The following is a 55,798-nucleotide window of genomic DNA, read 5'->3' as shown; positions in this document are numbered from 1 at the left end:
GCGCCATCGCTCGCGCGGCATTCGACGCCGGGACATTGTGGGATGACACGCCGGACATGCCGCAGCTCTACGACGATTACGAAGAGATTGACGGGCAGGTCCTCAACTTTGATGCCACGCCAGTCGCAGCATGGCCGACCGCCGATGTCTCGGTACGCGCAGTCAAACTCCATGTCGCTGCGCATCGGCTGCTCGCGTTCGTACGGCTTGCCGACAGACGGTTGCCGCTCGCAGCAGCAATCGAAGCGTGGCATCCCGATGCCCTGGTGCCGATGACGGTCACCGCCCGGCAGGCGCGTGATCTTCGCGCGCTGCTCGGCACGCTGGATGGCTGTTGACTGGCGAGTTCATTGCCGGACATCCTTTTGCGCCCCTCGAATGGGGCGCTTTCCCGGATCGTCGCATACGGCGTTCGGGGAAAGCGTAGTTCGCAGCCCTCATTTCCGCTGATCTGCCGGCCGCAGATTCGTTGTCGTCCGTCACGCGGCACCTTTGCACCACCCGCAGCTTTCTTCCGGCGCCTTCGTCTGCGCAGCTGCAGCTTCGTTCGCGAAGCTTCGGAATTGTCCCCAACCCGCCCGGGCACCCACCCGGTGGGTGCGCCGGACATTCACACTGGAGCACCCACATGCTGTATCCCATCAAAGAATTGCAGGACATCTTCGTCGACGCCTGCGTACGTGCACCCGATGGCGAGCTCGTCTTCATCTCCGTCTTCGGACGGGATGGCGCCGTTCAGCAGCTGTATGCCTCGCTACACCTGGGCATTCAGGAAGGCGGCATCCGGCAGCTCACGCTGCTCGATCCCGATGACAACCAGCCGGTTGCGGCCGTTCCCGTCGGTGACCCTCGGCGGCTGGACAAGTACAGCGGTCGCCTGCCGAAAGACAACCTGTTCGGCAACCTCGTCCATACGTGGATTTACGACGAGTCGCTCCTTACCCCATCTAAAGCCGCCGGGTCGGCATGGCTATTGGTCGATCGCGAAACGCAGGTGCACGATGACGAGTCCCTGCAGGCCCGCGTCTGGTCACTCATCGAACAGCTCAGTCCAATACCGCTGCTACCGCATTGGCGTACACCGGTGCTCGATGCACTTGGCAGTCAGCTCGTCGCCCATCTCGGCGATGCGCCTTATGCGCCTGTCGGACGCATCCATGCTTCGCGAGTCACGCTCCCCGACGCATTCGCAAAGGCGATCTCGGAATTCGTCAGCAGCGGCACGCTCTCGCTCGACTGAAGCGCACTAGCGCATCCTGGCAGCACTCGCCGCATCCGCGGTCCTCGACTCTTACCCCAACCTGCGGGACTCATACGTCCTGCCAGGGGAACGTGTGACCCGCGTCTTATGGAGACGCATCATGGAAGATCTGCAATCCGCTGTCGTCGATAGCAGCACCACCGACGACGATCTGGTAAGCGGCGATCAAGCTCGTAACGTAATTTCCCTACCGGACTTCATTGCCAACTTCGGTGCCGGACTGCTGGAGGCTGTCCGCCAGCAGAATCCGTCGATCTATGACGGCCAGCGTCCACAACGCTGGGACGCGCTACTGGGTGCACTTTCGCGCCAGCCGTTTCCGGCGCAACGCGAGGTCATCCACGCGATCACGACGCTGCTCACGCAGCACGCGCCAGGCGGTGTCATCAATGCAGAAATGGGCACCGGAAAAACGCTGATGGGTATTGGCGTCGCGGTCCTGCTGCATCACACCGGTTATCCACGCACGCTCGTCATCGCCCCACCGCATCTCGTCTACAAATGGCGACGCGAAATCAAAACGACGGTCCCGGGTGCACGCGTCTGGATTCTCAACGGCCCGGATACGTTGCGCAAGCTGCTTCAGCTACGAGTCATGCATTCGAAGCCAGCGGTGCCGGAATTTTTCATTCTCGGTCGCGTGCGTATGCGTATGGGCTTCGACTGGAAGCCCGCGTTCGCGCGCCGCGTCGCTACGCTCGACATGGAGACCGACGCAGTCACACGCGTCTTTGCCTGTTGCCCCTCGTGCGGCGAGTTCGTCTGCGATGAAGACGGCAATCCACTGACGCCCACCCTGGCGCGGTCCGCACTCAACGAAAAGCGTCGGGCGTGCAGTTGTGGTGAGCGGCTGTGGACCCTTGCGCCCAAAGGCCAGGGCACACGAACGATGCGCGAACTGGTGAAGGGCGCGCTGCTACAGATGCCGACCGTTGGCGAGAAGACCGCCGAGCGGCTGCTCTCCCGCTTTGGCGAATCGATGCTCGCCGACATGCTGCAGGATAATCTGTATGAGTTCATCAATCTGATGGATGACACCGGCGAGCTTGTATTCTCGGACCGGCAGGCCAAGCGCATGGAGCGTGCGCTCGCCCACACCGAAATCTCGTTCGGACAGGGTGGCTATCAGGCCTCGGAGTTCATCAAGCGATACCTTCCTCAAGGCTACTTCGGTTTGCTGATTGCCGACGAAGGCCACGAATACAAGAACGAAAATTCAGCCCAGGGACAGGCCATGGGCGTACTGGCCCGCAAGGCCTCGAAAACGCTGCTGCTCACCGGCACGCTGATGGGCGGCTACGCCGACGATTTGTATCACCTGCTCTATCGCCTGAATCCGTCCATGCTGATCGAAGACGGGTTCAACTACAACAACAACGGCTCGATGGCGGCCGCAACGATGGCGTTCATGCGCGAGCATGGCGTGCTCATCGATATTCACAAGCAGGTCGATGAAGGTTCACACCGCACCGCGAAGGGCGATCGCAAGAGCGTCTCGACGGTGAAGGGCCCGGGCTTCGGCCCCAAGGGCATCATGCGGTACGTCGTGCCGTACACGGCCTTTCTGAAGCTCTCGCAGCTCGGCCAGAATGTCTTGCCGCCCTACGACGAATCGTTGCTCCCGGTCGCAATGACCGACGACATGGCGGCCGCCTATCGTGCGCTCGAGTCGACGCTGACATCGGAACTGCGCGCCGCATTACGCTGCGGCGACAAGAGCCTGCTAGGTGTGGTGCTCAATGCATTACTTGCATGGCCGGAATGCTGTTTTAGGCCCGAGCTCGTACGTCATCCGCGTACCAAGCGCATCCTCGCCAGCGTGCCTGCATTGCTGCGCGACGACCAGCCGGGTCCCAAGGAGGAAGCGTTGCTGCGACTCGTGCGCGGCGAACTGCTGAATCGCCGGCGCACGCTGGTCTACACGACCTATACCGGTACGCGCGATACGTCGGTGCGGCTGAAGAACCTCTTCGATGCAGTAGGCGTCAGGGCATCCGTGCTCCGTGCGAGTGTCCCTGCTGAAAAGCGCGAGGACTGGGTCGCGGACCAGCTCGAACGCGGCGCCGAGGTCATCATCACAAACCCGGAACTGGTCAAGACCGGGCTCGATCTGCTCGAATTCCCGACGATTGCTTTTCTTCAGTCGGGCTACAACGTCTATACGTTGCAACAGGCCGCACGCCGCAGCTGGCGTATTGGTCAGACGCTCGACGTCACAGTGCGTTTTCTCGGGTACGAGGGGACCGCGCAGATGCGGTGTCTGAAGCTGATGGGACAGAAGATCGCCGTCTCGCAGTCCACCTCCGGCGACATGCCCGATTCCGGTCTCGACATCCTCAATCAGGGCGGAGAGAGCATCGAAGTTGCGCTCGCGCGGCAACTGTTGAGTCAGGAATAACCGGGAACCTCATCTCCCACCCCATCCCTCATGGAGGAATTCATCATGATCCACTTCCTGACCGCTGATCTGCGTCCCGTCATCTCCGAAGCCCGCACACAGCAATGTCGAATCGTGTTGGTCAAGGATCACGGCGTCTACATGCTCTCGGAGAAAGGCGAAATAGAAAACGGCCGTCGCAGGATCATCGCGTGGGCTGTCGAATGCAATCCCGATACGGTGCCATTCGCCGACTGGTGGGAACGCGCCCAGGCGGAATTCGCCGGCGATGATTTCGTCGAGTATCTCGATCGCAGCGATGCGGTCTTCGACCGCGTGATCGCCGAAGGCTTCGATCTCCAAATCGAAGCCGACGCCGGTTACCTCTACATCAACGCTGTCGCCCCGCGCTCCTGAAGGTCTCCTTCCCTTTTCGCTCCCATTCAAAGCGATGCGCCTGATCCCTTCCGGGACCGGGCGCTTTTTTTGTCGGTGACTTTTCTCTCGACGCTATTCTTCAACGTAGCGCGAACGCAAAACCTGTCCTATGCTCGACAATGCAGCGCGCGCATCACTGGGGAAAGCCCGGCACGGCATCGACCGTGCCGCTGACTTCTGCCTCCCTGTGGACCCATGTTTTCGCTGCCTCCACTTCTTCCGTCGACACGGGCAACTTTCCAGTCTCTCCCACGCAGCCTTGCATGTGCGACGTTCATCTCCACCGGCGCACTCGTGGCGTTGTCCGCATGGTACCCAGGGCACTGGCAGGTGCTCCTGCTGCTCCTGCCAGCCATATGGTCCCGCGTGCGGGAACGTACCTCGGCACTCGCAATCTGGATGGGCTATTACCTCGCTGGCGCACGGGATATTCCCGTCGTCAGCATGCGCTTCTTTTCCGGCTATGGGGAGCTGACGCGACCGGAGGGGCTCGTACTCGGCTTCCTGTTTTGGATCGCGCAGGCGTGCGTGCTGGCGACACCGTGGGCCGTGCTCAAGCCGGGGCCGAACGCGGGCGCCGCACGCTACGCCTTGTGCGCCGCTGTCGCGACCGTGCTCGTGACCGTACCACCACTCGGCATCATCGGCTGGCTATCGCCGGCATACGTCGCCAGCACCCTGTTTCCTGGCTGGAAGGCGCCGGGCCTGATGCTCGGTGTGACCGCCATCGCGTGCGCGGCCTCCGTCTCACACGGACCTCCCGTCCGACATGCCGCGACGCTGCTCCTGATACTGTCCGCCGTCGCGCGCAGTGTGGCGAGCGCGCCGGAAGTATCGTCCAGTTGGGTCGCACTCGACACACGCTTGAGCCGGTTCGATCAGTCCAGCTACGCGTTGCTCTACGCCCGAACGCAACAGGTCCAGGCCATCACACAACACGCGTTCACCGCGGGCGCCACCGTCGTCGTCATGCCAGAGGAAATCGTGGGGCTGTGGCGCCCGGCGATGGACTACTGGTGGCGTGACGACATCCAGGCATTGGTCTCAGCGAAGCGAACACTGATCATCGGCATGGACCTGACCGTGTCCGGCACGCCGTTCCGATACACCGACAGTGCGATCATCGTTGGCGCCAGCCGCGGGCGCATCGACAGTCGCCAGCCGGTGCCCGTGGCGCTATGGCGTCCCGGTGCGGCCGTCAGTGCGATCCGTGGCGGCATGATGCAGTCAAACGTCATCGTCGCCGGCAAACGCGTGGCCTTCTCGATCTGCTATGAGGACCTGTTGTGGTGGCCGCACTGGCGCGTGTTGCTGCAATCGCCCGACGTGCTCATCAGCCTGGCGAACAGCTGGTTCGATTCCGACCTCGCGCTCGTACACATCCAGCGCCAGGGTATCGCCGCCATCGCCCGCCTGTCCGGTACGCCATTGCTGCGTGCGGTGAACCGGTAGCTGCTGTTACCGCGGACAGGCGTGGGATAATCGTCTGTCGTTCCGCCCCCCGCCTTCCTGATGCCGAAAGCCGACCCAAGACGAAACCGCCCCAGGTGCCCGCCAATCGGCGCGCTGATGCGCTACCGGGACTGGATGGTACGCGTGGTGGCCGAGGCAAGCGGCCAGCGCGCCGTCATCGAGTCCATCCTCGAAGACGGCCGCCCGTTAAGGAGTGTCGTGAAGTGATCGAACCTCGCAAATCCTGGCGACCAGCTTTTCTGAGCCCAACCCATGCAACTCGATATTTTTGACGACAGCCGTGATGTGATGCTGCGCAACGATGTCCTGTCAGCATTGCAGCACCACGATGCCGCAGTCGCCCGCGACGCGCTGCAGATCCTCACGCACGAATACCCGGACGATGCGGCACGCATGGCAGTCGACACGCTCGTGACTGCCCTCGAAGGACGTTGCAGCAGCCCCTTCGAAAGTCACGACGCTGCACTTGGCTCACGGGAGACGATATTGACCCGCGTCCACCCCTCGGCGAGCGACCTGATGGGCGAGCGCGGCGCCATCGCATGGCTGGCGCCCTTCTGGAACGAACTCGCGCAACGCGCCGCGGGTCTTCTGTTCCGTGCGGGTCAGCCCGATGCACATGCCGCCTCGCTCTACCTGCAAGCGGGTAACTGGAAAGCCACGGAATCCACGGTCATGCGCATCGAATCGTGGCGTCGCATTCCTGCGCCGCTGATGTGGATGGCCGAATGCCGGTACCGGATCGATGGTCTCGAAGCCGCCTGGCCGCTTCTGGCCGAACTCGCATGGCTTGCGCCCACGCGTTTCGATACCCTGTTCTCGCGTCTCAAAGACAGTTCGCTGGATACCCTGCGCAGGGCATTCGATGCGTCCTTTGACGGAAGCGGCGATGTCGTCGACCTGGCGTGGTTTCCGGCCTGGGCACTGATCCAGAAAACCGGACTGGCACCACTGCTAAAGCAGGCGCAACCCGGTCGTAACACCGAGCCCGAGCGTGCGGCAAGACGGGTGCTTCGGCTGCTCGCGCTCGAGCGCGAAGGCCGCCATCACGAGTTGATGGATCGCCGCCGCGATCTGCGTGATCTCCATGATCCGCTCTACCGGCTCTACATGAAAAACCGTTGAATGTTGAAAGCCCGCGATGTCACATAAGAACCCACATCGATGGACCTTCCCTGCCCGTTTCCGGCGTAACGCCTTCGGCTGGAAATCTGCGTTGCCGATCCAGCGCTTAAAGGAAGCCGTCGCCGAGATCCGGCAGGCGGCGCGCGCTGATGCCATCCTTGCTGCCGAAGGCGCGGTGCTGCTGCTGGAGAGAGTGTCTCCGGCACTGGAACAGGTCGACAGTTCGTCCGGAGCGATGGGCACCGCAGTCAACCGGGCCATCGATGCACTGGCTCCCCTGATTGCCGCCGCAAAAGTGGATTCCCCAATCAGACAGGCTTGGCTGGAACGTCTCTTCGAAGCACTGCAGGAAGACCAGATACCGTATATCGAGCACCTCGCCGATGCATGGGGCGAACTTTGTGCGACACCAGATATGGCCTCCGCATGGGCGAACAGGCTACTGCCAATCACGGCGCGTGTGATCGGCCCCGACGGCCAAGGTGGATATTTTGTCGGGACAACCGCGTGCATGAGTGCGCTTTACGTCGCGCAGCGGTTCGACGAACTTCTTGCGCTGGTCGACTCCGCACGCATGACATGGTGGGGGTACCGGCAATGGGGCGTAAAGGCGCTGGTAGCGCTCGGCCGGCCCGCAGACGCGCTGCGTTACGCCGAGCAGTCGCGTAATGCCCATACGCCAGAAAGTGGCATCGCCCTCACCTGCGAGACAATCCTGCTCGCCAGCGGCATGGCGGACGAAGCCTACCAGCGGTATGCGATCGCTGCTAACCGCGCGGGGACGTACCTCGCGACCTTCCGTGCGATCGTGAAGAAATATCCCGGACTGTCGCAGACTACAATCCTGCAGGACCTCATCGAAAGCGAGCCGGGTTCGGAAGGCAAATGGTTTGCTGCGGCGAAGGACGCGGGACTCTTCGATCTCGCGATGTCGCTCATCCAGACCAGCCCGACCGATCCACGCACCCTGATTCGGGCCGCACGTGAGTTCGCGCAGCGGCAACCGGTGTTCGCGATGAGCTGCGGCCTGGCTGCGCTGCGCTGGATCGACGCCGGCGCCGGGTATGAGATCACGGCGGCCGATGTGCTCGATGCTCATGCCGCGCTCACCGACGCGGCCTATGCGAACGGCACGTCCAGCGATGCGCTCAACGCCCGACTTAAGGAACAATTCGGACAGTACGCCGCTTCCTCATTTGTCAGCAAGGTGCTCGCGCCGTATATCCGGTAGCAACGCGCGGCGGAGCAACCGCCGCCTGTCAGGTAACCCCTTATGGGACCGCGCGCCTACCGCTGGCCGCCGTTGACCGCGTCCTTGAACGCCTTGCCTGCCGTGAACTTTACGGTCTTCGCCGCGGCGATGCTGATCTCCTCACCCGTCGCCGGATTGCGGCCGGTGCGCGCGGCACGCTTGCCCTGAGTGAAGGAGCCAAAGCCAACCAGTTGCACCGTGTCGCCTTTGACCACCGCGTTCGTGATCGCGCCGATCACGGCATCAATCGCCTCGCCGGTGATGGATTTGCTCGAACCGGTAGCCGACGCTACCGCATCAATCAGTTCCTGTTTATTCATTACCTCTTCCTCTTTCAGTAATCAAGACTGGCCGACAGCTTCCCCGTCGGGTACGTGGACGGCAGCCGTCGAAAGCCAGCCCAGCTACCGTATCGCGAAGGCGGTACGCGCGCAAGCCTTTCCGCAACAGCCTTTCCGCGCACCGCGCGACACAGATACGGTCAGGAGATGCGGGTTGCCACCGACAAGCCTTCGCGTAGTCCGCGTCATTGAAGCGACAAACGAGAAACATGCGAGACCGGCAATACGCAATCCCCTCGCAGCCTCGGCTCGGTCCGCGTCCCTGCATCACTCAGGCTGAGTGGCTCCGAGAGGATCGCTCGATATTGAAAATCAGCAAACGACCGCCATATTGGATGTCCCATCCGCTCCCGCCTATCAGACGGCACGTCACATGGATTACCGAGTTAGCTACGAGCACAGCCTGCAAAGCGATCCCGACCGACTCATTGTCCAGGTCCCGTCGCAACTTGTAGAAGGGATTCCGCCGAACATACCGCGTGCGCTGCTGCCCGAATACATCACGGATCTCATACTACAGCGCTCACCGGGAATCGGACGCATTCGCAATCTCCGGGTTCTGTGAAACAAGACACATCCGTATCCGGCGCGTATGCGGCAAGAGAAACCTTACATGAGCACCTGCTGACTCAGACGTTCGGAAGCAAACTGATGCGCCATAGCAGGCCACCATGGCGGCAACAAATTTCAGCGGTAACTCGCATTGCGCAACCGGCTTCGGAGGAATTCTCACGCGAAACTCGAACGAGCCACCCACGAAAGCATGCAACGTAGGGGCCGCAGTGTGCGAGCGCAGCGCCTTCAAACACGAGGGCCCGTAACATGCGCTCTTCTTCGGCGTCAGGCGTGGTCGGACAGGCGCCGTCACGCATTGACGACTCGTCCATCGGCACGCGAGTTCCGCTGCGAGTCATTGGCCTTGCGCCCGCGCCGCCCGGCGCGAACGCCGGCTCGCGGCTTGCCCCGGGGATGCCGTGTCACCCTCTGGATCCTCAGCAGGCGACTCCCCTTCCGAGGTCGACTCAGACGGATTCGATACGTCATTGGCCGAACCCTCCTGCTCGCCCCCGCCCTCGCTCTGTGATGAGCCGCCGGAAACTTCGCCTTCGCGCGGCTGGCGCGGCCGATAAACCACCTGTTCGATGCGCACGAGGTTCAGCGAGATGGACTCCGCGTCGATATGCGCGCCAGCGTCCGCCTCGTTGTCGCGATTGATCCAGGGGCTGACGTAGAAGTCGCCGCGGACGACGACACTCGCCCCGGTCCTGATATGCTGAAGCACGCGCTCGGTGAGGAGTTCGTTCCAGATAGTCACGTCGACTGGGAACGTCCGTCCGTCGCGCTGCTCCAGCGTGCCGTCCTCGAGCCGTCGGTAACTGGCGGACATCACGCGCAGTTCGACAATGCGGCGCGTGCCGCTGGCGGTGTTGACCTGTTTCATCGTCGGCGATGCCAGCACGTTACCGACGAGTTCTGCATAGATTCCCATTCCCGACTCCGTTCATCAAGGATTGCCCCTGTCTATCGCACGCGCTGTCCACTCCTGCTTCTTTTATTCGGGTGCCCTGCGTCAGCTCGGTGTCCGCCAATCAGACGCGGACGAAACTCCGCACCGGTCTTACGTCTCATCGCTGCGCCGAATTTTCACCGTGCCGTGCTCCAGGTACATCGCGAGCTGACTCGCCGCATACCGGAATACCGACTCGAGTGCATTGAGCTCCTTGGCACGAATCTGGCACTGCTGCAGATACGTCCGTAGCGGCGCGGGAATGCGATTGAAACAGCCCTTAACGTACGGCCAGGCAACCGCATGTGGCTCACCGCGGATGAACCAGTCGAGACGATGGCGTGTCGCGCCGCTCGCCAGTGCGATCCGTACGCAGCGCAGCGACACGTCGAGCCCGGTGGTCGCGCTCTCCAGCGCCAGCGTCTGCATTTCGGTCATAGTCTCCTCGAGCCAGTGCTCGTACGAACGCAGTAGCACGCGTATCCCGGCATCGCCCGCGATCCGTGATACAGGTAGCGCCATTGCTGGCGCAAGGCTGCCGGCTCCCTTACCCTTAAAGGCCTTTGAACGTCGATCCAGATCCGAAGGTCGGTCAGTCATTGCCGCAGTCCTCGCATCATTGCACTAACGCGCCTGATGCAGCTTTCGCGACCGCATCGTCCCCGGACAGCGGCACACTGTCGAGCAGCCGCAGTTCCGCCTCTGACAGGCGGCTCGCGCGCCGCCGGCTGTGACGTGGCTCACGCCCGCCGGCAAAGACGTCCCTGGGCAAGACACCGAGCAGCGAGCGCGCCGCTTCAACGCGTTCGCGTGCGGCAGCATCCGCATTCGGCAGGAAGTCGACGCGCGAAAGCGGCAGCAGTTCGGCGCGCGTGAGCACGCGCTGGCAGTGCACCGCGAAATGGAACACGGACAGGCACCGGTGCTTGGCCGAGCCGATGCGCCGGAAGCCCTCGGTCGACGACATCAGGTCGCGCAACACCGACGAACGCACGAGGCGCACCAGATAATCGAGCTCGACGAGCAGCATTACGATCATGTAACCGTATGGCGAGCCAAATTCGAGCGAGACGTGTGCAGGTTCGCGCGATTGCAGCACTGAATACTCGAGGCCTTTTTTGTGCGCGGCGTCTAGCAACTGGCGGGCATGTTGCTGCTCGAGTTCGTTCGCGCGCCGAATACCGCCGATGCGATCCGCGATCTCGATGAGCTTCCAGTCCGCGTACGGATTGTCGTTGCCCGACAGCGCCCATAGCGCGCGCAGGGACGCGGCCACTCGGCGGCCGCCTGCCATTGGATGGCCCTGCTCGCCTGGCGCGATCGATCGACCAAGAAAGAGCCGCATCGCATCCCGAGTATGCAACCGCATGCGGTCCACGCCCTGGCTGCCGAGCTGGCCGATTCGGCTGATGGCCTGCGCCTCATGCGGGCGTACTAGCGGATCGCTGCCCTGTCGCAACGCGTGCGCCTCGCGCATGTGATTCAGCGCTTCCTCGCGTTCGAGAAGCAACTGATAACGCCCGAACAGCGGATCAGCAGGATCAGGATCGCCCTCGGCAATGACGCGCCCTAGAATCACACGCTCTGCTTCAACGTCGTAGCCATCGGGAAACGGCGACGACGCAGAGCATGCAAAGGCGTCAACAGATGGGTCGATAGCGCTGGGCGATGGCTCCATGTCAGGCTCCTCAAAGATAGACTTTCAGTGACAACTAACGGCGTGCTCGTCGTGTTACCTTGGGTAACACGCGCGTAATTGGCGGGCGACAGGCCGGGTTGCCGTTACCCCGGGTAACAGCGGCGCGCAATGGCAATCACGAGCTGACGTGGGGCGCGCCCAGCGGGCGTGACGGATTCGGTCACGCATGGGTGGCTGCCTGACTGGCCAACTCGCTCGACGATCGACGAGTCGGCCGATGCGCCGTCCGTGTGCGAAGTGCGTCGCGGATCGCCGCAAGATGCTTGCAGGCGGTCTCGCGCGTTGACGCCGGCAAGTCGCTGGCTTCGTGGGAGCTTGGCGAAGCCGCGTTTGCGCCCTCGCGCTGCGTTGCCCGCTCCCGCGCCGCGCGTTCGAGATGCGCCCTGGTGGCGATAAAGTCTCCCGCGAGATAGCGGCGCACAAGACCTGCGATGTACGCGACGGGCAGCTGCACCGGCTGGTGCCGGTGACCTGCCGCCATTTCGTCCAGCAGCGTCTGCCGATCCGCAGCAGGAATCCGTGCGAGGTGGGAGGCGATCAGTGCGCGGTCATTCTCGGCCACCATCGCTGGCCAGACGAGGGCACCGATGTCATCTGTGGCGCACAGTTGCGAGAACGGACAATCGATCCCCACTACAACCGGATTCGGCCGCTCGCCTGGCGAGATCGCTGGGCCGCCAGTCGTTGTAGTCCAGTATGTAATCCTTCCGTATACGCGCGCGTCTGCAACGCACGTTTCCCGCCATCGGTAATGGATCAAACCCGCCGACCGCGGGGGCACCACAGGCACGTTGACATTCAGTCGGACACTTCTGGTTGGCGACTTTGGGTGTTCCATCGTCCGCGCATATAGCTGCGGCGCATGAACTGCAATGCCGCCCGGACAGCTGTTACCCGGGGTAACAGCCGGCGGTATCGCTGCGGCACGCTCGCCTCCTTCGCGCAGACTCTGCGCGAGCATGCGCTTGCGCGTCGCGAGCCGCTCGCACATCTCACCGCGCGACACAAGGCGTTCAAGCTGGCGCTTCAGTTCGCCCGCATTGAGCTGGGTGAACACACGCCGGCCGGTGCACTGGCGCGTGAGCTCGCGAATCAGCCCTTGGCGCACGAGCCGCGCTCTCGCGTTCTCGAGCTGGCGCCGGTTCAGGCCGAGCGTGCGCTGCCATTCTCCGGCCGTGAGCGTGAACCAAGTACATTGCCGATCGGCCTCGCGGCGCTGCAGCTGCACCATGCGTGAGAGCAGCAATGCCGCGTTCACGTTACCGACCAGGTCAACAAAAATGCGCCGGTACGCGACAGTCGGCCCAAGCAAGGCGTCGCCCGCGAACTGATCCGCCCGCATCGCTTCGATCGACGATGGAAGCTGCGCGACCATTGGGCAAGTGAAATGAACTGCATTCGAGATTGCTTCCACCTCCAGCCGGTAGTGCATACGCGCGGGTTGGCCACCGCGCCATTCTGTCAGCAGTTTCATGCTCCGCAGGCGTCGCCGCGCATTTTCCTGCTCCTCACGCGACAGTCCCGTCTCCAGCAGCCAGTGTTCGCGCGTCTTGTGGACCCATCCGCCGTTTGCGTCCACATCACGTCCGCGGCGTGTCCAGTACACGAGTTGCGAGAGCAGGAGCGCCTGCTTGGGATGTCCGGTGATGCGGGCAAGCCGTGTTCCAAAAGCAATGGGGCGGTGCGGTCTCAGCATTGCCCACATCGCTTCGAACTCAGTGATATAGGGATGGCATCCGGGCATCATGATTCAAGCTCCTTCAGCTGTTCGAGGTGGTCCGGATAGCTCGGATGTACGGGCGGCCAGACGATATGGGCCGTTCGCTCCTCCGCCTTGCGCTGGAGTAGCGCGACGACGGCCGGCCATAGGACGCGGAACTCGTCCGCCTCGCGCGTCTTTTGCCGCCTATGCGCAATCAGCCCTTTCGACCGGAGTAGCCGCCGCGCGGCGCGCTGCTGCGGCTCGGTGAGCGCAAGTCTTCGTTCGAAGTCTTCGGGCGCGACCCGAAGCCAGGCATGTTGGCATCCTGTCTCGCTTTCAAGCGTCGACAGTTCGGTGAGCATTGCGGCCGCAGCGAGGTCGCCGCAGATCTCGACGAAACAGCGGTCGATCGTGATCGGAACATCGAGCATTGAGAGAACCATTTCGGCCTCAGCAGGCGGCAATCCAGGCGAATCGTCCCAGGTCTTGCCGGGTAGCAGATTGCCTTCCGGATCAAGTCGCATGTCGTACATACTGAAGCTCCTGCTGGGAAGAAGATGGGCGGCACGCGCCCGTATCCGCGTTCAGTGCCGCGAAAAGCGTGGCGAGCGACCATTGACCATCACATCGCTCATGCAGCGCCAGGTACCGCTCGCGCAAATCGACGATGTCGTTGAGTGCGCACCACGCATCAAACAGTGTGTCCAATTCGGACGGCGAGAGTGCACGCGGTTTCGTCGGAGCCGCGACATTCAGTTCCAACCTCAAGTGCGTGATTGTTGCGCGCGTGGCCGTGCGGAAGAACGCGCGGATCATCGGGATGCTCGCTTGCCTTTCGACAAACGCGCGCAACAGATCCTGATCGCGCCACTGCCGCTCGATCAGTTCACAGCGACGCTGCAACGCGCCGGCATCCACGAAGATGCGTAATGCACCGGCACCCAGTAGATCGCGCGTAAGCGCTGACGACCTGGCATCACCGAGCACTCGCCGGATTGCATCTGGTAATCGGTCTATCCGTCGGGTATCGATCGTGCCTGTTTCACATGAAACTTGCCGATTCCCAATGCCTATGACAGCTGGCCGCTTTGTCATGCAAGCGAAGGCAATCAATTCGAGCAGCACGAAACGTTCGAGCGCCTCACTCTCGAGACGCAGAAAGGCTGTTTCCATTACGGCCCCCCTCGCTGAAGCCGCTCATCTGCACTGGGTTCCGGCCAGCATTCCGGCACAAACCGTTCAGGATGGGCCGCGCGGAACGCGCGCGCGGCGAGAACGACCTCGGTCCACCACTGACCGATCGGATGATCCGGATTGAGCATGACGTCGAACATCACGTCCATGCGATCAGCGAGTAACGGCTCGCCAACGCTCGCGTCACACGTGCGGTTCCACGTCTCGTCATCGCGAGCCATCTGCGCAAATAGACTATCGGTGGGCACGCGCGTGAGGCCCGTTGCGGTGTTCTGCCGCGCTAGGCAGACCAGCCACCACCAGCCGAGATAGCGGGTTAGTGCAGTTTCATCACCCTGCGCATCAGCGTCGGGTGAAAAGCGCAGTCCGCCCGGTGGCGGCGGCTCGATCATGAAGCCATACGGCAGTCCGGGTGCATCACGTACGCACCCGTTGAGACCACAGCGCCGCGCGAATGCGAGCACTGTCTCCCGGAATATCTCACTCTGCTGTGCCGACGGCGCAGCTTGCGGACCCCGCGCCGCGTCCCTTTCATCAGCGACCAGTATGGACCCGTCGTCCGCAGCCAATTGCAGACCATCCGCCGCTGCACCGGATTCGCAAGTCCATTTCTCGATAGCAGTCGGCCTTGACACAGTCCCGCTGACGGCCTGCACCACGCGAGCTTCCTCGCCAGCGCCCTGTTTCGATGACGCCGATGGGCCCCGTGTTTCCAATGTGTTATTCGCTTCTGGAGAAGATGCGTCTGATGAAGCTTCACCCCGCTCGACTTGTATGCCACCTACCTCGCGCAACTCGTCGGCTGCGACATCAGCCATGTGTTCTAGCAGATGGCACATCCGGTCGAGCGCGGCGCGCGGGACCCCAAGCTCGCTTGCTAGGCGAAGTCGCAGTCCGTCCACCAACTGCGCTGCGTCTAACGCGACGCTTTTCTCCGGCGCGTGCTGCGCAAGGCCGACATCGTCAAGACCGCAGCGTGCAGCAATGCCATTCAGTTGCGGGTTGATTACCCGCTCCTGCATCCAGTGGTCGTCAAAACCAAGGCGTCGCCCGAGGCGCAGCAGTATGCCGATGCCGGGCTGAATCACATCGACGAGTGCACGGCGGCTCAAATACACTGTTGCTGGTCCGAGCGCCGACAGCCGATCTACCGCGAACTGGAACAGCGCAAGCAGCACGTGACTCACGGGTGCCCCCTCTTTTTCGAGCAGCCGCGAGAACTCGCGCAGCGACAGCACTTCGCCCCGCTCGCCTTCGAGATCCTTCTTGAGCGCGAGATAACCATTGGCTTTGTCCCAGAAACAGAGATCCGCCCGCTGGTCGTTCTCTCGCAGGTGGGCGGCCAGCAGCTTCGCCTCGCCGGGATACGGCACGTAGAAGAAGTCGTAGTAAAGAAAGCGATCGTCGCGCGTTTCGTCATAAAGAGCTGTCGCCGCGGTCACGCGCGTATTGCCACCCTTCGCTACCACGTACGTCTGTGCGCCCGGACGGCGGGTCACCGTCACGATCTGCTCGATGCCGTTGGTGCGGATCGACTCCTTGAGCTCCGCGATGCGCTCATGCGACGCGCGACGCGGATTGCGTTCATAAGCCATCACGTCAGTGATCTTGAGCCGGATAAGCGACGTCAGCTGCGGATCGGGCGTGCGCACACCGGGCGACAGCACGTCCAAGCGCTGAGCGGCGAGATTCTCGCGTGCTGCACCGACCGGCTCTCCAGACACACTCATGCGACTGCTCCCTGTCCGCTTCTCACAGTCTCCATGCGGTCAACCGCGGGCATCGGAGACCCCGCATACACGTTCGCGAGCGACGGGAACAGTTCCCAGGCGAGGCGATGCATGACGTTCCAGGCCGAATTGTCGAACTGGCGGCGGCGATCGAAGGCGTGGACGGGAACGCGCGCCGTCGCAGCTGCCGCATACGCGGCGGCAGACGGAATGACCGTTCTGAGTACCCTTACTTTGGGATGGCCGGTAAACCGCTCTCGCAATACAGCTGCGAGTGCCCTTGCACTGGTGGTGCGTTCGTGTGCATTGATCAGTGTCAGCAGGTCGCCCGAACGGAATGATTCGCCGAAGTCGGCAAGCCGGTTCAGTTCGTCGAGCATGGCAATCGTGCCCGTGGCGAATTCGCCAGCACTCAGCGCATCGGGCTTGACGGGTGACACCATCACGTCGGCCGCCATCGCCGCGGACTTCTGCAGTTCGCCGACCGCTCCTTGCGTGTCGATCAGCACAACGTCATAAGGCTCGATGAATGGACTGCGCATCGCCCGGCGAAGGATCATTAAGCGATCCTCACGGCGATTGAGCCATGCCTGCAGCGCAGCATCCGGCGTATCGGAATAGATCAGGTCGAGATTCGAGAAGATTGTGCGACTGACGCAGTCGGCCGAAGGATTGCCGCCTGAGGTCACGACGGCAGTCAGACCTTGCGATGAACGGTAATGGATGGGAAAGAACTTACTTAGACTTGGCTGGACATCTGCATCGATCGCGAGAACCTTCAGGCCGAAGGCTGCGAGCAAGCCGCCAAGGTTCGCGGCGACGGTCGTCTTACCGACGCCGCCTTTGGTGGAGACGAAGGAGATAACAACCGGCACGGTGGGATATCCAGTACAGCGTCATCGCTTGAGCGGCATTGAATGAATGAAACGGAAGTGGCGCAATTACTTCGGATCGAGAGACGGCCCATGTGGACCACGGTCGGCAACTTCAGTCGCGTCTCCTACGCCCTCGCCCTCGCCCTCGCCAGAGTGCATTAGTTGGGAAGCGATCCACTTTTCATACTCGTCGACGGGGAATAGACGACGACGTCCCACACGGATCGACGGTGGCATCGGCAGCCCGAGCGTCAATCGATTGCGTGCTGTGGCCGGCGCGATATGCAGTTCGCGCGCAATCTCTTCCAGCGTGTAGAACCGCCTGCTCGCCACTTTTCCTCCACGAGACTTTGAAGCATCACTCGTCCAACAACAGCCGCTTTGGTCCAGGCACGTCCAAGCTTGCCCATTACTCGAACGTACCTATAATCAAGGTACGAAATCAACTCTAGGAAGGCGAGACAGACATGTCAAGCACCGCGGATCACGGGGACTATCATCGGCGCGTTGCACAAGTACGCGAGCACCTCGACCTGTCCCAGGAAAAGATGTCCCGGCAGCTCGGGATGTCGTTGCGCGCCTATGCGAATTATGAGCGTGGCGAGCGTGCGGTACCTGTCGAACTGCTGCGCGCGCTGTACGAGCAGTTTTCGGTGGACCCCGTGTGGCTGCTGACAGGAGGCGGCCACATGATTCTCGATCGCGACGTGCGGTACCGGCTTGACCAGAAAACCCTAGACAGTGTGATGAACGCGGTCGGGCGGATCGAGCAACGCCTTCCGGTGCCCCTCGATGCAAAGAAAAAAGCGCGACTCATTGGCCTGCTTTACGAGCAGTGCCAATTGCTCGGCGAAAGTGCAGAGCAGATCCTCAAGGACTCACGCATCGGTCGTCTGACATGCTGATTGCGCTTATGTCAACGACGAGAACAATTTCGCAATCATGTCCGCCGATCATCGTCGAACTTTACTCTTCCGACGTAAGGTTTATGACGCACGCGTGAAAACGCCTGCGATGTCTACATCGGCCGTGGAGATAGTAATGGGACGCCGGGAAGAAATCAGTACGGAACTGGATCAGCTCGCCAACGAGATAGAGAAGGACGCCCTGCGTGCGCGTGACGAGCATGCGCCAAAAATCGTATCGGTACTTGATATGCATCTGCTTGTTGAGATCGTCATTCCACGGCACGCGTCTACCAGGCTGCAAATCCGTGTCTCGACGAACCCGGTCACCGATGGCGGCCCATCGTAGCGGCGCGCATTCTTCATGCGCCAGCCGGCACACTTATGTGTGGAAAGCCTGCTGCGCCTTCGTCGATCCTATTCGCTGGACGCAGCGTCAGTAGGTGTTCGTACCTCGATTTTCGCAATCGAAGACGAAACGGTTTCGCCCGATTAGCGTGGCTGGTGATCACAACGCCTGCGGCTGTCCTCACCTCGCAGCACAACGCGCCGTAACGCCTGGCGATCGCGTGTCCGTTCAATACTCTTCAAGGCTTCCGGCGTGATGTTGCGTGATGTCGCGTGACGCTTTCAGTTGTGCGGCCGCGCGCATTGATTCCCTTGCGTGTCTGGTGCGTATTATCCGCAAGCCCTACCTCGCAATTCAATGCATTGCCGTTAAATCCGTCGGCAGGAATCGCAAACCATGGCACGGCGCGATTGCCGAAAATGCAACCGCACGAATATTTTCGCAACGCCCGATTTGCCCCCCACTTCTTTCGTAAGATCAAAGCTCGGTTGCGTTATCGCTCATCCACGTGCCATGCGATTCGCGTGCGCTGCCGACGAGGTATTCGTCTTCGTTGTGAGGTGATCCATGCGAGGTAATTCATGAATAGTCGCCCCGTAATTCACGACCAGGATCTGATCCGCTCCGCGTTCCCCGAATGGGATAAGCTTCACCTCGCCATGACATCGCCTGACGTCATCAACGTCGTCGCCGATATCGTGTTCGACTGGGTGAGCATCATCATCGCCATGCTTGTCCTGCATCGTTTGGGATGCTGGTCGGCGCCCGCGGTCGTTGCCTGGGTCGGCAACCGGCAGCGTGCGCTCGGCAACCTGCTGCATGACGCCGCACACCGTAATCTCGCACACGATGGCCGGCTCAACGACGTGCTCGCGCGCCTTTTCATCGCACCGGCGCTCTTCAACAGTCTTGCGCTCTATCGCGAACTCCACGCCCACCATCATGCGTGGCTCGGCGATCCAAGGCGCGACCCTGACTATATCGCCGTTCGCCCAAGCGACCGCGATGGCTGGTGGCAGCCGTTTCTCAAAGTGCTGCTTACGCCAGCGGCCTGGTTAGGTTCGACGTTCGGGCACCTCCATCTGTCCAGGCTTGGCTGGATGCAGCGATTTTGCATCGTCGGATGGTGGACCGCCGCACTGGGCGCAGTGACGCTTGCATGGAACATTCATACGGCAGCACTTTTCTTCTGCACTTGGATGCTGGCGAAGGCTACTTTCTTTCACGCGATCACGACGTTTCGTGAGCTGTGTGACCACTTTGGTCTGGAACCAGGCGGAATCTTCAGTTACACGCGTGATGTCTCGACCCGCAGTATCTGGCGCCCGGTGATTCACCCTCGCAACAACGGCTACCACCTGACGCATCACCTGATGCCATCGATTCCCTATCACCGTCTACCTGGAGCGCAACGCAGGCTTTTGGCCATGCCCGTCTTCGCCGGGGCGGCGAAAGTCTGTCATGCGTATTTTCGAGGCCCTGATGCGGTCGTGCGTGAGTGGGAAGTACATGGAGACGAAAATGGTGCAACGTAATCTTGGTGCGACTCAGGTGGCCGCACTGCTCGTCTCGGCAAGCTATGGTGTTGCGTTTCTACTCGGCTCGGGCGAGATGGCGGTTCATGCCGGCATGGCGGGTAGCCTGTATCCGATCGTGACGGCTCTTGGCATGCTGGCGCTCGCGCTCGCCGCGCCGACGCTCTGGCGCGGACGCCAACTCATTTGGGACGTGTTTGGCGAGCGTTACGGCCCCGTCGTACGCAAGCTGGTGGCGCTGCTATCACTTGTGTGGATGGCCGGCGTACTGGCCGCGCAGATTCATGGCGGTATAGCTGTGCTCGTCGCGGCGGGACTCTCGCCAACGCATGCACTGGCGCTGATCGCCGCAGCGCTGCTGGCCATGTCGTCCATTGAGCTCGGCGCGGCATCGATGTTTTTCGCGTGCTGCCTGGTGGCGACGAATCTCGCCCTTGTGCATGCGCTGATCCATTGCGACGGCCTCACCGTGTACCTGCATGCTTGGCCGGCTTTCCTCCGGGAAATCCGTGCTGCGCCGCGCGCCGGGACACTGGTGACCATCGCTGCAGTCGGCTTTCTGGTGATTACCGGATCCGACTATCAACAGTTCGCCATCGCTGCGCGCAGGGCGTGCGATGCCTGGCTAGGCTGCGTGCTCGCGGGCCTATTCCTTATGGTGACGGGGTTTCTTCCGGCCGCGACGATTGTCGCTGCGCTTCACGCCGGCAACCTCTCCGGGCTGACGGATACCGCGAGTGCGGTCCCGTGGATCATGCTGCAGATCAATGGGCCCATGGGAATGGTTTGCGTCGTCGCCATCCTGCTTGCCGCGCTGGGTTCGGGAACTGCCATCACGCGAGCAATGTCATCGGCGCTTGAGGGCCTGCAACCAGGGAATGATCAACACGGCTTCGCGTGGCGTGTGCTGATCACCGCCACTGGATGCGCAATCGCGACGGATGGTCAGGCAATCGTATCGACCATCGTTTCATTGAACACCGTCTATGTTGCGGCCGTAGGGTTGCTGTTCCTTATCGACGAAGCCGGACGAGGGATCGCACCACGATGCGCATCATGGATGCTGGTGTCCGGAGCCGCGGCCTCCCTGTTCGTTTCAGCGATGAACTGGACAGGTACCGGCGATCTACCCGGCTGGCTTCCGCTGCCAGCCGGGCTGCTCGCGTCCGCCTGCGTGCTGGCTGCATGGCAGTTCGCCCCGTTTCTCGGCCGCATCCGGTCGTAAGTTAGTAGGTTACGCCTGCCGGTACCGAGCAGACTAGCTCCGGCAGGTGCATGCAATAGTGCGCTGCTCACCGCTGACACCCTCAAACCAGGTCCAGGTCCGCATAGTTTCGCCAGTTGGGGGCCGCGTGACGGTCAGCTCACGGACAGCGTATCGCGAGCTTACCAATCACTTCGGTTCCAAATGGTTCTGCCGCGAGACAATTCATCGCCGGCGTCCACCGGTAATCGGTAATCGACCGGTGAAAGGGTGAATGGAATTGAGCCGAACGACAGGACGCTGACAACGAAAAAGTCCAGCACAAAATCGAGCATGGTGTACGTGTGGCTGTGTAGGTCGCGCGACACCTGCCGGGCAATCCCACCGACAGCAACCCCAAGTCCCAGCGACATTTGCCGCACAATACTACTGAGACTCGTGGCACGGCCAACATTACTGTCAGTGATGTCTGCGTACATCAACGCATGAGAACCGTACCCGATCCGAATCTGCCAAGCGCGAAGGACGTAAGCGCGCGCAGGAGCAGGCTCCCGACTTCAGAAGCGCACGTGATGAGACTCGACTGAAAACCATCATGCCACGCCCGACCTGCAGACCAAGCGGCAGGAGCAATGGCACCGCGGCAATCCGATGCGAAACATCGATCCGCTCAATACGCTCGCAAAAAAACGGGGAATACCAAGAAAATTCAGATCGAGTAAGGGCTGTACGGTGCGGTGCATGTGGAGAAACGCGCGGACCAACAAGAGCGATGAGAAGGGGCCCGGGTCGTAGCAGCGAACTGCGGCGGTCAACTGGTCGGCTCCCTCTGCTGGGTCGGCTGGGCTAGGCTTCGTCGTGCGGCGTCCATCACCAGTGCGCTGATCTTCGCGAGCGACTCGGGTTCCTCTTCCCAGTGATGCCAGTACAGATCGACCATCACGTCGCAATCGGGGGCAAGCGCAAGCAGTCTGCCGCCACTGATAAGCGGCGCTGCTTGCATCGCGGGTACGAGGCCATACCCGACACCGTCGACAATCGCATTGAGCAACACAGTCGGTGATGGCAAATAATGCTTGACGTACCTGCCGACTGTCGCACCGACGAAGTACGACCTGAGAAATGTGTCGTGCAGCCTGTCCTTCCGGTCAAACAGGACGGCTGGTACCTTGAGCGCGGCGGGCAAGACCAAGCCGCCAGCGAAATATTGGTGAGCGAATCCGGGCGAAGCGACGCACTGATAGCGCATCTGTCCGAGCGGCTCGGCCAAAAAGCGATCACCGACAGGCTCCGCCTGCGTCGAAAGAAAGCCTTTGACGTCGCCGCGCGCGAGCGCATCGAGCGTGTGATCCTGGTCGTCCACCAGAATCTCAAGCTCCACATGGTGCCGCACCAACTCGCGCGTAAGCGGTTCGAACCAGGTTGCAAGGGAATCCGCGTTGATCGCAAGTGCTAGTGCAGTCGTCGCGGCTCTTCCGGGCTCGATATCTCGCAGCAGGTCGTCCTCACGAAGGCGGATGGACATGAAATGACGATAGACCTTTTCCCCTGCCTGCGTCGGCATCAGCGTCCGGTCGCGGATCAGGAGCAATGCGCCCGTCGACCGTTCAAGCCGCTTGACTCGGCGTGTCGCTGCAGCAGAAGATATGTTCAGTGCAGCGGCCGCCTGCGAGAAACTGCGATACTCAACCACCGTTGCGAACGTCGCCAGTTCGCTCATGTTCAACGTTGCGCGCACTTTCCTTCACTCCTCGGAGTATTCGAAAATACAAGCCACATCAATTTCACGCGACATTCGACGAGTTAGACGTTGAGTCACGACATGCGCACGCGACCGCATGTCGGCATGCGGCGTCTGACTCCCCCAAACGTTCATACCAGGCTCGGGAACATCTCCGGTGATATCGCCTGCCGAATTGGCGTCGGCTAACCCAAAAATCTTCCGCGGGTGCTTCCTGCCCGGGGCGATCTCGCTTGACATGAATCTCGACCGAACTCGCACCAGGCCCGTGCAGTTGGTGTCAATCATCGTCCACCAGGCATTGATGCCCGCGCGCTGCACAAGCTCCAAACCGACCGCGAGGCCCGCATTGTTGACAAGTACGCCGATGTCCGAAAACTCCCGAGGAAGAGAAGTCGCAACGTTTCAAACGGCATCAGTGTCGCGCACATCGAGGCTGTCGGAAGCAAAGCATCGCAGAGTTCATCAGCAAGAGCGAGCAGACGGTCCTTTCTCCGTGCCGCTGCAACGACTTTATGGTCCGCCACATCGAACGGACACCGAATCGCGCTGGCGATCGAAACCGGTCAATGCTGTAGAGTTTCATGTCGACCGGAGTTGTCTGATGTTGGCGCAGAGCAGCGACGCAGCGCGCAATAGTGACGGAAAGCGTCAGGCCGTTATGTGCAAGGCTAAAGGCATAGGCGATCTTTCCCGCCTCACCGAGTAGTCCGATGGCAGGTATGCCGTCGGGCCGCGAGGAACGCACACCCATCCACGGAGATGCGCTCTCGCCGCTCATGTTGGGAAGATATTCGCCTTTCATTCTTGGCAACCTGGAAAGATTGCGTTTCACGCGGCATATTGATCAATCGAATAGGTGCCCCATGCGTGTCCGTTTTGCGTCGAGATAGCGCGCGTTATGCTGCTGTGTGGCCGTCGAGACACCGACTCTTTCATCAACACTGACGCCAGCATTGGTCAGCGCCTCTACTTTCATGGGATTGTTTGTCATAAGCTTTACGCTGCGGATTCCCAGGAACCTCAGGGCGTCGACAGCGATATCGTACGTCCTGGCGTCCACCTCAAATCCAAGCCGAATGTTCGCGTCTACCGTGTCGGCCCCCTTGTCCTGAAGTGCGTATGCGCGAATCTTGTTCAACAGACCTACCCCACGACCCTCGTGTCCCTTGACATATACAAGTACACCCTCGCGGCTGTCCGCCAATGCATGCATGGCGATCCCCAATTGGTCGCCGCAATCACATCGAAGGGAACCTAATGCGTCGCCTGTCAGACACTCCGAATGGATCCGAACCAGTACCCTTTCCTTATCTCGAACGTCACCTCGGACCAACGCCAGGCACTCAAGCGAGGCAGACTCCGGTACGGAGCGTTCGAAAGCGAACGCTTTGAAGCACCCAAAGGCAGTCGGAAGGTCGCACTTGGCGACAAAGCGCGTGAAATGGGTTTTGGTAAGCATAGTGTTATCCCAAAAGCCGGCACCCGGAAGCGCTCCAGCGGCTTTTGCCCGTGCTTGAGCTGCCCTGAGCGTTGACCCCGCGACCCAAGGCCGCGGGGTCAGTGCCACGTGGCAAATCAGAGAGCTTCTACCGCTTGTTTCGCCGGCTTGCGCAGCCCCGCTTGCTCCAGTAGAGGCATCACGCGCTCGTTCCAGAACGGCAATTCGGTATTGTAGTCGACCATGGAAATCAGTGTGCCGTCGACACCCGTCTTCGAGAGATCGACTAGCTTGTCCGTCACCTGCTCTGGCGTGCCTACCAATGGGTAGCCGCCCCAGCCAGCGATAAATCGAGCTTTGAACTTCTCGTACATCTCGGGACTGTGGTTCATGCTCTGGACCTGAAGTACGCGGCAGATGTTCTCGCAGGCTTCCCAGTCACCCTTCTCGTGAACGTAGTAATCGTAGAACTCCTTCGCCTCTTTCTCGGTCTCGCGTACGACCACCGGGCACGACGTGAAGGTTCCGATTTCGCGGTTGTATTTTTCCGCCGCGAGCTTTTTCGTTTCGCTCACCCAGGCCTTGCCTTTTTCCATGTCTTCCATGAAGCCGAAGCTGATGTCGCAGTACTTAGCTACGAAGTCACGACCCTTCGGCGACGATCCCGCGCAAATCAGCACCGGGCGCGGGCTTTGGTACGGCTTCGGGTTACTGACACCATCATTGATGGTAAAAAACTCGCCCTTATAGTCGAAGTTGTTCTCGGTCCACAGCTTTTCCACGACCTCGATCCACTCGGTGGCATATTCGTAGCGGGTATCGTGCTCAAGCATCTTTTGGCCGAACATCTCCATCTCCGGCGTGAACCAGCCGCAGACGATGTTGATGCCATAGCGCCCCTTCGAAATGCGATCGATCGTGGTCGCCATCTTTGCGGCTACGATCGGATGCAGGGTCGGCACGTGAGTAGTCGAGAATAGGTAGATCTTCTTCGTTGCAGCGGCCAACGCCGCTGCCCACGTGAATGTGTCCATGTTCTCCCCGTTGAAGTCCGACGGTCCGCCGAAACCACGCCAACGCGCAATCGGGACCATGCATTCCATACCGGACTGCTCCAGCATGTTGGCGATCTGCAGGTTCTTTTCGAACGTCGGCTGAAAATCCGTTTCCAGGGTCGTGATAGCACAAGCGTGCGAACAGTTGGCGCCAAAAATACCCAGCTTCAGCTTGTTCTCGCTGAACATCGGATTGCCGGCTTCGCGGAATGCGTCGAGATTGTTCATGTCATCCTCCAAATTGATTTTCAAGATAGGTCAATAAAACGATGGGTTTTTTCATTTCGGTAACTTTAGGATTGCTCTGTATAAGCTACTAAAGATGTGGGCGGTGGCCTGCAGTTGATCACCTTTTTCAGGCATTTTCTTCTGCCTATGATTCCTTGTCCCACACTCTCGTCTGAACTGACATCACAAACATGCTGGCTCAGAAAGGGCCTCCATACTGAGGCGATATTGGACAAGGTCCGCGATTGTTCCGACCTTCAGTCCGTGCTTTTCTGCGAAACGCTCAAGGTCACGCAAGCGAGCCATCGTCCCGTCGTCGTTCATGACTTCACAAATGACAGCTGCCGGGGTCAGGCCGGCTAGACCTGCGAGGTCGCATCCGGCTTCGGTATGGCCGCGGCGGACAAGGACTCCGCCGTCTCTCGCAATGAGCGGGAAGACGTGCCCGGGCCGGACAAGATCATCGGGCCGGGCGAGGCTTGAAGTTGCGACGCGAATCGTCAACGCGCGATCTGCTGCTGAGATGCCCGTCGTTACTCCCACCGCGGCGTCGACCGACACAGTGAACGCGGTGCCGAATTCGTCTTCGTTCCGCGCTACCATCGGATGCAGACCAAGCTTCTTACAACGGTGCGCCGTAAGCGTCAGGCAGATCAGACCTCGACCATGAGTCGCCATAAAGTTTATCGCGTCCGGAGTAATCAATTCTGCGGCGATCACGAGGTCACCTTCATTTTCGCGATCTTCGTCGTCTGCGAGAACCACCATTCGTCCGTTACGAAGCTCTGCGATGATTTCGTCAGTGCTGGCAATCATTTTCAAATCGATCCTGGGTCTTTTCAAATCGTCTGCGCGATTCACATGTCACTGCGATATCGCTTCTAGTGCCCAACGATTTCGATTGCGGGCTCTTGATGGTGGAAGCGCTTGATAAGCGCGTTTCCCATAAGAACCTGAAGGTATCCAAGGATGTTCCCGATGATGAGCGATGCGGTTACAGCAATCAAAGCGTTGTCTAAGCGTAGCGTCGACATCGTCTCGATGCTGAATTTCCCTGGCGTCTGAACGAGATATGCGAACGTCGAGGCGAAACCGTAGAAGCTGGAGGGAACCGCGTCGAGTGCATTCACCCTCGACATCAATATGACGAACGGCGTCGCAAGTGCAACCCAGAGGGCCGCGGAGATGGGGACGGGTAGTGGGATGAGCCCGTGCACAACGAGGAGTGCAACAGCCCACGCCGTGACCACGCCGAACGTATTGCAACTGATGCTCTTTCGCAAAGCCAAAGCGCCGCCACCACAGTGATGCAAACTTGCCCAGCCGATGAAGGCAGCCCACACCAAAAGACCGGGGTACTGCAGAAATGCCCAGACGGCTACTGATGAGATAACACTTCCAGCTAGTGCGTACGCTACGATCGGTTGCATCATTGTCTCCTATATATTAGTACTACGTACTTGATAGAGGGATTTTTTCCCTTCTGATTGTTGTTTTTCCTCTGTCGGGAGAGACAGGCTCCGCCGTTGAGCTAGCCTACCCGGTTGGTTATCGCTTCGCGTCAGCTTTGTTTTTGACCGATATGAGCAAGTGCGTCTATGAGATACGAGCGGAAAAGATCGGCGTTTTCACACATCGGAAAGTGTCCCAGCGCATCCATCACGACCAATTTGGCGCCACGAATGACCTCGGCAAGTTTGCGTCCGTGCTCGGGCGAGGCTGAGTAATCGTAGGTGCCGCAAAGCAAAGCGACCGGAGTTCGCGAGCAGTCGATTAGCGGACCAACCACTGCGCCATCGAATTCTTCACTGTAGAAGGCGAGATCGCCGGTGTAGATTCCTGGCGCACCTTGCGAATAGATCCATGCGGCCTGCCGTCTTTCGCGCTCGGGGCTGAACGGGCTCATCAAGCCGCGAACATAGCTTGCGTTATGCAAAGAGCCATGAACACCGACGTGGTGTTGGAAAGCGTTACGCCGTCCAGTCGAGCGGAAAGGAGGCTCAACTGCGACGATTCCTTTGACGAGATCGGGTCGCTTCGCCGCCAAGACCATTGCCATCGCGGCGCCCATTGACCCCCCAACCACATAGGCGGGAGCTTTGATGACTTGCTCGATAATCGCTACACACCACGAGAGATACAGGTCGGTGGTAAGTTTGTAAGGATCGCCCGTCCATTCCGTGGGCGGTAAGGAACGGCCATGAAACGGCATATCGACGGCCCACATCGCATAGCTGCGGGCAAGCTCGACGTCGGAGAGCTGCCCGAGGTATTGCCGCGCGTCGGCGCCGGCTGTATGAAGGAACAGGACGGGTGCTCCTTCGCCTGAACGCTCGACGAATACGTTGTGCGTGATGCCATTGATTGAAACGGGATAGTAGCGACCAATCACCGTGGTAATGTCGCGCTCGACGGATGCCGAGCGCATGGGCGGGACAGCCACAATCAATTCGAATACTCGTTCCAACAACGGTCGGCACCGTGCGACCACAACGGGCTCACCTTTCACCTCGAAGGAAGGATTTGCAAGCTCGAGCGCCGTGAATGAGTGATACGTGGGCGGTGGCGGTGTCCCGATCACCTTGGCCCACTCTGTTTGCGCAGCCTCAATTCGGACGTCTGCATTCGCTGGACCTTCAATGAGTTCGACCGCACCGTCGTTGACTGAGAATCGGATAGCTTGTCCAGCGATAGCTAGCTCAACGACTGCCGAAAGTCCGGCGGCCAAGCGCGGAATTTCCTGGTCAGCGAGCGCAGTCTTCAAGCGGTCACCGAGTTGCGCAAAAACATCCATTTTCTTTCGCCTGTCTAAGCGGTTACAGCGGAATTTGACCTGGGCAGGCGCGTCCCATCGGATCTCCGGAGTGCGCCATGCGTTTCACCGTGCTCAGTCCAGATTCATCTCATTGAAGGTTTCTTTGGCAATGCGGAAGCTGTCGACGGCGGCCGGTACGCCGCAATAAATAGCCACTTGCAGAAATACTTCTGAGATCTCCTGTTTCGTGACCCCATTATGGATCGCGCCGCGCACATGGAGCTTCAGTTCGTGCGGTCGATTCAGCGCGGAAATCATCGCCAGATTCAACAGGCTGCGGCTGCGACGATCGAGGCCGGGGCGATTCCAGATCTCATCCCAGCAATACTCGGTGACCAACTCCTGCATCGGCCAGTTGAAATCGTCGGCGCCTTGCACCGATTTTTCCACGTACTCACTTCCCAGCACTTCCTTACGCGTTTTAAGACCGCGCTCGAACTTCTCCGACACTTCATGTTTGTTATGCATTGCACCACTCCTAGTCATTGAGCAAACGGGACATCCCGTACTAGTTCTTGCGTTGGCGGGGCTTTCTGGATGCCTCAACCATGGACACGATAATGTCCGCTATCAGACAATCTGTCAATAAGGCAATCTGATGGCTATAGGTGGGACTATCCCTAATGTCCATCGAATTTGCTCGGTCGCTGTGGCGGGCGAGCAGAAAGCGCTCGACCAGTTCCATAGCGTAGGTGGTTGAGGAAAGGCAATGCAGATGACTATCGAATGCGCTCGAGGTGAATGATCGAAGGCAACGGTGGCAACACGCTCCAAGCGGCAGCTTGTAGATTGCGATTGTGCAGGTGGTCAGCAATGTCCTCGGACACGTAGCCGAGAAATGCCTCGGCATCAGGCCGTTCGGTCGTACTGAGGCGAACAACCTGTACATTCCCGCGCAGCGAAGACGGAACTACCCGGTCGCCGGCAAAGCCGCTGATGGCGGCACTGAAGACGAGCGTCGGCCGGCGATTCGGCGCATACCGCATCGGGCTACTGCTTATGCCGTCGACTGGCAGCACCGCTCGAGCCTGGCGCATGCCGTGCGTTCGCCGGTCGATTTGCCACGAATCGGCTCCTTGAGCTTATAGACCACGCCGGTGCAGTGTTTCCTCCGAGACGGCGTTGGCACACAGTGCATGCGGTTACGGACCTTCCAGTCAGCGCAAGTCATACATGTGGCCTTCCAGACGCGGCCGCAGGATACAGCTCGGCATAGCCAGCGAATGCGTCGGCTCGCAGCTCGTCAGCAAACCGTTTGATGCTGCCGGGAATGTTCGCGAAGTCGGTCGGCGGTATAGAGAGTCCAAAGCGCTAGCGGTCCCGCGGAGCTATCGGGCCGATCGTCGCACACATAGACCGTGGACCCACAGGCGTTGTGTCTTCGTTTGACCGTTATCGGGCGCAGGACTGGCCGCTGCATGTGGTCGCAGGAACTTTGCCGCCGGCCAGGGCGGTGCGGTGCGTGGTACTACCAGTGCTTGATCCCACTTTGTCGCGATGGTGCTTTGGGCACGCTTTCAGCTAGCTTCAGGTGTTCGATCACGAGCACGTGCGTTGTAGCCACGCTTGCCCCGCCCGATCACGTCTGTCCCGCTGTGCAGGCGGACCGAGCTCAGAAGAGAGAGTGATGCGCGCGACCGCAGAGTTGTGCCGCCGCCCGACGGGGATATGCTTTGAAAAATAGGCAGGCACAAGGAAGCCCACGTTCGCATGTGACCGTAGCTACAGGGCTGGAAGTCTCACCGCTGCGCTTCCGCGCTACGTTGTCGGTGAGTCCGTCTTTCCAACGTGTGTACTGACACTATTTTGATGCGGAGATCGCGATCATCTCCAGAGCGACTCCGCTGGCGATGTTGATGTGCCGTTCGCACGCGCGACCCGCGCGTTCCCCGTCTCCTGCCTTGATTGCGTCAACGATCTCTTGAATCTCGGAAACACTTTCCTTGAGACGACCAGGCTTGGTCATCGACGTTCCTCGCAGCGCATTAATCCGATTGTGCAGCGCGGTGAGAGTCTGAGTCACGAAGGGGTTGCCACCGCCTTCGAGGAGGACCGCGTAAAACTTGGTCTTCGCTTCTAGCAATGCCTTCCTGTCTGCACGCTTCGCCGCAGCCTTGAAATCTTTGAACGCATTCTCGAGCGCAACGACCTGCTCCGCGCTGCCGATCTCCGCAAAGCGACGACCGGCATAACCCTCGAGTAGGCCTCGGAACGCATAGAGGTTGCGCGTCTCTTCGAGCGTCATCGTGCTGACAACGGGACCACGATGAGGGACGGTTGTAATCAGCCCCTCTGCCTCGAGCTGGCGAAGCGCTTCGCGAATCGACGTGCGCCCAACGCCGGTCATTTCACAGAGCTCTCGTTCGACCAATCGCTGTCCCGGGGCAAACTGACCGCTGGAGATTGCTTCACGCAATTTCTCCTCAACGAGCAAACGTATCGTTGCGGCTTGACGAGGTATCTGCAAATTAACGGTAGACATGATCACTCAGTTCTTTGGCGGCAAAAAATCACTACACGATAACGTACAGATTCGGACTTACCAGATCGATGTTCCGCCGTCTACGGTAAGCACTGACCCTGTTGCAAACGACGCTCTGTCTGACGCCAGCCACAGGATGGCTTCGGCTATCTCTTCGGGCCGCCCCATTCTGTTCATGGGCGATCGAGCGTCCAACTCTGCACGCAGCTTAGCTACATTATCGCTTTCTGCAAACGAACGATCAAACCACGGGGACGCGATGGAGCCAGGGGCCACGCAGTTGACGCGAATGTTCTGATGAGCGTAATCAAGGGCCATTGCACGCGTCAGCGATGCGATCGCACCCTTTGAGGTCACGTACGCGGCACGGCTCTTAATTGCGACCAAGGCGGTATAGGAACCAGTATTAACGATCGCCCCGCCGCCTGACCGTTTCATGAGCGGAATCGCGTACTTGGAACACAGGAAGGCCCCACGAACATTTACGTTCATGATCCCGTCCCAGTCTTCGACCGATAGATCCTCAATGGTCCCGGGCACGCCATATCCGGCATTGTTCGCCAAAATGTCGAGTCGTGTAAATTGCCTGTCGACGAACGCGAACAGTTCGCGGATTTTATCAGGCTGCCCGACATCGGTCTCGAACCCCACCGCGCCTGCGCCGATCTCATTCGCAACTGTTTCGGCCGCCTCCCGGTTCTTGTCGACGACCACGACTGTCGCGCCCTCACGCGCGAAGAGTTGTGCGGTCGCACGACCAATGCCGCTCCCGCCTCCGGTTATAACCGCAATTTTTCCTTCCAGTCCCATAGCGTCTCCGACAGTCAGTTCGATGCAGATGCTCAAGTAAGCGTCCTGCCAAGTTTCGCACCGATCGACGGTCCGATGGCGAATTATCTGCTGGACAGATTCACCTATTGACAGATTGTCTGTCAATCTGAATGATACACCACAACCCTTGCTGCGAGGAAAGACTGAATTCAGGTCGTCCGCGGCGCGCTCCAATGATCGCTGAGTGCGCCGCACAGCTAGTGCAAACGCGAACCTAATGCTCTGATCGACACCATCGGATTTTTCGATGAACCGATACGAATTCCATATTTTTAACCTATCGATGACGTTTCTATACTGAAGTCACAAACCCGGCCGACGGGCGAAGCCTGCCCCCACCTTCGCGACGATCACGGGTCAAACGTGGTGTGTAGGCCACCGGTGACAGCTGCCTTTCCTGTCAACCCAGCCAATCCAAACTGAATCGGAGACGAAAATGACTCAGCAACTTTCGCATGCGGCGAACGCTACCATCGCTCGGCAAGAACTTGAATCCGCGCAGATGCAGCAGGAGCTATGTCAGGCTTTCAAGCTCGCCATGCGACGTCTGACTTCGACGATCGCTATCATTTCGACTGAGCAAGACGGGCAACCGTTCGGGATGGTTGCGACCGCCGTGAGCTCGCTTTGCGTCGATCCGCCCGCCCTACTGATTTGCGTCAATCGCAACGCAAGTATCTCCCGCCCGCTCATTCAGCGCGGCGAATTTGTTGTGAACCTGCTGCGCGATGAACATCGGGATCTCGTCGGACTCTTCAGCGGGAAGTTGAAGGGTGCCGAGCGCTTCCAGCACGGCCATTGGGATCACAACGAGGGCATGCCAGTCCTCGCGGACGCGCAAGCGGCCATCGTTTGCGAGGTCGATAGCCAAATCCATTACGGAGGACACGACGTCATCGTCGGCCGTGTAACTCGCGTCCGCGTCGAAGAGGCGATCGCGCCGCTGCTTTACCAAGACGGCAAGCTCGCGATTTCGCGATTCTTGGACCAGCAAGCGGCCTGAATGCTCCGACTAGGCCGGTTTAATCGCTATCACGTACGGCGATAACTGAACAACGGAGCGAGCGTGGACCAGGAACGAGAAACTGCGCGGGCATCACTGAGATCGTTGGTGGAAAAGTGGCTTTCGCCAACAGATTCGGAGCCAGTTCGCGTGACTCGCTTTAGCCGGACACCATCGGGACACCGACGTTTCGTTTGCGTCGAGGCGCTCCGATCCGTTGGATCGATAGAGCTTGCGTTCTTCCGGCACGACGATGGCGCCTGGCACATTTTCCCTCCATCACACAGCGGCATCACAATGCGGACGTACTAGGCCAACTCGTAGACGTGCCATCAAACTAGCTGGACGGATCCTCGCTTCAATTTGTCGCGCTCGCGTCTACGCGGATGTGACCAGCTGACCTGGAACCGTCCGTGCCCCAAAATGTACATGGCCTGAACACAAGCAGGCCCTTTGATTGAGAACTGATATGACGCTCCACGGAAGTTGTTTGTGCAAAGCGGTGACATATGAAGCTGATGCGATTGACGGCTCGATTTGGGATTGCCTCTGCCAGACTTGCCGAAAAGCTCATGCTGCCGACCATAACACGGCTGCTCGCGTGAAACGGGAGCACTTCCGGGTGACAAGCGGTGCGGAGGCATTAAGCGCATTCGAATCAACGCCCGGCAAACTCAGGCATTTCTGTTCGAAGTGCGGTAGCCACATCTACGCCGAGCGCCCCGAGCTTCCATTCGTCGTACTTCGCGCCGCGACGCTCGACGACGATCCCGGCATCAAGCCCGAGATGCGTGTCTGGTGTTCCCACGCGGCGCCGTGGACCCAAACTGCGCCCGACATTCCGACCTACCCCGAGGGCGCTCCCAGCTAAACGCTTAGGGATGAGAAAAGCGATTTGCATCGAAACCGGCTGCAGATCACTCCTGCAGCCACACGCGCCCTCTTCCTTCTAGGTGCTACTGCCTCGCCGTACGACTTTTTGTAGTTTATCCGCGAAGCCGCCCAGTTCTGCGGCCACGACTCCAACAGGTTTTTGACTCATGCAATCCGACAGCGAAGCAACGTTACACGTATTCCAAGCCTATGATCGAGAACAAATTTGCAGCGTTCCCGAGGATACAATCGACGATTTGGCGCATAAGCTTACGGTCGCGCATGCCGTCTTCCAGCGCCGCGAAAAGTGGACGAGCACCCATCAACGAGCGAAAGTCCTATATAAGCTCGCTGAGCTGGTGCAACAGCACCAGCAGGAGCTAACCAGTCTGATCGCGAGAGAAGGCGGAAAGCCGTGGGCCGACGCGTTGGGCGAAGCGATCCGAGCGGTTGACGGCATCCGTTCCGCCGCCGAAGAGCTTCGCTCCTTCGCCGGTCGCGAAATTCCGATGGGTCTTACCGTCGCATGTGAGAATCGCTGGGCGTTCACGACGCGTGAGCCGATCGGACCTGTCGCAGCGATCTCAGCGTTCAATCATCCTTTAAACTTGATCGTGCATCAGGTGGTGCCAGCTATTGCAGTCGGCTGCCCCGTCATCGTAAAGCCCGCGGCTACGACGCCCCTGTCCTGCCTACGCTTGATAGAACTTGCCCATCAAGCCGGCGTGCCGCCGGAATGGGTTCAAACCTTGATTACGAGCGACAACGAGCTTGCTCAAAAGCTCGCTACCGATCCTCGAATCGCTTACCTCTCGTTCATCGGTTCCGCGAAGGTTGGCTGGGACCTTAAGAGCAAACTTCCTCCCGGCACACGTTGTACGTTGGAACACGGCGGAGCCGCGCCGGCCATTATCGACTCTTCTGCCGATTTGGACCAGATCATAGAGCCTCTCGCTAAAGGCGCGTACTACCATGCCGGCCAAGTATGCGTGTCGACCCAGCGAATCTTCGTGCATGATCGGATTTTCGATGAGTTCCTCGAGCGCTTTGGCACTCGTGTCGCAACGTTGCGTGTGGGCGATCCGCTAGTCAAAGAAACTGAAGTAGGCCCGCTCATCCTTCCGCGCGAGGTCGATCGCGTTGAACAGTGGGTCAACGGCGCAATTGCATCCGGCGCACGCGTCGTTGTGGGAGGCAAGCGACTAGGAAATACCACCTATGCACCGACTGTTGTGGTCGAGCCGTCCGAAGACAGTTACCTGACGAGTCGTGAGATATTCGGCCCGGTCTCCTGCATCTATCGGTATAGCAACGTCAATGACGCACTGGCTCGCGCCAATAGTTTGCCTTTCGCGTTCCAAGCGTCGGTCTTTGCACAGGATATCGATGTGGCGATGCACGTGGCGCAGCGGATCGAAGCATCCGCTGTCCTAGTTAACGACCACACGGCCTTCCGCGTTGACTGGATGCCTTTTGCCGGTCGCCGCCAATCCGGATACGGAGTGGGTGGCATCAAAGAGAGCATGCTCGATATGACCGAAGAGAAAATGATTGTTCTCCGGCGGCGTGACCTCAAGATCGCTTAGTTTAAGCGCCCGGAAGACGTTCGTTTCGCAATCGTGTCAATTTGGACGGCAGCACATGAACCTGAAACCCGCATCGACGGAAATCGACATCCACGAACTCCTCGCCGGCCGTTGGAGCCCTCGGGCCTTCTCAGACCGGCCTATATCGGGTGAGCAGCTCGGTTCAATTCTCGAAGCCGCCCGTTGGGCACCTTCGTCTTTCAATATGCAACCTTGGCGCTTCCTGGTGTTCGACCGGTCCCAGGATCCCGGGTCCTTCCAAGAAGCATTCGCCACTCTTGTGCCATTTAATCAGATGTGGAATGAGCGTGTTCCCGTGCTGGTGTGCGTCGCCACAGATACGATCGACGCCAAAGGGAAACTGAATCGCACCGCATCTTATGACGCAGGTGCTGCAGCGATGGCGCTGATGCTACAAGCGCATGCACTGGGCCTTGCTGCTCACGCGATGGCTGGCTTTGATATTGACGCATTTCGCCAGAAGTTCAGCGTGCCGAACGACATAGAAATTCTCACCATAATCGCGATCGGCCATCACGGCGACCCGGCCGCGTTGGATGACAAGATGCGGAAAAGTGAAGCAGCGCCCCGTTCGCGACGTCCGCTGAAGGACCTAGCTTTCAACGGCAAATACGGTCGTGGGTTCTGGACCTAAGTAGAAAGATTGAAACGCTAAGGCCTCAGCGCGTTGTTCCAAGCGTTCGGGCCGCCATCGTCCGCGAACTTGTTTCGGTATGGTGCCCTTGATGCGAAGCCACCCCTCGACGGTCGGCTTGCAAGCCGGCCCGCAAGTAGTAAACCATTTTTCATTGTCACATGAGGCATTCCTTACCGCTGTCATGAGCTTGGCCGGCGAGTACGGCTCGTTCGTCGAGCAGCATTTGTCGATGATCCATAGACTGCAAGAAATATCCGACGTCTGCGCTGCATAATACACAACAAACGTGCTCATTCGTTTTCAAGCTTGGAAAGCGCGGCGCAAAAAATGACGATCGCAGCACACAACTTGGTAACGTATGCGCAGGCGGTCGTCCTGGTTAAAGGTGCCAATGACATCCCCGAGCCCCCGGTTCACAGCCGCTCGCGGCCTTTTCCCGACGCAGAATACAACTCCAAGAAGTTGAGGCACGATAGTTTACTGTAGCTGCCTATATAGCACACCCGTCAAAATGAACGGCTTATTCGACCGCTTGGGGCTGTTCGGAAGAATCAGTAACGATCAGGCTTTGCAGTAGCGATCGTACTTGGTGCGGCACGTCAACCGATTGACCTGTGGACCTGTTGACATAGACGTGCACAAAATGGCCTGCGGCTGAAGGAGCGGCATCCTGCCCGCTGAAGATTGCGAGTTCATAACGGACGCTCGAACGGCCGATCCGGTCCACGCGTACTCCAACCTGCAATACATCGGGGAACGCAACCGGGTTGAAGTATGAACACGCGCTGTCGACGACATAGCCCACCACGTCGCCTCGATGAATGTCGAGCACACCTTGATGAATCAGGTGTTGGTTGACTGCAGTATCGAAGTAGCTGTAGTAAGTGACGTTGTTGACATGGCCATAGATATCGTTGTCCATCCACCTCGTAGACATTTCTACGAAGTAGGGAAAGTCGCTTCTTGTCAGATTTGGCGTCATTCATGCACCTCTATTAGAAGGCTTCCTGATACAGAGCAAGCGCGTCCTCGTATTCGACGTCGCGCGGATTATTGATCAGCAACCTCTTGACATTCATCGCGTCGGTCGCCAGCATCGGCAGTGAGCTTGCGGAAATCCCGGCCTCGCGAAGCGTCTGGGCATATGGCATCTCACGTACTAACGTCGCAATCGCGTCCACAAACGCTTCTGATGCTGCGGCCTCAGGCAAGGGGCCAAGTTCGGGAAGCATGACCCTGCCTAGCTCCGCGTAAAGCGGAGCCGCTACGCGCTCATTGAAGCGCATCACCGGTACAAGCATCAGCGAGTTGGTCAGCCCATGGGGAAGCCCGTAATGTCCCCCAAGCGGGTAGGCCAACGCGTGGACAGCCGCGACCGGCGCGTTCGCGAATGCGATGCCTGCCAGCAACGAGCCAAGTAGCATCTGCTCACGTGCTTGTGCGTCCGCCCCGTCCGATACCGCGCGCCGGATGTTGGGATACAGTAGGGTCAAGGCCCTCAACGCGAACATATCGGAAAGCAGATTCTTCTTATGACGACTCGTGTATGCCTCGATGGCATGCACCATTGCGTCAATGCCTGTCATTGCTGTTACGGCGGGGGGCAAGCCGAGCGTGAGCAGCCCATCGAGGACCGCAACGTCCGGATAAAGTAGCGAGGAAACGACGCCTTTCTTCTCGTGGGTCGGCGTTGTGACGATTGAGATTGGCGTCGCCTCCGATCCGGTACCGGCAGTGGTCGGAACTTGAATGAGAGGCAGTCGCGGTCCCTTCGCAAGCCCAATCCCATAAATCTCGGCAAGCGGTTGCTTCGTCTTCGCCAAAAGAGCCACGAGCTTCGCGGTGTCCATTGAGCTTCCGCCGCCGATCCCGACGACGGCATCGATTTTATGTTGGATGGCAAATTCGACGGCTGCAAGCACAACTTCTTCCGGTGGATCCGCCTGGACATCGGCGTAGACAATCGCTTCTTGACCAGCCTTAGCAAACGCAACAATAACTGGTTCGAGTAGGCCGGTCGCCTGCATGCCCTTGTCCGTCACCATCAGCACGCGAGAGCCGCCAACAGCTGCGACGATCTCGTGCAAACGCTGCGCGCTACCCTGCTCGCAGACAATTCTGGGCGTCGTTTCAAAGGAAAGGGACATTCTTATCGATCTCTATGTTTGGTAGGAAGTGGCTGTGGTGCTTTCGCTTACCTGCTGTGACGTTTAGGCCATCAGCCGCGAACGCGTCTTCCCAACGCGTCAATTTTCGAGGTTTCGGGCTGCCAGGTAGCACTAGGTTTGTTCAATCAACAAGGTAATGCCGTTGGCTCTTAGCCGTACATTGCGCCGCCGTCAACATCGACGATTGCGCCGCTGATATACGAGGCTCGAGCAGAGGCTAGAAAAACGACCAGGCTTGCGATCTCTTCGGGCTTTGCTACACGTCCAAATGGCATGTCTGCGAGCATTTCCTGCCATCTCGATGCATCGCCCAATCGCTCGGCGGCGCGTGACTGGTAGAGCTTCACCAGTCGATCTGTCTCGGTCGGGCCTGGATTGACGCCGACGATGCGGACTCCGTGGCGGGCGGCATGCGCGCCAGCGGCCTTCGTAAAAGTCATTAGGGCGGAGTTCGCGCTCGACCCGCAGATGTAGTCATAGCGTGGCGCAGCGCCGGCAATCCCAATGACATTGACAATGACGCCGGTACCCCGCTCAATCATTGCAGGAAGCGCCTCGCGGGTGGTGTTGATGTAGCCGTGCACCTTGAGATCCCACGCCTGGCGCCAAGCCGAATCGGATACGTCCTCAAGCCCACCGCCCGGAATCGCGCCGGCGTTGTTAACGATGATGTCCGCCAAGCGCAGGCGGTCTCGTATGTCCGACACGGCGTCTGGCTGACCAAGGTCTAGGCAAATAGCCTCCACCTTGCGACCGACCTGCGCCTCGAGACGTGCCGATGCGCCTTCGACGCTCTCCTTTTGGCTTCCGAGAATCGTGACGTTGCATCCTTCGGCAGCAAACATCTCACAGCAGGCGTACCCGATACCACGGGACCCACCTGTGACCAGCACAGATTTGCCTTGGAGTTCAAGATTCATATTGGCGCCTAGAAGTTCGAGGTCTGGTCGATCTCGGTGAAGAAGTCGCGCACGGCGCGATTGAAAGCGTCCGGCTCTTCAAGGTTCACGGGGTGGCTGGTTCGAGGAACCACCCAGAGTCGTGAATCAGGGATTGATTTCTTCATGAAAATCGCGGGACCCAGACAGGGCTCATCATCGTCGCCCGTGACGATCAGCGCCGGAACGTCCAGAGTTTTCAGCTTGGCTTCCAGTTCGTAGATCGTTGAGCGACGCATTTGGTAACCGCGGGTCGTCAGTGCTGAGCCTAGTGGAGAGTGCTCAGCAAACTGTTTGTTGAATTCTTCGAAGCCGCGTGGGTCTTTCTCTTTGTATCGACGTCTGATTGGACTGTTCGCATAATGCACAATCCCTTCCTGCATACCAAGCGAAAGCAGTCGATCAGCCAGTTCCCCGCTGTCGCGCAAGAAGCGTTCGCGTCCTTGCGGATCTGATCCGTGCCCAGCCCCGATGATCACCAAAGAACGCGCCATCTCCGGATAGGCGATTCCGAAGTTCACCGTCGCGTATCCACCCATGGACAGGCCGACAATGTGAGCCTTCTTGACATTACAGTACCGCATAACGTTCGCGATGTCCTCGACCGCGTGCGCCTCACTGTATTGTTCCGGATCTTCAGGCACATCCGACGGGGGGTAACCCCGCGCATTGAACGTGATGCATTGATAACGACGCGACAGGAACCGAACTTGGTTTTCCCAGTTCCGGTAATCCCCGGCGAACTCATGAACGAATACAATTGGAGTGCCCTGTCCGGTCTTCTCGAAATAGAGCTTCACACCCCCTGAGTTTGCGAATCCCATGACTCCCCCTTAAGCCTTCTTTTGTTGGTTTGTACGGCTCGTGTAGATGTCAGCGCCCTTGCTTTCTTTGACGAACAGCAGACACACGACAAAGCATACAGCGGCGAGACTTACCGGATACCAAAGACCGGCGTAGATATCACCCGACGCCGCGGAGATTGCGAAGGACGCTGCAGGCAAAAAGCCACCGAACCAGCCAATGCCGACGTGATACGGCAGCGACATTGCCGTGTATCGAATACGCGAAGGGAACAGTTCAACAAGCATTGCTGCAATCGGGCCGTACGTCATCGTGCCAAAGAGCATGAGAAGGACAATCAGCAGGATCGCCATCGGTTTGTTGATGCGCGCCGGATCCGCCGGGCCGGTTTCATACCCCGCATCATGTAAGGCTTTGGCGATATCTGCGTCGAAGGTCTTCGAGAGCACCGCTGCATTCGATGCTTTCCCATCGAAACTGGTGATCACCCGCTCACCGATTCTGATCTGCGCGAGTTCCCCTTTCGGCGACGGCTCATCGGTGTAGTTCAAACCCGCCTTCGTAATTGCGCTCCGTGCAATATCACAAGAGCTCACAAACTTCGAAGTTCCGGCCGGGTTGAACTGAAAGCTGCACTCGCCCGGATCTGCTCGGACAGTAATCGGCGCCTTCTGGTGCGCAGCTTCGAGCGCCGGGTTCGCGAAATGCGTCAGCCCTTTAAACAGCGGAAAGAAGAAGATTGCTGCCAGCAAACATCCCGACAGAAACACCGGTTTGCGGCCGATCCGGTCCGAGAGCTTGCCGAAGATGACGTAAAACGGCGTCGTGATGATTGTCGCGACGATGATCAGCAGGTTCGCCGTTCCCCCATCAACCTTCAGCGTTTGGGTCAGAAAGAACATGCTGTAGAACTGGCCCGCATACCAAACGACAGCTTGGCCCATCACCATTCCAAAGAGCCCCAGCAACACGAGCTTCAGATTGCGCCATTGACCAAACGCTTCGGAAATCGGTGACTTGGACGTCGTCCCCTCGCGCTTCATGCGCTCGAACTCGGGCGATTCGTGCAGCTTGACCCGGATCCAAAGCGAGATCGTGAGCAGGATCAACGAGACCAAGAACGGCACTCGCCAGCCCCATGCCATGAAACTCGTTTCGCCCAGCATGTACCGGGTAGGAAGAATCATCGCCAGCGAAAGTAACAACCCGAGCGCCGCGGTGGCCTGGATCCAGGCGGTCTTCGCTCCGCGGGTCTCATTACTGCTGTGCTCAGCGACATAGACCACTGCGCCGCCGTATTCACCGCCAAGTGCGAGCCCTTGCAGCATTCGCATGGCAACGAAGAGAATCGGCGCAGCAAGACCAATTGAAGCATATCCCGGCAGTAGTCCGATCACGAACGTCGCCAACCCCATCAACGAGATGGTGACCAAGAACGTGTACTTGCGCCCCACCATGTCACCGATGCGGCCAAAGACGAGTGCCCCAAACGGTCGCACGGCAAAGCCGGCCGCGAAGCTAAGCAACGTGAAAATGAAGGCGGCGGTTGGGTTCACCCCAGAGAAGATGCTGTGCGAGATTTGCACAGCCAGTGAACCGGCGAGGAAAAAGTCGTACCATTCGAACATCGTTCCCAGGGAGGAAGCGAAGATCACCCGCTTATGCACGCCCGCATCGGGCGAAGGATAGGCCGCGGCAAGGTTTTCTGTACTTGCATTCATAAGGTTTGTCTCCATCCGGCGTCTGGACGCTTTCCATGTCTGGCAGGGTCTGGCGTTCTATGAGGCAGTTTAAGTTTTGGCGCGATACAATTAAAATATGGAATACGTATAGGCCAATCGCAATTCCGTATTCCTCTAGCACGCATTGGCTAATCGCCTGGCAGGAGACACAAGGTGGACTTCAAGCAACTGAAGTATTTCGCGCGAATTGCTGAACTTGGCAACATGACCCGCGCGTCGGAAGCCCTCCGGATCGCACAGCCAGCGCTGAGTCAGCAGATCGCGAATCTTGAGGGAGAACTGGACACGCGCCTTTTCGACCGAACCGCCCACGGGGTCAGACTAACCGGTGCTGGCGAAGTCCTTTATCGACATGCGAAGTCACTACTGAAGCAGTTCGAAGACGTCCGAGTGGCCGTGTCCCAAGAGGGTGAGCATCCATCTGGACGCGTCGTGATCGGTATTCCCGGTAGCACCGGCAAGATCTTGGCGGTGCGACTCCTCGAAGAGCTGAGAGCATATGAACGAATTCTGCTCGAGATCGTGGAGCGACCCAGCGCTGAACTTGTCGACCTAATCGCGAACGGCAAAATTGATATTGCCATCGCGGTCGACGCGCAGCCTCGACGAGGAACCACCATACTGCCCTTCATTCACGAAGAACTCTATGTGGTGTATCCGGCTTCGGAGAACATTGAGAAGAAGACCCTGCGCCTCAAAGATGTAGCGCGTCATCCGTTGATCCTCCCGAGCATACCGAGCACAATTCGGCAGCGAATCGACGCTGCATTTCTCGACGAACACTTGGCATTCCGGCTCGTAAGCGAGGTGAGCGCAACTGATATGTTGGTACGCCTGGTGACTGCGCGACTGGGGTGGACCGTGCTCCCCTGGTCAGCCGTTGCTGAGTATGTCGAGAGGGGACAGATAGGCATTGCGTCGATAAGCGGGCGCACTCTTCAACGCGAACTTTCGTTATGCGTGTCCGACAGCCTACCCCTCAGCCGAGCGGCAGAGGTCGTGCGAGACACAGTTGTGAAAGTCCTGGAGGACATGCTCGCTTCGGGGAAGTGGGAAGGCGCACGGCTAATCGAGCATTGAGCGCACTCTTTCTCCAATGTCGGTTTTTCGTGGCTATGACCTAAGGGTCTGGCGGCCGGGGGGATCGGGGCGTGGTCAAATCACAGACTTCAGCAGCCGCGCCATCTCTGACGGGTTCTTTGTGCCCTTGATGCCGCACGCTCCATGATTTCGAGCTTGGCGTCCGCACCGCCCGAGATCAGCGTGCCTACGTGGCCCATGCGCTTGCCCGGAGGCGCCGTCACGCCCGCGATGAAGCCGACCACCGGCTTCATCATGTCTTCATGTCCGCTCGACGCCATCACGACTATCCGCTGCGAGACACGGTCAAGCACCAGGCCGACATACAGCTCCTTCTTGATGTCCGCCCCTTCCGCGATCAGCAGGCGGTTCACCTTCTGGCCTTCCGGGCCCGGTCTGGTGCGTGACGAGCTGCATGCCGAGGATCTGGTTCGAGTAATCACGGACCTGGTCGATCGACTTCGCCATCTTCACACCACCGCGCTTGCCGCGGCCGCCGGCATGAATCTGCGCCTTGACGACCCAGACCGGGCTGCCCAGCTGCCGTGCGGCCTTGACCGCATCGTCCTCCGAGAACACGGGTTTGCCGCGCGGGACCGCGACGCCGAATTTCCGCGGAATTTCCTTACCCTGGTACTCGTGAATCTTCAGGCGTGATCCCTTCGGTCTGAGATCTTCGAGCCAGCTGATCGAGTGTCGTCTTGACCCGTCCGACGCGATCTTATCTTTATGGCTGCGGCATTAATAACCATGGAACTTTGGAGGTCGCTTTTCCAAAAATGCCGAGCGACCTTCGAGGTAGTCGTGACTTTGAGCTGCCTCATCCATGATCTGGTTGACTTTCAACTCCGAAATATCGGTGTTCGTGCTGGCAAGGCTGTCGAGTATATATTTCGCTCCCTTGATCGTAAGTGGGGCATTCGAGGCTAATTCCGATGCAAACTGTGTTGCCGATGCGAACGAATCGGCTACCACATCGTCCACGAATCCAATCCGAAAAGCTCGTTCTGCATCGAAGCGGCTCGCCGAATACAGAATGCGCTTGGCGTTCGACAAGCCCACCAAGTTGAACAGCCGCCGGGTGCCTTTCACTCCATACACGATCGACAAACGCGCCGCGGGAATCGCGAAGACAGCCGACGATTCGGCGATTCGAAAGTCGCACGCCATAGCAACGTTGCAGCCACCACCCATGCAATACCCATTAATTGCTGCGATCGTCGGCTTGAAGGTCGCCGCGATCGCGTCGCAACAGTCGTCGTATGCGTTCTCGTAGACAATGGCCTGCTCCGGATCGCCTCTGACCTCATTAAATTCGGAAATATCCGCTCCAGCACAGAAGCTTGCACCGGTACCGATCAAGACGATCGAGCGGACCTCGATGTTTGCGTCCAACTGTGAGAACGTCGCGCCGAGACGCTTCCAAAGCGCTAGCGTCAAGGCGTTCCGCTTGGCTTCGCGGTTCAATCTCACCACGGCGACGCCATTGGCGATTTCGACCACGATGTCTCGGTCACCCACGACTTCACTTTTTAAACTCACTGGTACCTTCACGATCGCCTCACAGTTCGTCGGCCGTCAGCGGCTCGGAAGCATCACCTTGAAAGGCAGCGCCCGAGTCCAAGAGCCGGTTGATATCGTCTTCCGCAAAGCCGTACTCACGCAGGACCTCGGTAGTGTCCTGCCCGACGCGCGGCGCCGGTGCCTCAGCGACATAGGAAGACCCGTTGAGCAATACCGGAAGGCCAAGCGCGCGCATTGAACCGCCTTGGGGCGACTGAACATCGACAACCATTCTCACGCTGCGCGTTTGCTCGTGGTCCAACGCTTCGCCGACTGTCTGGACAGGACCGCAGGGGACCTGAGCCGCATCGAATCGCGACGCCCAAGCCGAGCGAGTATCTGTCGACAGGATCTCATTGATGAGCACCTCAAGCTCTCGGCGGTTCGCGAGTCGAATGTCCGGCGTATTGAATCGCGGGTCATCTACCCACTCCGGGTGTCCGAGTACCTGCGCGACGCGCCCCCAGTTCGTCTCATTGGCGCCGCCGATCGCGAGACCACCGTCGCGGCACTTGTACACCTGGTATGGAGCAATCAAGGGATGTGCGGTACCGGCAGGCTTTGGAACAATGCCTCTGGAGAAATAAGCCGCCGCGTACCAGTACATGTGCTGCATGGAGGCTTGGAGCAACGATGTATCGACACGTTGCCCCTGCCCGGTTCGCAATCTTTCAATATACGCCGCAAGCGTGCCAAAAGCCGCCAGAATGCCGGCATTCACGTCAGCAATCGAGACACCTGGTTTGACGGGATCGCCCCCATCTTCACCGGTGACGCTGATCAGTCCACTGAACGCTTGAAGGATCAGGTCAAATCCACCGCGAGCAGCCAGTGGGCCGGTGCGCCCATATCCAGTGATGGCGCAGTAGACAAGCGCAGGGTTCGCTTCACGCAGGACGTCGTATCCGAGGCCCAGCCGTTCCATCACGCCCATGCGGAAATTCTCAGTCACGACATCGCTTTGCTTGACGAGTTTCAACAGCGCTGCCTTGCCTTCGGGCCGCTTAATATCAAGTGCGATGGAGCGCTTACCCCGGTTAAGCATCATGAATGAAGGTGGCAATCCGTCGTCCCCTGCGCGACGATAGCGCCGCGCATCGTCGCCTTGCGGATAGCGTTCGACCTTGATTACATCGGCACCCAAGTCGGCGAGCATCAACCCGCACGTCGGGCCGGCCATGATCTGTGAGAGTTCCAGGACTTTGACGCCTGCGAGTGGCTTGCTAAGACCAGCAATCGGTTGGTTCATGTTTGATCCTTTCAGCAACATGGTCATCATTCTTCAATGGTGCTCGCAACGACCGAGTCGTCTTCGTTGGTCACCTGAGAGACTTGCGGTCGTATCGTCGGCGGAACGATCTTGAGGAGATGAAGAACTCCGCCGCACAGAAGCACGGCAAGCAAATAGAGGCCTGATGCCATTGATCCCGTTGCTTCCTTCATCAGACCAACCACGAATGGCGCCACGATGCCGGAGCTAGCACCGATACTATTGATCAACGCCAACCCACCTGCGACGAGCGTCGAATCGATCGCAGCGCTCTTCATCGTCTCCACTATTCTCTTTTTGGATGTCCGCAGCAATCTCACAAGCAGAGTGCTGCTACACACCAGTCTATTGGGCCGGTGCTATAAGAGAAAATACGGAATTCGGATAGGGCGATATGAAAATCTTATTTTGACCGTCGCTGGAACCTGCTGTGCCTCTGCGATCAGTCGGCCTCACGGCACGCAGGCAGTTGATCTTGCGCGCTGGCCCCGCTCGCGTCGCCTCACTGAACATGCCACGCGGAGCCGAGCAGCTTGGGGGGCGGCCGCACGCCGAGTCCTGCAAGCGGGCCCGGTTAGGCAATTGTCGATTTCGGCTACCAGCGAGGCGGCGAAAACGCGGCAATGTTGCTGGCCCTGTGCGTGGGTGAGCGCGTGAGGATGACCACTTCCACGCTCGCGTCCTTGCGCACGCCGTCGCCCAGTTGCGCGAATTCCTACACGGTCGTGTTGCCGGTGAACGCGTTGCGCGTCTCGGCTTGGCTCATGGTCACGGTGAGGATGCCGCCGTCTCGACTGGTGGTGAGAGAGGCCATCTTGATTCCCGGTTATCAAAAAATAAGCTACTGGCGCTTTAGCAGCAACGCTTTTAGCAATTTTTCATGCTGAATCGAAATGAAATAAAGCGCCGGCAGCTATTGATTTCAAAGCACCGCTTTAAAGAATGTGATGCGGCGCACGACGTCGAGCGTCATGCCTTCGCGGGCCAGCAGCACATCGCCCGCCACATCGTGCCAGTACGCCTCGCTGCCCGCCGTCTGCCGCCGTGCGTGCAGGCGGCGCGTGAACAACTGCAAGTCGTATTCAGTGCTGAAGCCGATGGCGCCGTGGATCGCGTACGCGGTTTCAGAGATGGCCAGCGCCGCCTCACTGCAGCCGCAGTGGCTACGCGCAGGCGGTCGGGCAGCGCGCCACTGCCGCTGCAGCCGAGCTGCCAGCCATGCGTGCGGCGAACATATGCTCCCTCATCACCGACAGCCGGTGCTGTCTGGGTTGGAACCTGCCGATAGGCCGCCCAACTGCTGGAGCTCGTTGGCGTATTGCAGCGTGCGCTGGAACACCATCATCAGCGCGCCCGCCATCTGCGCTGCAACCACGGCGGCCTGCAGGGTGCGCACGTTGGCGCCCATGGGAAGCCTGCGCCTGCACGGCTGTCCAAGTGAACGCGGCATCGAGGGCGAGCGCCTGGGGCACAGCTTGAGCGCCGTCAACGGGCAGGAGGCGTCATTCGTCACTTGCCTGCGCCAGCACCGATGCGGCGACTGCGCCGCTGCGGCCCCCCGCACGCGCAAGCCGCGATCGACCAGCCGCTCGGAAGGGTGATGCCGCCCGCCAGTCTGTCTGAACCGGCATCGGCCAGCAGCGTGCGCTAGCATCGTTTCAGGTATGAATTTGCTTCCGTACCCTAGTCAGTCGGAAACCGACCGACTCTTCCACCCGATATGACCGCGACCACGACGCCCGTCGCGTACGCACTGATCAAGCCTCCTGCATTCGCGATCGATACATGCGTGGTCGCGGCAATATCAGGCAAAAGACTCATCGACGCGAATTCTTCCGTGCCGATGCACAAGCCGCCCATACCGAGCATCAGCAAGATCGGCAGCAGGCCGAATGGCGCTGTTACAATGTTTCCCTCAAACGGCGTTTGGCCAACGGTCCGCGCTACGATGTCCCTGTGCATGATTCGACTACCCTGTGCTGCGTTCGGCGAGCGCCTTCAAAAGCTCGCTCGCGAGCGCCTTGTCCGACTGGGGATTCTGCCCGGTGATCAACTCGCGATCCCGCACAACATAGCTCTTCCAAATCGGTCCGTTTGTGATGTTGCCTCCTGCCGCTTTCAACGCATCGGCCACATAGAACGGCACATGACCATGCAGCACGTCCTTCTCGATGATGGACTCTTCACCATTCGAAAAGATCGTCATGTTGTAGCCGGCGTATTGCCAACCAGCTGAGTACTTTTTCAGGGCCGCGTTGTCGCCGTCTGTGAGCGCTGTTCGGTATTCATTGCTGTGTTGAAGTGCCGCAAGCGACGCGATGGGCCCGTGACACAGGAATGCCGTCGGTTTTCCCGCCTCGTGGAACTGCCGCAGGATGCGCCCGAGGTCAGGGTCGTGCATCAAGTCGTTCATCGGCGCGTGACCGCCCGGGACATACACGGCGGCGAATTGCTCGGATTGCGCAGCAGCCTGTTTAAGCGTAATGGGATGCTGCATGCTCGGGTATGTCGCGACGAAATGGAGTGCCTTGTCGAGCTCGGCCCTGTCGTCGAACAGCGAAATCTGAACCGACGTCTTATCCATGACCGGCTTTTTCCCGTTAGGAGTCGCGACCACGACGTCATAGCCCTCGGCGATGAGGCGCCGAGCGGGCACGGCCAGCTCGTCGAGATAAAACCCTGTGGGGTCCTTCTTGCCTTCTTTCAGACGCAGGGTATCGGTGCTCGACGCGACAAGCAATACTCGACCCTTCGTCGCTGGCCCACCGGATTCGCTAGCCGCGTATGCGGTCGCTACGGTCGCTATTCCAAGAACGACGAACACGAGAGTCTTGAACTTCATAGCTAATGGATTCCTCATGTGCTTTTCATACTGTTCGTCAGACGCCTTGTCTGGTCGGCATGATTACGACCTGCTGCAGGTTCACGCGTTTCGGCTGGCTTGCGAGGAACGCCACCACTTCGGCGACATCCCCTGGCTGCAGAAACTCGATCGTCTTCTCGGCCGATGCCAGCCAGTCCTTGGCACCCTGGAAAGTGACATGTCCCTGCAATTCGGTCGCGACGATGCCCGGTTCGATCATCGAAACGCGGATGTTCTGTTGGCCGAGCTCCACGCGCAGGTGCCGCGTCAGGTGGCTCACATACGCCTTCGTCGCGGTGTACACGGAGAAGTATGGATAAATATACTGGGCCGCGATCGAAGAAGTGTTGATTAGATCGACGCTTGCGCCTTCTGAGGCAGCCTGTTTCAGTTGAGGGATGAAGGCGTGCAGAACGCGCATGACGCCCGTCACGTTGAGGTCGATCTGTTTCTCCCACTCGCCGAGATTCAGATCGTCGATTGCGCCCGGCAGCATCACCCCCGCATTGTTGAAGACAAGGTCCGTTCGGCCGAATGCCGTCGATACCGCCTGTGCTGCAACGTCGACAGACGCCTGAACTGTCACGTCTACCTCAACGGCGAGAGCGGTACCGCCAGCCTGCCTTATCTCTTCGACAGCTTTATCAAGGTTTTTCTTGCGGCGCGCCAGCAACGCAACCTTTGCGCCGCGTGCGGCCAGAAGGCGCGCCGTTGCGAGACCGATCCCGCTCGAGGCGCCAGTCACGACCGCGGTGCGTTCTGAAAAAGTCTGGTTTTGGTCCGTCATCGATTTTCTCCAACGGTTTGGTCAAGCCCTTTCGGGAACGAACTAAAGTCTATTCAACGGCTTCATGACACGGTAGCGCCAGATCGGTAAAATCATTGACAACCAAAAGTTGCTACCATTTGTCCGCCTTGCTCCATACTATTCCTGCGATGAACGAGCTACGCGCTGTTGAGATTTTTATCGAGGCTGCAAAAGCTGGCAGCTTCAGGCAAGTTGCATTAGCGCAGGGCATGACGGCTCAAGCCGTCAGCAAGGCAATCGGCCAACTCGAAACTCACCTTGGAACCCGACTGTTCCACCGGACCACGAGGAGCAGCACGCTGACAGAGGACGGCAGGCAATTCCTCGATGCGGTCACGCCTCAACTCGAGGGTTTGCAGCGCGTTTTGAGTGGGGCACGCAATGCCAGCAGTGACGAGCAAGGAATCATTCGCATTGCCGCAGCCGGGCCCGTAGGCCGGAGAGTACTTCTTCCACTGCTGGCCAGCTTTCGCGCCGCGCATCCTCGCGTCGAGGTGGAACTCATCCTGGAAGAGCGCTTTTCTGATCTGGTGTCCGAACGCATCGATGTCGGCTTCCGTGCTGGTTCGCCGCCTGAAAACCAGGTCATCGCACGGCGGCTCTTCCCGATTCAGGATATCCCGTGCGCAGCGCCCGCCTATCTAGAAGCGGCGGGCGTACCAGTTAGCATCGAGCAGTTGTCGAACCACCGGTGTACCGGTTACCGGAATCCGTCAACCGGCAGACTGCTACCGTGGGAGTTCCAGGTGCGCGGCGAAATTCAAGTGCGCAATGTCGCGGCCGTATTCTCGACCAACGATCCTGAGGCGGAAATGGAGGCGGTCGCGTCGGGCTTTGGAATCGGAATGATCGACAGTATCAATGCCGCGCCGCGAATCCGAAGTGGCGGACTTGTTCCTCTCTTCGTCGACAAGATCAGTGACAGGAGAGGGCTCTACATCTATTACGGTCAACGCGACAACCTACCGCGACGGGTACGGATTTTCATCGATTTCGCGATCGGAGAGTTGCTCGATAACCATGAATTCGTGCTGACCGCGAGTGAACTGCGCAAATACGCCAGGAAGAATCGGACGCAGACAACTTGACGTCCTGGCGCTCAATCTGGCAGTCGCAAGTCGCCGGTCTGCATTGCGATTTCGCTGTCCTTGATGTTCGCGATCGGGCGCAGAATCTCCTGATCAAAGCTCAGCAACTCGACGTCTGCCGGAACTTTCGCTGGCCAATCGGGTTTCGCCAGCGCACCGCGGCCAATAGCGACGACGCCCACTCCTATATCTGCCGACATGGCCCTTCATGGACGGCGAACATATGAAGTCGTTGCGCGTAGACGGCCGCTTTTATTTGGTTCATCGCAGGAAACCGTGGAGGGTTTGGGAGCGATTGCGTAACCTGACGCCTGACTTTAAGGACGTCAGGAGAGGCAATTGCTCGATCGTAAGGCACTTCAGACGCTGGGCTGCTGGACCGGCTATCGGTTGGAGCGAGTGGAATGGCCGGAAGGCGAAGGCCGCACGCTGTCGCTGTATTTGAAGCCGGTCAACAAGGTCATGTACTGCGAGCAATGCGGGGCACGCTGCCAGCAGATCCACGAGACAACGGTTCGCCGGGTGCGTGACCTGCCGCTGTTCGAGTACCGGGTGGTGCTGCACGTCCCCCGTCGTCGGGTCTGGTGCGAACGCTGCGGCGGTCCGCGGTTGGAGAAGCTGGCGTGGCTGGGCCGTTACCAGCGAGTGACGGAGCGCTTCGCCAAGGCCTGCGAGAAGTTGTTGCAAGCGGCCAGCGTGCAGGCGGTGGCGGCCTTCTACGATCTGGGCTGGCACACGGTCAAATCGATCGACAAGATGCGCTTGCGTGCCCGCGTGGCCGAGCCGGACTGGTCGACGATCCGCTATCTGGCGATGGACGAGTTCGCGCTGCATAAAGGCCATCGCTACGCCACGGTGGTGGTCGACCCGATCAGCCGGCAAGTACTTTGGATCGGGCCGGGACGCTCGCGTGAGACGGCACGGACCTTCTTCGAACAGCTTCCCAAAGGCGCGGCCAAGCGTATCGAAGCGGTAGCGATCGACATGACTACGGCCTATGAACTCGAAATCAGGGAACAGTGCCCGCAGGCGGAAATCGTCTTCGACCTGTACCACGTCGTGGCCAAGTACGGCCGCGAAGTAATCGATCGGGTGCGGGTCGATCAGGCCAATCAACTCCGACATGACAAGCCAGCCCGCAAGGTCCTGAAGTCCAGCCGCTGGCTGTTGCTGCGCAATCGCCACAACCTCAAACCGGATCAGGCCGTGCACCTGAAGGAGTTGCTGGCGGCCAATCAGTCGCTGTTATGCGTCTACGTGTTACGCGACGAACTCAAGCGGCTCTGGTTCTACCAAAAACCGGCCTGGGCGCAAAAGGCTTGGGAGCAATGGTTCGAGCAGGCTCAACAAAGCGGGATCGCTGCCCTGCAAAAGTTCGCCGAGCGCCTGCAGGGCTACTGGCACGGAATCGTTACTCGCTGCCGCCATCCGCTCAATACCAGCGTCGTTGAAGGCATCAACAACACCATCAAGGTCATCAAGCGTCGGGGTTACGGGTACCGCGACGACGAATACTTCTTCCTCAAGATCCGCGCCGCGTTCCCCGGTAATCCTCGATGAACCTTTTATTTGCAATAGCGTCGAAGGCGTGCGAGAGGCCTGCCTGGCTGGGCTCGGGTTGGCGCTTTTAACGCATCTGGATGTCCGTAAAAACTTGCGGACGGCTCTCTGGCGGTTGACATTAGATGACGCCCAACCCCAACATCTCTCGGCGTGGGCGCTTCTACCTTTGCGAAAATACGTTCCTTTACGCGTACGCGTGTTTCTCCAAGCACTTCAACGACTGCTTGCCGGAGGTTAGGGCGACGCGCCATCGCCGCCGTGTTGATGACGACGCCGACATCGCCTGCCGCGACGATCACAAATCATACATCCGCTGGGCGTGCGGATCGTCGATCACCCCAAGCGATGTCAGACTGCGGTCAAACCTGGGCAAACCGCATTCTCTTTGGAGAGCTCTGAAACAAGTAATGCGAGCAGCCCAGGGAAACGTGCATCGATGTCTGCACGGCGAAGAATTGAACAGCGCCGGTTGCCGTAGTCGACCTGCCCGATCAGCCCTACCTCTCGCAACACCTTAAAGTGGTGAGTCAGCGAAGCCTTTGCAACCGAGAATCCAAAAGACGCACAGCTACGTTCTTCACCGTCGGGCAACGTAGCCAGAACGGCGATCGCTTTGCGCCGCAGCGGATCCGTAAGCGCTGCGAAAACCGCTCCCAGATCGATATCATCGCGAGCCGGTTGCGGAAGCTGTGTTGACATACTACCCCCCAAAGGTATGGCTTGACATTTACCATATCGTGATTAAGATATGGCTTCGATTATACCTATCCGCCGAGCGGCCAACCACCGGCGGCATAAAACTGGAGGTTTTATGGAATACACGAAGCTGGGCAGTACCGGTCTGGACATATCCCGCCTTTGTCTGGGTTGCATGACATACGGAGAGCCGACCGCGGGTGCGCATCCTTGGACTCTCGACGAAGAAGCAGCGAGACCAATTCTTCGCCACGCTGTTGAAAAGGGCATCAATTTTTTCGACACCGCGAACAGCTACTCGGCAGGAACATCCGAAGTCATTGTTGGAAAAGTTCTAAAGGAGTTGCTTCCTCGCGAAGAACTTGTAATAGCGACCAAAGTGTTCTTTCCGGCCGGCGGCGTGGGAAGCTCCACGTCGCCGAATCGCCAGGGGCTTTCGCGCAAGGCCATCATGACGGAGATAGACGCGAGCCTCAGGCGACTTGGCACTGATTACGTCGATCTGTACCAGATTCACCGCTGGGACTACAAAACGCCCATCGAGGAGACGATGGAAGCGCTGCATGACGTTGTCCGTTCGGGCAAGGTGCGATACATCGGTGCTTCGTCGATGTTCGCCTGGCAATTTGCCAAGGCGCAGGAGGTCGCGCGACGCAACGGATGGACAACCTTCGTCACGATGCAGAATCTCGTCAATCTTCTGTATCGGGAAGAAGAACGGGAAATGCTGCCGCTTTGCCAGGATCAGGGTGTTGGCGTGCTGCCATGGAGCCCACTCGCACGCGGCCGCCTCACTCGGCCCGCAGACGTTCAAACGGAACGCTCCCGGGCCGACGATTTTGGAAAACTGCTTGTGGGCAGTACAGCTTCCTCGGATGAGGCTATCATCGGTGTCGTGCAGCGCATCGCGGAGCGTCGCCGCATTCCGATGGCTCAGGTGGCACTCGCATGGGTGCTTGCAAAGCCTGCGGTGTCAGCGCCGATTGTCGGCGCATCAAAGATCGGCCAGCTCGACGATGCACTTGCTGCTCTGAAGGTTGAACTCACCACCGACGAGCTCATTGCGCTGGAGGAGCCTTACACCGCGCGCGCGGTCGTTGGTCATAACTAAGAAGACTCCCAATTCCTCAAACCCTTTTTTTCTTCGACAACGACTGGCTCGAGTCCTGTCCGCAAGCGCATCGCAAAGACCTCACTGACGAGGCAAAAGCCGGCATAGCTGACATCCGTTCAGCAGTTTCTTGCAGTGAGATTGATCCGATTCTCGACGAGCCTCTCGGTGATCTCGCGCATCCAACATCGATTTGTGATGCCACCAGTCGAGTGCTCCGACCATAAAGTCATAACGGAACTACTTCCCTTATTCCCAAGAGGGCCGAGGCACCGGCCGGGCGATTTGGCGTGTCGTCGCTAAACTCGCTGCCGCGAGTTCGCAGTAGCGGTTCGTCGCTTCGACCTTCTCATGCAGTTCCGCGTCGGTCAGTACACGGACGATACGTGCGGGCACGCCCATGACCAGCGTTCGTGCCGGCACCTGCATTCCCGATTTGACGCACGCGCACGCCGCTACGATGGCCGAATCTCCGACTATCGCGTCGTCCATCACGACGGCATTCATCCCGATCAGGACGTTGCGCTCCAGTTGTGCGCCATGGACCACGGCGCCGTGGCCGACATGAGATCGTGCGCCGAGCAAACAAATCATTCCATGCCCGACATGCAACGTACAGTTATCCTGTACGTTGCTGCCCTCGCCGACGCGAATGGCGCCGAAATCCCCACGCAGCGATGCACCCGGCCCGATATAGCAACCGGCGCCGACGATCACGTCGCCGATGATGCTTGCGCTCGGGTGTACGTAAGCGGACGCATGAATGCGAGGAGCCGCGCCTCGATATTCGTACAACGCCATGATTCGCTCGACTCCTTATCGAAATGTCGTCTGGTCAGTTTCCGCAGATTTCGGTGCCGCGCGTCTCGCGCACGCACGACATCCCGACGATCAGCGAAGCGGTCGCAATGACGATCGGATACCAGAGGCCGGAATAGATGTTCCCGTTTGCGGCGACGATCGCGAATGCGGAAGCCGGCAGGAATCCACCGAACCATCCGTTGCCGATGTGATATGGCAACGACATCGATGTGTAGCGGATCCGTGTCGGAAAATACTCGACGAGCATGGCCGCGATCGGTCCGTAGACCATCGTGCCGTAGACCATCAGGGTCGCCAGCAGAAGGATCGCCATCGGCCAGTTGATCTTGCTCGGATCCGCCTTCGCCGGATAGCCGTTATCCTGCAGCGCGCGTTGCAGCGCCCAATCGAAATCACGCGCTTGCGTGGCTGCGTCGGCAGATTTTCCATCGTATGACGAAATAACGCTGCCACCGACGACGATCGTCGCCTTCTCGCCCGCGGCCGCCGGTTCGTTACGGTAGCTCAGCCCGGCTTTCGAAAGCGCACTCTTGGCGATATCGCACGAACTGGTAAAGGTCGCCGTACCGACCGGATTGAACTGGAACGAACACTCGCGAGGAAATGCCTTCACTACGATCGGCGCATTCCGTTGTGCCGTCTCCAACGCGGGATTGATAAAGTGTGTGAGTCCCTTGAACAGTGGAAAGTAGGTGGTGACCGCCAATGCGAAACCGATCATGATGATCGGCTTGCGCCCGATCCGGTCGGACAATGAACCGAACACGACATAGAACGGCGCCGAGATCACGAGTGCGATAGCAAGGATCATGTTCGACGCCGAACCCTCGAGCTTGAGCGTCTGCGTCAGAAAGAACAGCGTGTAGAACTGCCCCGTGTACCAGACGACTGCCTGCCCCGCCGTTAGTCCGAACAGCACGACCAGCACCAGCTTTAGGTTCTTCCATTGCCCGAATGCCTCTGCGACGGGTGCCTTCGAGCGAGTGCCTTCCGCCTTCATGCGCTCGAATGCAGGCGACTCGTGCAACTGCAGACGAATCCACACGGATATTCCGAGCAACACGATGGACATCAGGAATGGCACTCGCCATCCCCACGATGCGAACAGACCTTCGCCCGTCGTGGTTCGAACGCCCAGAATGACCACCAGCGACAGAAATAGCCCGAGCGTCGCGGTCATCTGGATCCAGGCAGTCCATGCCCCGCGCCGGTCATTCGGCGCATGCTCCGCGACATAAGTCGCCGCGCCACCGTACTCGCCGCCCAGCGCGAGCCCCTGAATCATCCGCATCGCGATAAACAGGATCGGCGACGCGATCCCGATGGTGGCAAAGCCCGGCAGCAGCCCGATGAGGAACGTCGAGCCGCCCATCAATACGATCGTCACGAGGAACGTGTACTTGCGGCCGACCAGGTCGCCCAGACGTCCGAATACGATCGCCCCGAGAGGTCGCACGGCGAAACCCGCAGCAAAGCTCAGTAGTTGTCCATCGGGCCTGCCCGACTCCGAAGGATGAAGCGGGCTTACGGCCGGTGCTTTGCTGATTGGCGAAGCATAAGATGTCGGAAGGTATCGGTAACGAGGTCGGCCCGCTCTTGGTG

At 59.2% G+C, this 55,798-nt stretch carries 56 protein-coding genes and 4 pseudogenes (1 of these 60 cut by a window edge); 22 read left to right on the top strand and 38 right to left on the bottom strand.

Annotated features, from left to right (window positions below):
• From O1Q03_RS13155 to O1Q03_RS13125, 7 genes are all read left to right on the top strand, one after another.
• A protein-coding gene (locus O1Q03_RS13155) for a hypothetical protein (RefSeq protein WP_269503951.1) crosses the window boundary here: on the top strand, positions 1–338 show its 3' portion. The gene continues 115 nt to the left of window position 1, outside the view; the window shows 338 of its 453 coding nt (coding positions 116–453); its start codon lies beyond the left edge, outside the window; it ends in the stop codon at positions 336–338.
• Positions 339–628: 290 nt separating this feature from the next.
• Positions 629–1,240, top strand: a complete 612-nt coding sequence (locus O1Q03_RS13150) for a hypothetical protein (RefSeq protein ID WP_269503949.1) — start codon at positions 629–631, stop codon at positions 1,238–1,240.
• 121 nt (positions 1,241–1,361) lie between these two features.
• Positions 1,362–3,659, top strand: a complete 2,298-nt coding sequence (locus O1Q03_RS13145; protein WP_269503947.1) for an SNF2-related protein — start codon at positions 1,362–1,364, stop codon at positions 3,657–3,659.
• 45 nt (positions 3,660–3,704) lie between these two features.
• Positions 3,705–4,055: a DUF3085 domain-containing protein gene (locus tag O1Q03_RS13140; RefSeq protein WP_269503946.1), complete on the top strand. Its 351-nt coding sequence runs from the start codon at positions 3,705–3,707 to the stop codon at positions 4,053–4,055.
• A 216-nt stretch (positions 4,056–4,271) separates the two neighbouring features.
• Positions 4,272–5,528 carry a conjugal transfer protein TraB gene (locus O1Q03_RS13135; protein WP_332112528.1) on the top strand — a complete coding sequence of 419 codons (1,257 nt, stop codon included), beginning with the start codon at positions 4,272–4,274 and terminating at the stop codon, positions 5,526–5,528.
• A 273-nt stretch (positions 5,529–5,801) separates the two neighbouring features.
• A complete protein-coding gene (locus tag O1Q03_RS13130) occupies positions 5,802–6,674 on the top strand; it encodes a hypothetical protein (protein ID WP_269503943.1) in 873 nt (290 codons plus the stop codon).
• 16 nt (positions 6,675–6,690) lie between these two features.
• On the top strand, positions 6,691–7,905 hold the full coding sequence (locus tag O1Q03_RS13125; RefSeq protein WP_269503942.1) for a hypothetical protein: 1,215 nt from the start codon (positions 6,691–6,693) through the stop codon (positions 7,903–7,905).
• A gap of 56 nt (positions 7,906–7,961) precedes the next feature.
• On the opposite strand, the gene O1Q03_RS13120 is transcribed toward O1Q03_RS13125, so the two are convergent.
• Entirely contained in the window at positions 7,962–8,246 is a 285-nt protein-coding gene (locus O1Q03_RS13120; RefSeq protein WP_124522286.1) for an HU family DNA-binding protein, read from the bottom strand.
• 394 nt (positions 8,247–8,640) lie between these two features.
• Here O1Q03_RS13120 and O1Q03_RS13115 point away from each other — a divergent pair, with 394 nt between their 5' ends.
• The gene (locus tag O1Q03_RS13115; protein ID WP_269503940.1) at positions 8,641–8,832 is read left to right on the top strand and encodes a hypothetical protein; all 192 of its coding nucleotides are present in this window, start codon (positions 8,641–8,643) and stop codon (positions 8,830–8,832) included.
• 345 nt (positions 8,833–9,177) lie between these two features.
• Here O1Q03_RS13115 and O1Q03_RS13110 read toward each other — a convergent pair whose 3' ends face one another.
• The 8 genes from O1Q03_RS13110 to O1Q03_RS13075 form a co-directional block, all read right to left on the bottom strand.
• Positions 9,178–9,756 (bottom strand): single-stranded DNA-binding protein, encoded by a 579-nt coding sequence (locus O1Q03_RS13110; protein WP_124522289.1) that lies wholly within the window; start codon positions 9,754–9,756, stop codon positions 9,178–9,180.
• A gap of 129 nt (positions 9,757–9,885) precedes the next feature.
• Positions 9,886–10,374, bottom strand: a complete 489-nt coding sequence (locus O1Q03_RS13105) for a hypothetical protein (RefSeq protein ID WP_124522290.1) — start codon at positions 10,372–10,374, stop codon at positions 9,886–9,888.
• A gap of 16 nt (positions 10,375–10,390) precedes the next feature.
• Complete coding sequence (locus O1Q03_RS13100) at positions 10,391–11,452, bottom strand: PFL_4669 family integrating conjugative element protein (RefSeq protein WP_124522292.1); 1,062 nt, start codon at positions 11,450–11,452, stop codon at positions 10,391–10,393.
• A 181-nt stretch (positions 11,453–11,633) separates the two neighbouring features.
• Positions 11,634–13,220: a hypothetical protein gene (locus tag O1Q03_RS13095; RefSeq protein ID WP_269503938.1), complete on the bottom strand. Its 1,587-nt coding sequence runs from the start codon at positions 13,218–13,220 to the stop codon at positions 11,634–11,636.
• The gene (locus tag O1Q03_RS13090; RefSeq protein WP_269503936.1) at positions 13,217–13,708 is read right to left on the bottom strand and encodes a hypothetical protein; all 492 of its coding nucleotides are present in this window, start codon (positions 13,706–13,708) and stop codon (positions 13,217–13,219) included. Before O1Q03_RS13090 ends, O1Q03_RS13095 begins: the two co-directional genes overlap by 4 nt.
• Entirely contained in the window at positions 13,689–14,348 is a 660-nt protein-coding gene (locus O1Q03_RS13085) for a hypothetical protein (protein ID WP_269503935.1), read from the bottom strand. Before O1Q03_RS13085 ends, O1Q03_RS13090 begins: the two co-directional genes overlap by 20 nt.
• Positions 14,348–16,099: a ParB N-terminal domain-containing protein gene (locus tag O1Q03_RS13080; RefSeq protein WP_269503934.1), complete on the bottom strand. Its 1,752-nt coding sequence runs from the start codon at positions 16,097–16,099 to the stop codon at positions 14,348–14,350. Before O1Q03_RS13080 ends, O1Q03_RS13085 begins: the two co-directional genes overlap by 1 nt.
• Entirely contained in the window at positions 16,096–16,974 is an 879-nt protein-coding gene (locus tag O1Q03_RS13075) for a ParA family protein (RefSeq protein WP_269503933.1), read from the bottom strand. Before O1Q03_RS13075 ends, O1Q03_RS13080 begins: the two co-directional genes overlap by 4 nt.
• Positions 16,975–17,441: 467 nt before the next feature.
• Here O1Q03_RS13075 and O1Q03_RS13070 point away from each other — a divergent pair, with 467 nt between their 5' ends.
• From O1Q03_RS13070 to O1Q03_RS13055, 4 genes are all read left to right on the top strand, one after another.
• The gene (locus O1Q03_RS13070) at positions 17,442–17,879 is read left to right on the top strand and encodes a helix-turn-helix domain-containing protein (RefSeq protein WP_269503932.1); all 438 of its coding nucleotides are present in this window, start codon (positions 17,442–17,444) and stop codon (positions 17,877–17,879) included.
• 37 nt (positions 17,880–17,916) lie between these two features.
• The gene (locus tag O1Q03_RS13065) at positions 17,917–18,228 is read left to right on the top strand and encodes a hypothetical protein (RefSeq protein WP_269503930.1); all 312 of its coding nucleotides are present in this window, start codon (positions 17,917–17,919) and stop codon (positions 18,226–18,228) included.
• 581 nt (positions 18,229–18,809) lie between these two features.
• Positions 18,810–19,763 carry a fatty acid desaturase family protein gene (locus O1Q03_RS13060; RefSeq protein ID WP_269503929.1) on the top strand — a complete coding sequence of 318 codons (954 nt, stop codon included), beginning with the start codon at positions 18,810–18,812 and terminating at the stop codon, positions 19,761–19,763.
• Positions 19,750–20,988 (top strand): sodium:solute symporter, encoded by a 1,239-nt coding sequence (locus O1Q03_RS13055; RefSeq protein ID WP_269503927.1) that lies wholly within the window; start codon positions 19,750–19,752, stop codon positions 20,986–20,988. The genes O1Q03_RS13060 and O1Q03_RS13055 overlap by 14 nt, the downstream gene beginning before the upstream one ends.
• A gap of 161 nt (positions 20,989–21,149) precedes the next feature.
• Here O1Q03_RS13055 and O1Q03_RS13050 read toward each other — a convergent pair whose 3' ends face one another.
• From O1Q03_RS13050 to O1Q03_RS12995, 11 genes and pseudogenes are all read right to left on the bottom strand, one after another.
• Positions 21,150–21,380: a hypothetical protein gene (locus tag O1Q03_RS13050; RefSeq protein ID WP_124522296.1), complete on the bottom strand. Its 231-nt coding sequence runs from the start codon at positions 21,378–21,380 to the stop codon at positions 21,150–21,152.
• A gap of 398 nt (positions 21,381–21,778) precedes the next feature.
• On the bottom strand, positions 21,779–22,687 hold the full coding sequence (gene argP / locus O1Q03_RS13045; RefSeq protein WP_124522298.1) for an HTH-type transcriptional regulator ArgP: 909 nt from the start codon (positions 22,685–22,687) through the stop codon (positions 21,779–21,781).
• An 868-nt stretch (positions 22,688–23,555) separates the two neighbouring features.
• The gene (ribA, locus tag O1Q03_RS13035) at positions 23,556–24,170 is read right to left on the bottom strand and encodes a GTP cyclohydrolase II (protein ID WP_269503926.1); all 615 of its coding nucleotides are present in this window, start codon (positions 24,168–24,170) and stop codon (positions 23,556–23,558) included.
• Positions 24,171–24,286: 116 nt separating this feature from the next.
• Positions 24,287–25,432 (bottom strand): LLM class flavin-dependent oxidoreductase, encoded by a 1,146-nt coding sequence (locus O1Q03_RS13030; RefSeq protein ID WP_124522302.1) that lies wholly within the window; start codon positions 25,430–25,432, stop codon positions 24,287–24,289.
• A 198-nt stretch (positions 25,433–25,630) separates the two neighbouring features.
• A pseudogene (gene ribB, locus O1Q03_RS13025) lies at positions 25,631–26,248 on the bottom strand (3,4-dihydroxy-2-butanone-4-phosphate synthase); the annotation flags it as partial.
• A 65-nt stretch (positions 26,249–26,313) separates the two neighbouring features.
• Positions 26,314–26,862, bottom strand: a complete 549-nt coding sequence (locus O1Q03_RS13020) for a DUF1097 domain-containing protein (protein ID WP_269503924.1) — start codon at positions 26,860–26,862, stop codon at positions 26,314–26,316.
• A gap of 131 nt (positions 26,863–26,993) precedes the next feature.
• Positions 26,994–28,226 (bottom strand): alpha/beta fold hydrolase, encoded by a 1,233-nt coding sequence (locus tag O1Q03_RS13015; RefSeq protein ID WP_124522306.1) that lies wholly within the window; start codon positions 28,224–28,226, stop codon positions 26,994–26,996.
• A gap of 93 nt (positions 28,227–28,319) precedes the next feature.
• Positions 28,320–28,733 carry a carboxymuconolactone decarboxylase family protein gene (locus tag O1Q03_RS13010; protein ID WP_409364191.1) on the bottom strand — a complete coding sequence of 138 codons (414 nt, stop codon included), beginning with the start codon at positions 28,731–28,733 and terminating at the stop codon, positions 28,320–28,322.
• Between the two features lie 233 nt (positions 28,734–28,966).
• Complete coding sequence (locus tag O1Q03_RS13005) at positions 28,967–29,266, bottom strand: hypothetical protein (RefSeq protein ID WP_269503922.1); 300 nt, start codon at positions 29,264–29,266, stop codon at positions 28,967–28,969.
• A gap of 782 nt (positions 29,267–30,048) precedes the next feature.
• Positions 30,049–30,729, bottom strand: a complete 681-nt coding sequence (locus O1Q03_RS13000; RefSeq protein ID WP_124522312.1) for a GntR family transcriptional regulator — start codon at positions 30,727–30,729, stop codon at positions 30,049–30,051.
• A 57-nt stretch (positions 30,730–30,786) separates the two neighbouring features.
• The gene (locus O1Q03_RS12995; RefSeq protein ID WP_269503920.1) at positions 30,787–31,575 is read right to left on the bottom strand and encodes an SDR family oxidoreductase; all 789 of its coding nucleotides are present in this window, start codon (positions 31,573–31,575) and stop codon (positions 30,787–30,789) included.
• A 421-nt stretch (positions 31,576–31,996) separates the two neighbouring features.
• Here O1Q03_RS12995 and O1Q03_RS12990 point away from each other — a divergent pair, with 421 nt between their 5' ends.
• The 4 genes from O1Q03_RS12990 to O1Q03_RS12970 all read left to right on the top strand — a co-directional run bounded on the left by O1Q03_RS12990 (position 31,997) and on the right by O1Q03_RS12970 (position 35,677).
• Positions 31,997–32,563, top strand: a complete 567-nt coding sequence (locus O1Q03_RS12990) for a flavin reductase family protein (RefSeq protein ID WP_269503919.1) — start codon at positions 31,997–31,999, stop codon at positions 32,561–32,563.
• A 469-nt stretch (positions 32,564–33,032) separates the two neighbouring features.
• Complete coding sequence (locus tag O1Q03_RS12980) at positions 33,033–33,434, top strand: GFA family protein (RefSeq protein WP_124522320.1); 402 nt, start codon at positions 33,033–33,035, stop codon at positions 33,432–33,434.
• 169 nt (positions 33,435–33,603) lie between these two features.
• Positions 33,604–35,022 carry an aldehyde dehydrogenase family protein gene (locus tag O1Q03_RS12975; RefSeq protein ID WP_124522323.1) on the top strand — a complete coding sequence of 473 codons (1,419 nt, stop codon included), beginning with the start codon at positions 33,604–33,606 and terminating at the stop codon, positions 35,020–35,022.
• Between the two features lie 55 nt (positions 35,023–35,077).
• Positions 35,078–35,677 (top strand): nitroreductase family protein, encoded by a 600-nt coding sequence (locus tag O1Q03_RS12970; RefSeq protein WP_124522325.1) that lies wholly within the window; start codon positions 35,078–35,080, stop codon positions 35,675–35,677.
• A 523-nt stretch (positions 35,678–36,200) separates the two neighbouring features.
• Here O1Q03_RS12970 and O1Q03_RS12965 read toward each other — a convergent pair.
• From O1Q03_RS12965 to O1Q03_RS12945, 5 genes are all read right to left on the bottom strand, one after another.
• The gene (locus tag O1Q03_RS12965; protein ID WP_332112531.1) at positions 36,201–36,617 is read right to left on the bottom strand and encodes an acyl-CoA thioesterase; all 417 of its coding nucleotides are present in this window, start codon (positions 36,615–36,617) and stop codon (positions 36,201–36,203) included.
• A gap of 58 nt (positions 36,618–36,675) precedes the next feature.
• A complete protein-coding gene (locus O1Q03_RS12960) occupies positions 36,676–37,827 on the bottom strand; it encodes an iron-containing alcohol dehydrogenase (protein ID WP_124522329.1) in 1,152 nt (383 codons plus the stop codon).
• A 170-nt stretch (positions 37,828–37,997) separates the two neighbouring features.
• Positions 37,998–38,768 (bottom strand): short-chain dehydrogenase/reductase, encoded by a 771-nt coding sequence (locus tag O1Q03_RS12955; protein WP_124522331.1) that lies wholly within the window; start codon positions 38,766–38,768, stop codon positions 37,998–38,000.
• Between the two features lie 8 nt (positions 38,769–38,776).
• Complete coding sequence (locus O1Q03_RS12950) at positions 38,777–39,586, bottom strand: alpha/beta fold hydrolase (protein ID WP_269503912.1); 810 nt, start codon at positions 39,584–39,586, stop codon at positions 38,777–38,779.
• Between the two features lie 33 nt (positions 39,587–39,619).
• Positions 39,620–41,311 (bottom strand): MFS transporter, encoded by a 1,692-nt coding sequence (locus tag O1Q03_RS12945; protein WP_124522335.1) that lies wholly within the window; start codon positions 41,309–41,311, stop codon positions 39,620–39,622.
• Between the two features lie 174 nt (positions 41,312–41,485).
• Here O1Q03_RS12945 and O1Q03_RS12940 point away from each other — a divergent pair, with 174 nt between their 5' ends.
• The gene (locus O1Q03_RS12940; protein WP_124522338.1) at positions 41,486–42,412 is read left to right on the top strand and encodes a LysR substrate-binding domain-containing protein; all 927 of its coding nucleotides are present in this window, start codon (positions 41,486–41,488) and stop codon (positions 42,410–42,412) included.
• Between the two features lie 75 nt (positions 42,413–42,487).
• On the opposite strand, the pseudogene O1Q03_RS12935 reads toward O1Q03_RS12940, so the two are convergent.
• From O1Q03_RS12935 to O1Q03_RS12915, 5 genes and pseudogenes are all read right to left on the bottom strand, one after another.
• A pseudogene (locus O1Q03_RS12935) lies at positions 42,488–42,675 on the bottom strand (succinate--CoA ligase subunit alpha); the annotation flags it as partial.
• A 6-nt stretch (positions 42,676–42,681) separates the two neighbouring features.
• Positions 42,682–43,063, bottom strand: a pseudogene (locus tag O1Q03_RS12930) (ATP-grasp domain-containing protein); the annotation flags it as partial.
• Positions 43,064–43,153: 90 nt separating this feature from the next.
• Entirely contained in the window at positions 43,154–43,915 is a 762-nt protein-coding gene (locus O1Q03_RS12925; protein ID WP_221624307.1) for an enoyl-CoA hydratase-related protein, read from the bottom strand.
• A gap of 58 nt (positions 43,916–43,973) precedes the next feature.
• Positions 43,974–45,224 carry a CaiB/BaiF CoA transferase family protein gene (locus O1Q03_RS12920; protein WP_269503911.1) on the bottom strand — a complete coding sequence of 417 codons (1,251 nt, stop codon included), beginning with the start codon at positions 45,222–45,224 and terminating at the stop codon, positions 43,974–43,976.
• A 26-nt stretch (positions 45,225–45,250) separates the two neighbouring features.
• Positions 45,251–45,523 (bottom strand): hypothetical protein, encoded by a 273-nt coding sequence (locus tag O1Q03_RS12915; protein WP_124522342.1) that lies wholly within the window; start codon positions 45,521–45,523, stop codon positions 45,251–45,253.
• A 345-nt stretch (positions 45,524–45,868) separates the two neighbouring features.
• On the opposite strand from O1Q03_RS12915, the gene O1Q03_RS12910 reads away from it, so the two are divergent.
• Positions 45,869–46,132, top strand: a complete 264-nt coding sequence (locus tag O1Q03_RS12910) for a hypothetical protein (RefSeq protein ID WP_185641333.1) — start codon at positions 45,869–45,871, stop codon at positions 46,130–46,132.
• A 35-nt stretch (positions 46,133–46,167) separates the two neighbouring features.
• On the opposite strand, the pseudogene O1Q03_RS40175 reads toward O1Q03_RS12910, so the two are convergent.
• The 4 genes and pseudogenes from O1Q03_RS40175 to O1Q03_RS12890 form a co-directional block, all read right to left on the bottom strand.
• Positions 46,168–46,892, bottom strand: a pseudogene (locus tag O1Q03_RS40175) (acyl-CoA dehydrogenase family protein); the annotation flags it as partial.
• 36 nt (positions 46,893–46,928) lie between these two features.
• Positions 46,929–47,207: a hypothetical protein gene (locus O1Q03_RS12900; protein WP_269503908.1), complete on the bottom strand. Its 279-nt coding sequence runs from the start codon at positions 47,205–47,207 to the stop codon at positions 46,929–46,931.
• A gap of 7 nt (positions 47,208–47,214) precedes the next feature.
• Positions 47,215–48,087 (bottom strand): type 1 glutamine amidotransferase domain-containing protein, encoded by an 873-nt coding sequence (locus tag O1Q03_RS12895; protein WP_269503906.1) that lies wholly within the window; start codon positions 48,085–48,087, stop codon positions 47,215–47,217.
• Between the two features lie 37 nt (positions 48,088–48,124).
• A complete protein-coding gene (locus O1Q03_RS12890; RefSeq protein ID WP_269503904.1) occupies positions 48,125–48,895 on the bottom strand; it encodes an SDR family oxidoreductase in 771 nt (256 codons plus the stop codon).
• A gap of 149 nt (positions 48,896–49,044) precedes the next feature.
• Here O1Q03_RS12890 and O1Q03_RS12885 point away from each other — a divergent pair, with 149 nt between their 5' ends.
• Entirely contained in the window at positions 49,045–50,004 is a 960-nt protein-coding gene (locus O1Q03_RS12885) for a LysR family transcriptional regulator (RefSeq protein WP_124522348.1), read from the top strand.
• An 11-nt stretch (positions 50,005–50,015) separates the two neighbouring features.
• Here O1Q03_RS12885 and O1Q03_RS12880 read toward each other — a convergent pair whose 3' ends face one another.
• Positions 50,016–50,204, bottom strand: coding sequence for a hypothetical protein (locus tag O1Q03_RS12880; RefSeq protein WP_124522350.1), 189 nt, complete (start codon positions 50,202–50,204; stop codon positions 50,016–50,018).
• Positions 50,205–50,343: 139 nt separating this feature from the next.
• Here O1Q03_RS12880 and O1Q03_RS12875 point away from each other — a divergent pair, with 139 nt between their 5' ends.
• Positions 50,344–51,564: an ISL3 family transposase gene (locus O1Q03_RS12875; RefSeq protein ID WP_269503901.1), complete on the top strand. Its 1,221-nt coding sequence runs from the start codon at positions 50,344–50,346 to the stop codon at positions 51,562–51,564.
• Between the two features lie 28 nt (positions 51,565–51,592).
• Positions 51,593–51,805: a hypothetical protein gene (locus O1Q03_RS40170; protein ID WP_185641336.1), complete on the top strand. Its 213-nt coding sequence runs from the start codon at positions 51,593–51,595 to the stop codon at positions 51,803–51,805.
• Positions 51,806–51,915: 110 nt separating this feature from the next.
• Here the strand turns inward: O1Q03_RS40170 and O1Q03_RS12870 are convergent, their stop codons facing one another.
• A complete protein-coding gene (locus O1Q03_RS12870; RefSeq protein WP_124522352.1) occupies positions 51,916–52,266 on the bottom strand; it encodes an ArsR/SmtB family transcription factor in 351 nt (116 codons plus the stop codon).
• A 112-nt stretch (positions 52,267–52,378) separates the two neighbouring features.
• Here O1Q03_RS12870 and O1Q03_RS12865 point away from each other — a divergent pair, with 112 nt between their 5' ends.
• Positions 52,379–53,374, top strand: coding sequence for an aldo/keto reductase (locus O1Q03_RS12865; RefSeq protein ID WP_124522354.1), 996 nt, complete (start codon positions 52,379–52,381; stop codon positions 53,372–53,374).
• A gap of 249 nt (positions 53,375–53,623) precedes the next feature.
• Here O1Q03_RS12865 and O1Q03_RS12860 read toward each other — a convergent pair whose 3' ends face one another.
• On the bottom strand, positions 53,624–54,175 hold the full coding sequence (locus O1Q03_RS12860; RefSeq protein ID WP_124522356.1) for a gamma carbonic anhydrase family protein: 552 nt from the start codon (positions 54,173–54,175) through the stop codon (positions 53,624–53,626).
• A 34-nt stretch (positions 54,176–54,209) separates the two neighbouring features.
• On the bottom strand, positions 54,210–55,798 hold a 1,589-nt coding region (locus O1Q03_RS12855), incomplete at its 5' end, for an MFS transporter (protein ID WP_269503898.1).

Origin of the sequence: Burkholderia sp. IMCC1007, assembly GCF_027257875.1 — a bacterium.
GTDB lineage: Bacteria > Pseudomonadota > Gammaproteobacteria > Burkholderiales > Burkholderiaceae > Burkholderia.
Note: the sequence above shows the minus strand (reverse complement) of the source record. Positions and strands in the feature narration are given on the sequence as shown.

What these genes read in the sequence shown, in the direction of transcription:
- O1Q03_RS13105 (WP_124522290.1), bottom strand. Translation starts at nt 10,374, where the DNA reads ATGACTGACCGACCTTCGGATCTGGATCGACGTTCAAAGGCCTTTAAG.
- O1Q03_RS12885 (WP_124522348.1), top strand. Translation starts at nt 49,045, where the DNA reads ATGAACGAGCTACGCGCTGTTGAGATTTTTATCGAGGCTGCAAAAGCT.
- O1Q03_RS12880 (WP_124522350.1), bottom strand. Translation starts at nt 50,204, where the DNA reads ATGTCGGCAGATATAGGAGTGGGCGTCGTCGCTATTGGCCGCGGTGCG.
- O1Q03_RS13060 (WP_269503929.1), top strand. Translation starts at nt 18,810, where the DNA reads ATGAATAGTCGCCCCGTAATTCACGACCAGGATCTGATCCGCTCCGCG.
- O1Q03_RS12870 (WP_124522352.1), bottom strand. Translation starts at nt 52,266, where the DNA reads ATGTCAACACAGCTTCCGCAACCGGCTCGCGATGATATCGATCTGGGA.
- O1Q03_RS13030 (WP_124522302.1), bottom strand. Translation starts at nt 25,432, where the DNA reads ATGAACAATCTCGACGCATTCCGCGAAGCCGGCAATCCGATGTTCAGC.
- O1Q03_RS13120 (WP_124522286.1), bottom strand. Translation starts at nt 8,246, where the DNA reads ATGAATAAACAGGAACTGATTGATGCGGTAGCGTCGGCTACCGGTTCG.
- O1Q03_RS13085 (WP_269503935.1), bottom strand. Translation starts at nt 14,348, where the DNA reads ATGGAAACAGCCTTTCTGCGTCTCGAGAGTGAGGCGCTCGAACGTTTC.
- O1Q03_RS13150 (WP_269503949.1), top strand. Translation starts at nt 629, where the DNA reads ATGCTGTATCCCATCAAAGAATTGCAGGACATCTTCGTCGACGCCTGC.
- O1Q03_RS13100 (WP_124522292.1), bottom strand. Translation starts at nt 11,452, where the DNA reads ATGGAGCCATCGCCCAGCGCTATCGACCCATCTGTTGACGCCTTTGCA.
- O1Q03_RS12900 (WP_269503908.1), bottom strand. Translation starts at nt 47,207, where the DNA reads ATGCACAGGGACATCGTAGCGCGGACCGTTGGCCAAACGCCGTTTGAG.
- O1Q03_RS12860 (WP_124522356.1), bottom strand. Translation starts at nt 54,175, where the DNA reads ATGGCGTTGTACGAATATCGAGGCGCGGCTCCTCGCATTCATGCGTCC.
- O1Q03_RS12920 (WP_269503911.1), bottom strand. Translation starts at nt 45,224, where the DNA reads ATGAACCAACCGATTGCTGGTCTTAGCAAGCCACTCGCAGGCGTCAAA.
- O1Q03_RS13015 (WP_124522306.1), bottom strand. Translation starts at nt 28,226, where the DNA reads ATGGATGTTTTTGCGCAACTCGGTGACCGCTTGAAGACTGCGCTCGCT.
- O1Q03_RS12965 (WP_332112531.1), bottom strand. Translation starts at nt 36,617, where the DNA reads ATGTCTACGAGGTGGATGGACAACGATATCTATGGCCATGTCAACAAC.
- O1Q03_RS12915 (WP_124522342.1), bottom strand. Translation starts at nt 45,523, where the DNA reads ATGAAGAGCGCTGCGATCGATTCGACGCTCGTCGCAGGTGGGTTGGCG.
- O1Q03_RS12980 (WP_124522320.1), top strand. Translation starts at nt 33,033, where the DNA reads ATGACGCTCCACGGAAGTTGTTTGTGCAAAGCGGTGACATATGAAGCT.
- O1Q03_RS13090 (WP_269503936.1), bottom strand. Translation starts at nt 13,708, where the DNA reads ATGTACGACATGCGACTTGATCCGGAAGGCAATCTGCTACCCGGCAAG.
- O1Q03_RS13050 (WP_124522296.1), bottom strand. Translation starts at nt 21,380, where the DNA reads ATGTCGCTGGGACTTGGGGTTGCTGTCGGTGGGATTGCCCGGCAGGTG.
- O1Q03_RS12960 (WP_124522329.1), bottom strand. Translation starts at nt 37,827, where the DNA reads ATGTCCCTTTCCTTTGAAACGACGCCCAGAATTGTCTGCGAGCAGGGT.
- O1Q03_RS13125 (WP_269503942.1), top strand. Translation starts at nt 6,691, where the DNA reads ATGTCACATAAGAACCCACATCGATGGACCTTCCCTGCCCGTTTCCGG.
- O1Q03_RS12865 (WP_124522354.1), top strand. Translation starts at nt 52,379, where the DNA reads ATGGAATACACGAAGCTGGGCAGTACCGGTCTGGACATATCCCGCCTT.
- O1Q03_RS13070 (WP_269503932.1), top strand. Translation starts at nt 17,442, where the DNA reads ATGTCAAGCACCGCGGATCACGGGGACTATCATCGGCGCGTTGCACAA.
- O1Q03_RS12945 (WP_124522335.1), bottom strand. Translation starts at nt 41,311, where the DNA reads ATGAATGCAAGTACAGAAAACCTTGCCGCGGCCTATCCTTCGCCCGAT.
- O1Q03_RS12955 (WP_124522331.1), bottom strand. Translation starts at nt 38,768, where the DNA reads ATGAATCTTGAACTCCAAGGCAAATCTGTGCTGGTCACAGGTGGGTCC.
- O1Q03_RS13080 (WP_269503934.1), bottom strand. Translation starts at nt 16,099, where the DNA reads ATGAGTGTGTCTGGAGAGCCGGTCGGTGCAGCACGCGAGAATCTCGCC.
- O1Q03_RS13000 (WP_124522312.1), bottom strand. Translation starts at nt 30,729, where the DNA reads ATGTCTACCGTTAATTTGCAGATACCTCGTCAAGCCGCAACGATACGT.
- O1Q03_RS13130 (WP_269503943.1), top strand. Translation starts at nt 5,802, where the DNA reads ATGCAACTCGATATTTTTGACGACAGCCGTGATGTGATGCTGCGCAAC.
- O1Q03_RS13095 (WP_269503938.1), bottom strand. Translation starts at nt 13,220, where the DNA reads ATGATGCCCGGATGCCATCCCTATATCACTGAGTTCGAAGCGATGTGG.
- O1Q03_RS13110 (WP_124522289.1), bottom strand. Translation starts at nt 9,756, where the DNA reads ATGGGAATCTATGCAGAACTCGTCGGTAACGTGCTGGCATCGCCGACG.
- O1Q03_RS12990 (WP_269503919.1), top strand. Translation starts at nt 31,997, where the DNA reads ATGACTCAGCAACTTTCGCATGCGGCGAACGCTACCATCGCTCGGCAA.
- argP (WP_124522298.1), bottom strand. Translation starts at nt 22,687, where the DNA reads ATGAGCGAACTGGCGACGTTCGCAACGGTGGTTGAGTATCGCAGTTTC.
- O1Q03_RS13055 (WP_269503927.1), top strand. Translation starts at nt 19,750, where the DNA reads ATGGTGCAACGTAATCTTGGTGCGACTCAGGTGGCCGCACTGCTCGTC.
- O1Q03_RS12890 (WP_269503904.1), bottom strand. Translation starts at nt 48,895, where the DNA reads ATGACGGACCAAAACCAGACTTTTTCAGAACGCACCGCGGTCGTGACT.
- O1Q03_RS13140 (WP_269503946.1), top strand. Translation starts at nt 3,705, where the DNA reads ATGATCCACTTCCTGACCGCTGATCTGCGTCCCGTCATCTCCGAAGCC.
- O1Q03_RS12910 (WP_185641333.1), top strand. Translation starts at nt 45,869, where the DNA reads ATGTTGCTGGCCCTGTGCGTGGGTGAGCGCGTGAGGATGACCACTTCC.
- O1Q03_RS13135 (WP_332112528.1), top strand. Translation starts at nt 4,272, where the DNA reads ATGTTTTCGCTGCCTCCACTTCTTCCGTCGACACGGGCAACTTTCCAG.
- O1Q03_RS13145 (WP_269503947.1), top strand. Translation starts at nt 1,362, where the DNA reads ATGGAAGATCTGCAATCCGCTGTCGTCGATAGCAGCACCACCGACGAC.
- ribA (WP_269503926.1), bottom strand. Translation starts at nt 24,170, where the DNA reads ATGCTTACCAAAACCCATTTCACGCGCTTTGTCGCCAAGTGCGACCTT.
- O1Q03_RS12895 (WP_269503906.1), bottom strand. Translation starts at nt 48,087, where the DNA reads ATGAAGTTCAAGACTCTCGTGTTCGTCGTTCTTGGAATAGCGACCGTA.
- O1Q03_RS13010 (WP_409364191.1), bottom strand. Translation starts at nt 28,733, where the DNA reads ATGACTAGGAGTGGTGCAATGCATAACAAACATGAAGTGTCGGAGAAG.
- O1Q03_RS13065 (WP_269503930.1), top strand. Translation starts at nt 17,917, where the DNA reads ATGTCCGCCGATCATCGTCGAACTTTACTCTTCCGACGTAAGGTTTAT.
- O1Q03_RS13115 (WP_269503940.1), top strand. Translation starts at nt 8,641, where the DNA reads ATGGATTACCGAGTTAGCTACGAGCACAGCCTGCAAAGCGATCCCGAC.
- O1Q03_RS13020 (WP_269503924.1), bottom strand. Translation starts at nt 26,862, where the DNA reads ATGCAACCGATCGTAGCGTACGCACTAGCTGGAAGTGTTATCTCATCA.
- O1Q03_RS12970 (WP_124522325.1), top strand. Translation starts at nt 35,078, where the DNA reads ATGAACCTGAAACCCGCATCGACGGAAATCGACATCCACGAACTCCTC.
- O1Q03_RS12975 (WP_124522323.1), top strand. Translation starts at nt 33,604, where the DNA reads ATGCAATCCGACAGCGAAGCAACGTTACACGTATTCCAAGCCTATGAT.